At 39.8% G+C, this 57671-nt stretch carries 45 protein-coding genes, 2 tRNA genes and 1 pseudogene (2 of these 48 running past the window's edge); 21 read left to right on the forward strand and 27 right to left on the reverse strand.

The window, feature by feature from the left end:
• The 4 genes from H0W62_03575 to pruA all read right to left on the reverse strand — a co-directional run.
• Positions 1–886, reverse strand: the 5' portion of a protein-coding gene (locus H0W62_03575) for an aryl-sulfate sulfotransferase (GenBank protein ID MBA3647623.1). 542 nt of this gene lie to the left of the window's left edge; only the first 886 of its 1428 coding nucleotides appear in the window; the start codon lies at positions 884–886; its stop codon lies off the left edge, out of view.
• A 15-nt stretch (positions 887–901) separates the two neighbouring features.
• Positions 902–1321, reverse strand: coding sequence for a hypothetical protein (locus H0W62_03580; GenBank protein ID MBA3647624.1), 420 nt, complete (start codon positions 1319–1321; stop codon positions 902–904).
• A gap of 150 nt (positions 1322–1471) precedes the next feature.
• Positions 1472–1729: a hypothetical protein gene (locus H0W62_03585; GenBank protein ID MBA3647625.1), complete on the reverse strand. Its 258-nt coding sequence runs from the start codon at positions 1727–1729 to the stop codon at positions 1472–1474.
• A gap of 6 nt (positions 1730–1735) precedes the next feature.
• Positions 1736–3367, reverse strand: coding sequence for an L-glutamate gamma-semialdehyde dehydrogenase (gene pruA, locus H0W62_03590; protein ID MBA3647626.1), 1632 nt, complete (start codon positions 3365–3367; stop codon positions 1736–1738).
• Positions 3368–3731: 364 nt separating this feature from the next.
• On the opposite strand from pruA, the gene H0W62_03595 reads away from it, so the two are divergent.
• Positions 3732–6176: a DNA translocase FtsK gene (locus H0W62_03595; protein MBA3647627.1), complete on the forward strand. Its 2445-nt coding sequence runs from the start codon at positions 3732–3734 to the stop codon at positions 6174–6176.
• Between the two features lie 108 nt (positions 6177–6284).
• A complete protein-coding gene (locus tag H0W62_03600) occupies positions 6285–6935 on the forward strand; it encodes an outer membrane lipoprotein carrier protein LolA (protein MBA3647628.1) in 651 nt (216 codons plus the stop codon).
• A 306-nt stretch (positions 6936–7241) separates the two neighbouring features.
• Here the strand turns inward: H0W62_03600 and H0W62_03605 are convergent, their stop codons facing one another.
• The 5 genes from H0W62_03605 to H0W62_03625 all read right to left on the reverse strand — a co-directional run bounded on the left by H0W62_03605 (position 7242) and on the right by H0W62_03625 (position 11515).
• Positions 7242–7532 (reverse strand): GIY-YIG nuclease family protein, encoded by a 291-nt coding sequence (locus H0W62_03605; protein ID MBA3647629.1) that lies wholly within the window; start codon positions 7530–7532, stop codon positions 7242–7244.
• 329 nt (positions 7533–7861) lie between these two features.
• On the reverse strand, positions 7862–8746 hold the full coding sequence (locus tag H0W62_03610) for a 4-hydroxy-tetrahydrodipicolinate synthase (protein ID MBA3647630.1): 885 nt from the start codon (positions 8744–8746) through the stop codon (positions 7862–7864).
• Between the two features lie 36 nt (positions 8747–8782).
• A complete protein-coding gene (locus tag H0W62_03615) occupies positions 8783–9397 on the reverse strand; it encodes a hypothetical protein (protein ID MBA3647631.1) in 615 nt (204 codons plus the stop codon).
• On the reverse strand, positions 9348–10301 hold the full coding sequence (locus H0W62_03620; GenBank protein ID MBA3647632.1) for an acetyl-CoA carboxylase carboxyltransferase subunit alpha: 954 nt from the start codon (positions 10299–10301) through the stop codon (positions 9348–9350). The genes H0W62_03615 and H0W62_03620 overlap by 50 nt, the downstream gene beginning before the upstream one ends.
• Positions 10302–10861: 560 nt before the next feature.
• A complete protein-coding gene (locus H0W62_03625) occupies positions 10862–11515 on the reverse strand; it encodes a metal-dependent transcriptional regulator (protein ID MBA3647633.1) in 654 nt (217 codons plus the stop codon).
• A 119-nt stretch (positions 11516–11634) separates the two neighbouring features.
• Here H0W62_03625 and H0W62_03630 point away from each other — a divergent pair, with 119 nt between their 5' ends.
• The 7 genes from H0W62_03630 (at position 11635) to H0W62_03660 (ending at position 18427) form a co-directional block, all read left to right on the forward strand.
• Positions 11635–12834, forward strand: coding sequence for a thiol oxidoreductase (locus tag H0W62_03630; GenBank protein MBA3647634.1), 1200 nt, complete (start codon positions 11635–11637; stop codon positions 12832–12834).
• A gap of 14 nt (positions 12835–12848) precedes the next feature.
• Positions 12849–13289, forward strand: coding sequence for a Rieske (2Fe-2S) protein (locus H0W62_03635; GenBank protein MBA3647635.1), 441 nt, complete (start codon positions 12849–12851; stop codon positions 13287–13289).
• The gene (locus H0W62_03640) at positions 13286–14515 is read left to right on the forward strand and encodes a hypothetical protein (protein ID MBA3647636.1); all 1230 of its coding nucleotides are present in this window, start codon (positions 13286–13288) and stop codon (positions 14513–14515) included. The genes H0W62_03635 and H0W62_03640 overlap by 4 nt, the downstream gene beginning before the upstream one ends.
• A gap of 115 nt (positions 14516–14630) precedes the next feature.
• Positions 14631–14867, forward strand: coding sequence for a DUF2064 domain-containing protein (locus H0W62_03645; protein ID MBA3647637.1), 237 nt, complete (start codon positions 14631–14633; stop codon positions 14865–14867).
• A gap of 39 nt (positions 14868–14906) precedes the next feature.
• The gene (locus H0W62_03650; GenBank protein MBA3647638.1) at positions 14907–15185 is read left to right on the forward strand and encodes a hypothetical protein; all 279 of its coding nucleotides are present in this window, start codon (positions 14907–14909) and stop codon (positions 15183–15185) included.
• Positions 15186–15260: 75 nt separating this feature from the next.
• Positions 15261–15962, forward strand: coding sequence for a TIGR04283 family arsenosugar biosynthesis glycosyltransferase (locus tag H0W62_03655; GenBank protein ID MBA3647639.1), 702 nt, complete (start codon positions 15261–15263; stop codon positions 15960–15962).
• Positions 15963–15973: 11 nt separating this feature from the next.
• Positions 15974–18427: a heavy metal translocating P-type ATPase gene (locus tag H0W62_03660; protein MBA3647640.1), complete on the forward strand. Its 2454-nt coding sequence runs from the start codon at positions 15974–15976 to the stop codon at positions 18425–18427.
• A 382-nt stretch (positions 18428–18809) separates the two neighbouring features.
• On the opposite strand, the gene H0W62_03665 is transcribed toward H0W62_03660, so the two are convergent.
• Positions 18810–19454, reverse strand: a complete 645-nt coding sequence (locus H0W62_03665; protein ID MBA3647641.1) for an adenylate/guanylate cyclase domain-containing protein — start codon at positions 19452–19454, stop codon at positions 18810–18812.
• Positions 19455–19900: 446 nt separating this feature from the next.
• Between H0W62_03665 and H0W62_03670 the strand changes: the two are divergent.
• A pseudogene (locus H0W62_03670) lies at positions 19901–20828 on the forward strand (NAD-dependent epimerase/dehydratase family protein).
• 181 nt (positions 20829–21009) lie between these two features.
• Here H0W62_03670 and H0W62_03675 read toward each other — a convergent pair.
• Positions 21010–21083, reverse strand: a tRNA-Asp gene (locus H0W62_03675).
• Positions 21084–21213: 130 nt separating this feature from the next.
• On the opposite strand from H0W62_03675, the gene H0W62_03680 reads away from it, so the two are divergent.
• The gene (locus H0W62_03680; GenBank protein ID MBA3647642.1) at positions 21214–21546 is read left to right on the forward strand and encodes a YbjQ family protein; all 333 of its coding nucleotides are present in this window, start codon (positions 21214–21216) and stop codon (positions 21544–21546) included.
• 51 nt (positions 21547–21597) lie between these two features.
• On the opposite strand, the gene H0W62_03685 is transcribed toward H0W62_03680, so the two are convergent.
• Positions 21598–22926, reverse strand: a complete 1329-nt coding sequence (locus tag H0W62_03685) for an MFS transporter (protein MBA3647643.1) — start codon at positions 22924–22926, stop codon at positions 21598–21600.
• An 87-nt stretch (positions 22927–23013) separates the two neighbouring features.
• Entirely contained in the window at positions 23014–24321 is a 1308-nt protein-coding gene (locus H0W62_03690; GenBank protein ID MBA3647644.1) for a cation:proton antiporter, read from the reverse strand.
• A gap of 275 nt (positions 24322–24596) precedes the next feature.
• Here H0W62_03690 and H0W62_03695 point away from each other — a divergent pair, with 275 nt between their 5' ends.
• Positions 24597–24800: a fructose-6-phosphate aldolase gene (locus H0W62_03695; GenBank protein ID MBA3647645.1), complete on the forward strand. Its 204-nt coding sequence runs from the start codon at positions 24597–24599 to the stop codon at positions 24798–24800.
• 88 nt (positions 24801–24888) lie between these two features.
• Positions 24889–25581 carry an ATP-binding cassette domain-containing protein gene (locus H0W62_03700; GenBank protein ID MBA3647646.1) on the forward strand — a complete coding sequence of 231 codons (693 nt, stop codon included), beginning with the start codon at positions 24889–24891 and terminating at the stop codon, positions 25579–25581.
• On the opposite strand, the gene H0W62_03705 is transcribed toward H0W62_03700, so the two are convergent.
• The 6 genes from H0W62_03705 to sucC form a co-directional block, all read right to left on the reverse strand.
• Positions 25544–26671, reverse strand: a complete 1128-nt coding sequence (locus H0W62_03705) for a glycosyltransferase (protein ID MBA3647647.1) — start codon at positions 26669–26671, stop codon at positions 25544–25546. The two genes, H0W62_03700 and H0W62_03705, sit on opposite strands and share 38 nt — an antisense overlap.
• Complete coding sequence (locus H0W62_03710; GenBank protein MBA3647648.1) at positions 26668–27795, reverse strand: glycosyltransferase; 1128 nt, start codon at positions 27793–27795, stop codon at positions 26668–26670. The genes H0W62_03705 and H0W62_03710 overlap by 4 nt, the downstream gene beginning before the upstream one ends.
• 29 nt (positions 27796–27824) lie before the next feature.
• Complete coding sequence (locus H0W62_03715; GenBank protein MBA3647649.1) at positions 27825–29495, reverse strand: hypothetical protein; 1671 nt, start codon at positions 29493–29495, stop codon at positions 27825–27827.
• 36 nt (positions 29496–29531) lie between these two features.
• On the reverse strand, positions 29532–32666 hold the full coding sequence (locus tag H0W62_03720; protein ID MBA3647650.1) for a tetratricopeptide repeat protein: 3135 nt from the start codon (positions 32664–32666) through the stop codon (positions 29532–29534).
• Positions 32667–32802: 136 nt separating this feature from the next.
• Entirely contained in the window at positions 32803–35088 is a 2286-nt protein-coding gene (locus tag H0W62_03725; GenBank protein ID MBA3647651.1) for a carboxypeptidase-like regulatory domain-containing protein, read from the reverse strand.
• 90 nt (positions 35089–35178) lie between these two features.
• Positions 35179–36372 (reverse strand): ADP-forming succinate--CoA ligase subunit beta, encoded by a 1194-nt coding sequence (gene sucC, locus H0W62_03730; protein ID MBA3647652.1) that lies wholly within the window; start codon positions 36370–36372, stop codon positions 35179–35181.
• Positions 36373–36571: 199 nt separating this feature from the next.
• Between sucC and H0W62_03735 the strand changes: the two genes are divergently transcribed.
• Complete coding sequence (locus H0W62_03735) at positions 36572–37222, forward strand: ABC transporter ATP-binding protein (GenBank protein MBA3647653.1); 651 nt, start codon at positions 36572–36574, stop codon at positions 37220–37222.
• 4 nt (positions 37223–37226) lie between these two features.
• On the opposite strand, the gene H0W62_03740 is transcribed toward H0W62_03735, so the two are convergent.
• Entirely contained in the window at positions 37227–37892 is a 666-nt protein-coding gene (locus H0W62_03740; GenBank protein ID MBA3647654.1) for a DUF4412 domain-containing protein, read from the reverse strand.
• An 89-nt stretch (positions 37893–37981) separates the two neighbouring features.
• On the opposite strand from H0W62_03740, the gene H0W62_03745 reads away from it, so the two are divergent.
• Positions 37982–39886 carry a RecQ family ATP-dependent DNA helicase gene (locus H0W62_03745; GenBank protein MBA3647655.1) on the forward strand — a complete coding sequence of 635 codons (1905 nt, stop codon included), beginning with the start codon at positions 37982–37984 and terminating at the stop codon, positions 39884–39886.
• 74 nt (positions 39887–39960) lie between these two features.
• Here the strand turns inward: H0W62_03745 and H0W62_03750 are convergent, their stop codons facing one another.
• From H0W62_03750 to H0W62_03765, 4 genes are all read right to left on the reverse strand, one after another.
• The gene (locus H0W62_03750; protein MBA3647656.1) at positions 39961–41880 is read right to left on the reverse strand and encodes a T9SS type A sorting domain-containing protein; all 1920 of its coding nucleotides are present in this window, start codon (positions 41878–41880) and stop codon (positions 39961–39963) included.
• A gap of 285 nt (positions 41881–42165) precedes the next feature.
• Positions 42166–44079, reverse strand: a complete 1914-nt coding sequence (locus H0W62_03755; GenBank protein MBA3647657.1) for a T9SS type A sorting domain-containing protein — start codon at positions 44077–44079, stop codon at positions 42166–42168.
• Between the two features lie 98 nt (positions 44080–44177).
• Complete coding sequence (gene yidC, locus H0W62_03760; GenBank protein ID MBA3647658.1) at positions 44178–46013, reverse strand: membrane protein insertase YidC; 1836 nt, start codon at positions 46011–46013, stop codon at positions 44178–44180.
• A gap of 233 nt (positions 46014–46246) precedes the next feature.
• Positions 46247–47914 carry a CTP synthase gene (locus H0W62_03765; protein ID MBA3647659.1) on the reverse strand — a complete coding sequence of 556 codons (1668 nt, stop codon included), beginning with the start codon at positions 47912–47914 and terminating at the stop codon, positions 46247–46249.
• 339 nt (positions 47915–48253) lie between these two features.
• On the opposite strand from H0W62_03765, the gene H0W62_03770 reads away from it, so the two are divergent.
• The 3 genes from H0W62_03770 to H0W62_03780 all read left to right on the forward strand — a co-directional run bounded on the left by H0W62_03770 (position 48254) and on the right by H0W62_03780 (position 49823).
• Positions 48254–48703: a DUF2382 domain-containing protein gene (locus H0W62_03770; protein MBA3647660.1), complete on the forward strand. Its 450-nt coding sequence runs from the start codon at positions 48254–48256 to the stop codon at positions 48701–48703.
• Positions 48704–48744: 41 nt separating this feature from the next.
• The gene (locus H0W62_03775; protein MBA3647661.1) at positions 48745–49566 is read left to right on the forward strand and encodes a YsnF/AvaK domain-containing protein; all 822 of its coding nucleotides are present in this window, start codon (positions 48745–48747) and stop codon (positions 49564–49566) included.
• Between the two features lie 172 nt (positions 49567–49738).
• A tRNA-Ser gene (locus H0W62_03780) sits at positions 49739–49823 on the forward strand.
• 48 nt (positions 49824–49871) lie between these two features.
• Here the strand turns inward: H0W62_03780 and H0W62_03785 are convergent.
• A complete protein-coding gene (locus H0W62_03785) occupies positions 49872–51365 on the reverse strand; it encodes a hypothetical protein (protein ID MBA3647662.1) in 1494 nt (497 codons plus the stop codon).
• A gap of 108 nt (positions 51366–51473) precedes the next feature.
• On the opposite strand from H0W62_03785, the gene murB reads away from it, so the two are divergent.
• Positions 51474–52487 carry a UDP-N-acetylmuramate dehydrogenase gene (gene murB / locus H0W62_03790; GenBank protein ID MBA3647663.1) on the forward strand — a complete coding sequence of 338 codons (1014 nt, stop codon included), beginning with the start codon at positions 51474–51476 and terminating at the stop codon, positions 52485–52487.
• Between the two features lie 39 nt (positions 52488–52526).
• On the opposite strand, the gene H0W62_03795 is transcribed toward murB, so the two are convergent.
• Entirely contained in the window at positions 52527–53939 is a 1413-nt protein-coding gene (locus H0W62_03795; GenBank protein ID MBA3647664.1) for a hypothetical protein, read from the reverse strand.
• 70 nt (positions 53940–54009) lie between these two features.
• Complete coding sequence (locus H0W62_03800; protein MBA3647665.1) at positions 54010–54129, reverse strand: hypothetical protein; 120 nt, start codon at positions 54127–54129, stop codon at positions 54010–54012.
• A gap of 753 nt (positions 54130–54882) precedes the next feature.
• Here H0W62_03800 and H0W62_03805 point away from each other — a divergent pair.
• Positions 54883–55140, forward strand: a complete 258-nt coding sequence (locus H0W62_03805) for a hypothetical protein (protein MBA3647666.1) — start codon at positions 54883–54885, stop codon at positions 55138–55140.
• On the forward strand, positions 55121–57671 hold the 5' portion of the coding sequence (locus H0W62_03810; protein MBA3647667.1) for an alkaline phosphatase family protein. 17 nt of this gene lie beyond the right edge of the window; only the first 2551 of its 2568 coding nucleotides appear in the window; its start codon is at positions 55121–55123; its stop codon lies beyond the right edge, outside the window. The genes H0W62_03805 and H0W62_03810 overlap by 20 nt, the downstream gene beginning before the upstream one ends.

The raw sequence follows: 57671 nt of genomic DNA on the forward strand, positions 1-57671 counted from the left end.
TTGTTAATTTTGAATCCGTCGGACGGGAGCATGGATCCCACGTATAGCGGTGTGCCCGGTAGATGTATTCATTATTCTGATATTTGAGCTCCCACACTATATTAAAGCTGGGATCAATTTCAGTCATGTTTGGGAATTCTCCTGAATAAGGCGGTATTCCCCAGTCCCCAAGCGTATTGCCATTGTCGAACCGTTGTACGCTGCCCATCGCGCTGCTGGCAAGCGGTTTTCCATTTATGGCAGGATGCGTATAAGACCACACAAGGGTTGCTTTTAGCTTTACTTCATCCAGCTGGTATTCCTTGGCATACGAAGTATTTGGATTTCCCCAATCATTGTTGTCAAATAAGGTGACGTCACCATTGGCAAGCCTGCGGATATCATGCTGGTAGTTGAACTTAGCGGGATCATTAGTAAAGACAAATTGGTTAGAATCGCCGCCATGTCTCCAAATAAAGTGCCCGTTATTAAGGTTAAGCTTAAAGACCTGATCGAGGTGGCGACATGAAACCAGCAGGTTCCCATCGTTGTCCTGTTCCAAAGCATTCATGTGCACGGCATCCACATATCCATTTGTAAAATTTTCATGAGGAGCTTCGCTTACGATGATATGATCGAAGGTCCGCCATTCAAAAAGCAAATTATCATTGCCGTCAAACTCCTGGATCACATTTCCGGTAACGGTGGCATTTGAATTATAGCTCGGGTCGAATTGTGTTAAGTCCATTACCTGGAATTCATCAGCAATTAAAAAATAATGTCCGTTCGGGAAAAGTTGAAGCTCATGCACATCAGTCAAATACCCGTTTACGGCAGAAACAGAACGAACCTTTACGTAGTTAGAATTATAAATATCGAAGCTTGCACTGGTATTATAGGCGGTCATGTAACCCGTTATGATTTAGCTTCCAGTCAAAGCCGACACTTGGTGACTTCTTTTAAAAACAGAATCACCATTATTTTCAACAATCCAGAGACTTTGATCGGTGAACCCTCTGTTGCTGAAAAATACCTGTCCTGCCGTTGGATTTGTATTCACTAAAATCTGGTATGCGGAAGCCGCAGGAGCATTAGACTGTATTACATTGTTAACTCCGGGAGATGCTTCAGCCGCTTGCATTTTTTGAATTGCAGCCTGCATCTGTTCCTGTTCATCCATGGTATATTGCCTGTGAGTGAAGAAGGAAAAAGAATAGCCAGCGTACTGCGTGCCATTAATCGCCTGCAGTCGTGCCTTAACGGTTACATCCACCTTTTCACCAAATGCAAAAAGTTGCAAAGGCTTCAGGTTAATAGTTTTGCCATCGGTTGCCAGTATCAATTTAAAATCATGGTTTCCTTACCCTTCACTATAATACTGGGCATGTGCTGTAACACATTTTCTTAACATTACCAGGCAATATTATTAAGGGATTTATTCAGGAACATTATAGTTTGCCAAACGATGATACAATTACAATGCTGTACAGGACTATACCAAAGATCTGATCATCCTGGTGCTGTAAGAAAAAACTATAACCACCGAAATAAAGAATCCTGCAAGGCTCATCAGGAAGCTGATCCCAATTCCAATAAAAGCAATGGTAGCTAAAAATTCGCTGAAGGCACCTGGCGACTTATCCGTGGTCACGAACAAAATAGCTGAAATCAGGAATACCGTAACGGTTATTAATACTCTTTTAAAAGTTAGGGAGCGTATAACATTGGGATTCGGTATGCCTTCCGCCATCTAAATTTATTTATCCTCCATGAATGAATACCGGTAGCTTGTAGCAGGTAAAAAGTTTTCTTTTATGGAGCGCGGCGAAACCCATCTCAATAAATTTACCATAGAACCTGCTTTATCATTTGTTCCGGAAGCTCTTGCACCACCGAAAGGCTGCTGCCCCACCACTGCACCCGTTGGCTTATCGTTGATGTAGAAATTACCGGCAGCATTCACCAGCCGTTTGGTAGCCACTTCAATAGCATTGCGGTCCTGTGAAAAAATAGCACCTGTCAATGCATAGTTCGAGGTGCGGTCAACCAGGTCAAGGGTCTCTTCAAACTTCATTTCATCATACACATATAACGTTAAAACAGGCCCGAACAATTCTGTGCACATGGTAGTGTACAAAGGATCTTTTACCTTCAAAACGGTCGGGTGAATAAAATATCCTTCAGATTTATCAAAAGTTCCTCCTGCAACAATTCTTACATCAGAGTCTTCTTTTGCGCGCGTGATAAAGTCTGAAAGACTATCGAATGATTTCTCATCAATTACAGCATTAATAAAATTACGGAAATCCTCAGGATTTCCCATTTTAAAAGATTCGATGTCCTCCACCATGCTGGCTTCCACCTGCCTCCAGAGATTAGAAGGAATATATGCTCTTGAAGCGGCTGAGCATTTTTGTCCCTGGTATTCAAATGCACCACGGCAAAGGGCAGTCACTAATTCGTTAACCGAGGCACTCGGATGCGCGATTATAAAATCTTTTCCTCCCGTTTCTCCAACAATGCGGGGATAAGATTTATACTTGTCGATATTGTCACCGATGGATTTCCAAAAGCTATGAAAGACGGGCGTTGATCCTGTAAAATGAATTCCTCCAAAATCAGGATCGTTGAATATGATATTACTGGTTTCTGCACCACCTGTATAAATCAGGTTAATCACGCCGTCCGGTAATCCTGATTTTCGCAATACATCCATAATTACCCAGGCGGAATAAATCTGTGTTTGAGAAGGCTTCCAGACCACCGTATTTCCCATTATGGCTGCGCTGGTTGGTAAGTTTCCAGCTATGGAAGTGAAGTTGAATGGTGTAATTGCAAAAACAAAACCTTCAAGGGGCCGCCATTGCATCCTGTTCCAGATGCCATGGGAAGAAAGAGGCTGCATCTGATAGATCTCCTCAGCGAAAGAAACATTGAACCTTAAAAAATCAATGAATTCACAGGCGGCATCTATCTCTGCCTGGAAAACATTTTTTGATTGCCCCAGCATGGTTGCTGCATTGATCTTAGCGCGGTATGGGCCTGCCAGTAAATCTGCAGCCTTTAAAAAAATAGAAGCCCGGTTCTCCCACGACATATTTTCCCAACTTCTTTTTGCATCCATCGCCGCACTAATAGCCATCCTTATGTGTGAGGCATTTCCTTTATGGTAATAACCCAGTAAATGCGCGGTTTCATGAGGGGGATGGATCTCAGCTTTATCACCGGTGTAGATTTCCTTTCCGCCAATGAATATAGGAAGGTCTGCCTCTTCCGATTTCATATGTTTCAGTGCGTGCTTTAAAGTAGTCCGCTCCGGTGAACCGGGTGCATATAATAGATTGAGTTCATTAAAAGGCGGCGGCGCCTTATAGAATCCCTGGCTCATGAAAATTGGTTTTTTGTTGAATTATGCTTGCTATATTTTAACTTCCGATTACACATTATAGTTGCAATAAAGCACCATTTATCAAACATAGCTATTTTAATGTAGGTACCTGATACAGCGTATATATTTGATTGAACAATTCAGTGATTTATGCTACTCTGAATAGGTTTAGAATATCCGTTAAAATATTGCTTTATGAAAACAGTAAGCCTTTCGAGTGCGTAATTAGCGGCGGGAGAAAATACCATTCCCGGATAGACGTTTTACGGTTTATGCTCAGCACGGGTGTTGAAAACTTTATCGGCTGCCACCCGGGCTGGCTTTCTATTAAACTAATTTTACCTGTTATCCTTAAGTTATTTTCATGGTTGACAATACAAATAAATTAAAAGCAGTTCTGAAAGAGCCTGCTGCCGAAAAAGCGGAAGATAAGACGGTACCTGGTGCTTCCAAAAGAACGAGGAAAAAATCTAAGGATCCTGCAAAGCCATGGCTGGATGAACGAATCCCTAAAGCAGTTGGACTAATATTCCTCCTTTTTTCGATATACCTTTTTATTGCGCTTGCTTCTTATCTTTTTACATGGAAGCAGGACCAGGACAAAGTCTTTCAATTCTCCTGGACTAATTTCTTTTCGCAAAGCTTCAAGGTTGAAAACACACTTGGAAGATTAGGAGCATACCTGTCGCATTTTATTATGTACAATGGTTTCGGGCTTGCCTCATTCCTATTTGTCGGGTTCTTCTGTGAGGGAGGAATTAACTTATTATTCCGGAAGAAAATATATCCTGTTCCAAAATATGCAAAGACGATGCTCTTTGGATTGGTGGTGATTTCTACCTTACTAAGTTATCTTTTTCAGCACTATGATTTTCCTTTTGGCGGTGCGGTAGGAAACTATACCAGCTCCTGGCTGGTGGCTTTTCTTGGTACCGTAGGAACAGGAGTTTTGCTTGTTTTTGCTGGGTTGCTCTATCTCGTTATTGCATTCAACTACAATTTTAATTTCAACCTTAAATTTCCTGCTAAGAAAAAAGAAGAGCGGTTGTTAAGAAGGGAAGAGGTAACGGTAGCAGAGATTGAAAAAGAACAGGATACGCGGCTTGATTTCGATTTACCATTAGAAGAAAACGCTGTTACCAATTTTGAATTGAGAGAAACGGATCCTGTACTGCAGGACATAGATGAAAAGAAATCTGCATTGGCAGTTGAAGACTCCGATATTGATTTTAAAATTGAAGAGGCAAAGGAAGAAGAGATCATAGAACATGAGACTGCAGTAAGGGAAAATTATGATCCTACCATCGATTTACCCAAATACAAATACCCGACCCTTGACCTGCTGGAACACTACGGAACAGAAAAGATCAGGATCGATTCTGATGAACTGATGCGCAATAAGGATCAGATCGTAAAGACGCTTCAAAACTATGGCATCGACATTCAAAATATCAAGGCAACCGTTGGACCAACCGTTACGCTTTACGAGATCGTTCCCGCACCCGGTGTTCGAATTTCAAAGATCAAGAACCTGGAAGATGATATTGCGCTGAGCTTATCTGCTCTCGGCATCCGTATTATTGCACCTATTCCCGGCAAAGGAACCATTGGTATTGAAGTGCCAAACGTGCACAAAGAGATTGTCTCCATGCGCACGCTGCTTGCTTCTGAAAAATTTCAGAATGCGCAAATGGATCTCCCGATAGCGCTCGGTAAAACCATTTCCAACGAAATCTATATTACCGATCTGGCTAAAATGCCGCACCTGTTGCTGGCCGGTGCAACTGGCCAGGGGAAATCGGTGGGAGTAAATGAAATCCTTGTATCGCTGCTTTACAAAAAGCATCCGTCACAGATTAAATTTATATTGATCGATCCAAAGAAGGTGGAGCTCAGTCTCTATTCCACTATTGAAAAACATTTTCTTGCGAAGCTTCCTGGTGAAGAAGAGCCAATTATTGTAGATACAAAAAAGGTGGTGCACACCCTTAAAGCGCTGACCGTTGAAATGGATCTGCGCTACGACCTACTCAAAGATGCTCAGGTACGAAACATAAAGGAATACAATGAGAAGTTTGTTTCGCGAAGATTAAATCCCAATAAAGGACATCGCTTTCTTCCATATATGATACTGGTGATCGACGAGTTCGCAGATCTGATCATGACGGCAGGAAAAGAGATTGAGATGCCAATTGCACGCCTGGCCCAGCTCGCCCGCGCCATCGGCATTCACCTCATCATTGCCACGCAGCGCCCTTCTGTAAATATTATAACGGGCACCATTAAAGCAAATTTTCCTGCGCGTATTGCTTTTAAGGTAACCTCCAAGGTGGATTCACGCACCATAATAGATACGGGCGGTGCAGACCAGCTGATAGGCAGGGGAGACATGCTGCTTTCCACTGGCGGTGATATCATTCGCCTGCAGTGCGGATTTGTCGATACCCCTGAAGTAGAAAGAGTCTGTGACTTTATCAGCAGCCAGCACGGTTACCCGGAAGCACACTTGCTGCCTGAAGTGAAAGAAGAAGATGGTGAAGGCAATGAATTCTTCGATGCAAACGAACGCGATGAATTATTTGATGAGGCCGCCTATATCATTGTCCAGCATCAGCAGGGTTCCACCTCTTTATTGCAGCGGAGGTTAAAGCTTGGCTACAACAGGGCGGGCCGTTTAATGGATCAGCTGGAAGCAGCGGGCATCGTAGGTCCTAACCAGGGCAGTAAGGCGCGCGATGTATTGATTAAAGACGAGCTTCAGTTGGAACAGTTTTTGACTTCCCTCCGTCAGAAAGCAGGAACCTTCTGAGACAGTATTTACTAAATTTTCTCTTTTTGAAATGAATTTAGAAAGAAAGAGAAAAATTTTCACACTTCATGCGGTCGTTTAAATAAAAAGCTTAACCATTTAATTTCCATGAAAATTTTCCCTGCAATTTTTTGTTGCCTTGTCTTTATCACTACATTTTCTTTCGCGCAAAAAAAGGATAAAAAGGCACAGGAAATTTTGGATGGTGTAAGTGCCAAATACAAAAGCTACAAATCGGTACAGGCAGATTTTGTTTTGAAGGCAGAGGCGGCGCAAACCAATATGACCGATCAGCAGGCTGGAACATTATATGTAAGAGGTGATAAGTACAAGATTGAACTGAAAGATCAGGACATTATTTCCGATGGTAAAACAATGTGGACTTACGTCCGGAAGGCGAACGAGGTGCAGGTGAATTCCGTGGATCCAGGCGATGAGGAAACCATGACTCCAAACCAGATTTTTACGATCTATGAAAAGAATTTCCTCTATGCGTATATTGAAGATCAGAAGGTAAACGGAAAAACACTGCAGATCATCGACCTTACTCCCAATGATAAATCGAAGCCCTATAGTAAAATCCGTCTTGCAATAGACCAGGCATCGAAGACCATTCAAAGTGCTGCCTTATTTAACCGGAATGGAAACAGGTACACCTACGAGATTAAGAAGTTTACTGCTGATCCTGCTATCAGTGATGACCTTTTTACCTTTAATAAAGCAAACTATCCGGGAGTGGAAGTGAACGATCTGCGATAAGTCTAATCCTGGACATTCATAATAGTTATTGTAAAACTAAGTTTGAGATTCCCGCTTTCGCGGAAACCCTACGAGCCTGTCATTCCCAACTTGATTGGGCATCTCCTAATAGCCATTTAAGTTTGGGATTCCCGCTTTCGCGGGAATGACGTTTAAATGGTCATCATCATACTTATCTTGATTGGGCATCTCCCGCTTTTCTGGCTCACCAACTCGCCGTCATGCCCAACTTGATTGGGCATCTCCAAGGTAATGAGGTGTAAAGGGAACTATCGTCATGCTCAACCTGATTGGAGCATCTCATTTTTATAAGTTTTCAAATAAATCTTTCCATACAGGGTTCATTTTTGAAATTAATTCATCTTTCCATGCTCTGTTCCATTTCTTTAATTGTTTTTCTCTTGCAATTGCATCTTCTATTCTTCCATAAGTTTCATAATAAACCAACTTACTGCAATTATATTTAGCCGTAAAAGAATTAGGATACGCTTTATTTTTATGTTCGAGCATTCTTTTAAATAAATCAGAGGTTACACCTATATACAGAACGCTTCCATGTTTATTTGCCGTCATATAAACTGTGCCGCCGTATTGCATAGTATAAATTATGAGATTCCCGCTTTCGCGGGAATGACGTGTAAAAGGAATTATTGTCATGCCCAACTTGATTGGACCTGCGCTTTCTCGGACACCCCACGCACCCGTCATGCCCAACTTGATTGGGCATCTCATAATAACCATTTACATTTGGGATTCCCGCTTTCGCGGGAATGACGGGTAAAGGGAATTATCGTCATACCAAACTTGATTGGCCTTCCGCTTTCTCAAATACCGACCTGCCATCATGCCCAACTTGATTGCGCATCTCTGCCTTCGCTGAACACTACGAAAACATGCCCGTCATGACCAACTTGATTGGGCATCTCCTAATAGTCATTTGCAATGGCCGCTTTAATCTTTTCATAAAGTGCCCTGCTCACTTCTGTAAGTGGCAACCGAACGGTCTCTTCGCAAAGGCCCAGTATATTCAAGGCTGCTTTCACCCCGGGCGGACTGCCTTCCTCAAAAAATAATTCCATAAAAGGAAACAGTTTATAGTGCAGCTTTTGTGCAGGTCTAAAATTTCCGTCCAGCGCTTCTGATACCATAGCAGAAAAATCTTTGGGAAATGCCTGCGCCACCACGGAGATCACGCCATCCATGCCGAAGCTGATGCCCGGCAAGGTGATGAGATCGTCGCCTGAGATCACGGAAAAATCTTTCGGCTTATTTTTTATGATCTGCATCATCTGCGCCAGGTTACCGGATGCTTCTTTGATTCCGATAATTTTTTGGCTAGCCGCAGCAAGCCGCAGCGTAGTTTCAGCGGTGATGTTTGAGGCCGTCCTGCCGGGCACATTATAAAGGATGATGGGCAACGGTGAGCGCGCTGCAAGCTGCATGTAGTGCCGGTAAATACCTTCCTGTGATGGCTTGTTGTAATAGGGGCTTACAGAAAGGATGGCATCAAACAGCGATGCATCAATACTTTCAATCTGAGCTGATATCTCCCCGGTATTATTTCCGCCTATTCCTGCAACAAGAGGAACACGCTTTTTCACAATTGAAGCAGTAAAATTCCATACTTCTATTTTTTCTGCTGCGGAAAGGGTAGCAGACTCGCCCGTAGTACCCAGCGAGACAAAATAGTTGATGCCATTTTCAATGTTGAAATCCAGCAATTTTTCCAATGCCACGTGATCGACAGAAAGATCTTTTTTAAACGGTGTGATGAGCGCAACGCCGGTGCCGCGAAATTTTGAGTGATCCATAGCCAATACAGAGAAAATTTATTCTGTAAATATAATTCAGGAGTTAGGAGCAACACCTTTGCCATTCGATTCTACCATGCTCAGGTACCTCTTTATTTCCTCCGTCAGCTTGCCCAGGTTTTTATCACCCTTCAGGTCAATCATCATATCGTAAGCATAGATCTTCTCAGGGTGATAGTGACCGATCCGGAAGCCGGCCTGCGACATGGAGGAGATAAATTCCAGCGGAAGGTTTTCCTCTATATAGGCATTTATCAGGATGTCGAACTTCCGCGACATAAAATCATCTACCAGCAGACCCTGCGGCTCCCGGTACCAGTTCAGGTTTTTCTTATTGAAATAAGGAAAATTTAAATTAAGCGCAGGCTTTGAAAAATTATAAAAGCCAAGCATCATCAGCTTCTTTCTTTGCTTTCTGAGCGAATCGGCAAACGTATTTACAATAGCCGTCTGGTCCGTATCGGAAGCATCGAAGAGGATGCCGATCTCACGTGCATTTTCCAGCCCGCTAACCTTGCGCACTGCATGGTGAAACCGCAGCTGCTTTTTCAGCAGGTAAAGATGGATGTAGCGCAGGAAAGATTTAATCATCTCAAACAGGTTAGTTCTCTTCATAGAATCCCATGGAAGAGAATTTTTTAATGCGGGCATCAATGCGCTCTTTGGCGGTCATGTCTTTAAGGTCGATGAGGTGTTTTTTTATTTCGCGCTTTAAGATCTTCGCAGCCTCCTCCGGGTAAAGATGCGCACCGCCCAATGGCTCTTTAATGGTGCCGTCGATCAGTTTAAAATCAAACATGTGCTTTGCATCGAGCTTCAGCTGCTCCGCTGCCTGCTCCTTAAAGTTCCAGCTGTGCCATAAGATCGACGAGCAGGATTCCGGTGAGATCACAGAGTACCAGGTGTTCTCCATCATCAGCACGCGGTCGCCGATGCCGATGCCCAAAGCTCCTCCGGATGCGCCTTCTCCTATGATGACACAGATCACCGGCACCTTCAGTGTCGTCATCTCGAACAGGTTGCGCGCGATGGCTTCCGCCTGCCCGCGCTCTTCCGCCTCGAGACCTGGGAACGCGCCCGGCGTATCGATGAGCGTGACTATGGGTATGTTGAATTTCTCCGCCAGCTTCATCAGCCGCAGCGCCTTCCGGTATCCTTCCGGGTTTGCCATGCCGAAGTTGCGGTACTGCCGCTGCTTGGTATTGGTGCCCTTCTGCTGACCGATGAACATCACGGTTTCATTGTCCATCTTTCCTAACCCGCCCACCATTGCCTTATCGTCGCCTACGTTGCGATCGCCGTGCAGCTCAATAAACGTGCTGCACATCTGCGAAATGTAATATAAGGTGTAAGGCCGCTCGGGATGGCGCGACAGCTGCACCTTCTGCCAGCCGGTGAGGTTGCTGTAGATCACCTTGCGCGTCTCAGAGATTTTATCCTCGATCTCCTTTACGGCAGACTTCATATCCACCTTTCCATTTTCGCCAATCTTTTTCAGCTTCTCCAGCTGCTCATTCAGCTCTTCAATCGGCTTCTCAAAATCCAGGTATGTCATCTGCGGCGTTTGTTTAAGGGGGGAAACAAATTTATATAATTATGGTGAAGAGAGGGATCGAACTGTAAGTTGTGAAAAACTTATCAAAATCAATAAAAGATGCTTTGATAAACCAAAGACATTATAATTTCAGTTTTGATAGAAGTAGTCTCCATTCGAAATATGATTATGTACGAGTGAAGGATATTGCGGAAGCGCAAACAGGATTTCCATTTTCAAAAACCTATTTTACTGATGACAATTCGGATAATGCCATGCCTTTGATAAGAATAAGGGATTTAAAAAATAACGTAACAAACTTTTTATACAGGACCATATGATGAAAAGTTTGTTGTAAATAATGGAGACTATTTAATAAGCATTGATGGTGAGTTTAATATTTTAATTGGCACAGTGGTAAGGCATTATGTGCTTATAAACATAAATAATATAGGAGGTTATAAGACAGGACACGCAGGTACTGCAAGTTTTGATGAACCTTTGAAAAAGGGTGAGGTCCTGAAAATTGTTGCCCCGTTTTTTGCGTGATTTAATATTTCCCGCATGACAATCTAAACGGTTTAATCAACCAGTAAACTTTCTGCAAATTTGTTGGACACCGTTGTTTTAAAATCTTTACCGATTAGAATATTCATTGACCCATCAAAAGCAACTTTATCAATCACTTTTATTTTAGTGCCAATGCTTACGGACAATTGAAGCAAATATTGCAGAAATATAGTGGAAGTATCTTTTACAGCCGCAACACGACAAGTTTTTCCAACTTCTATTTGAGATAACAGTGTTTTAAAAGTATTCGGCATTTCGCCGTTAGACTTTGGTATCGGGTCGCCATGCGGATCGTAGTTGGGATAGCCTAAAAACTTATTCAACCTATCAGCTAAATCTTCACGCTGTATATGTTCCAACTGTTCAGCTATTTCATGTATCTCCTCCCAACCATAACCCAGTTTATCTTGTAAAAAAACTTCCCATAAACGATGCTTCCGGAGTATTAATAATGCAGCTTTATTTCCCTTTTCAGTAAGCTTTGCCCCCTTTACTTTGTCGTAATTGATTAATTTTTTTTCTGTAAGTTTCTTAATCATATCAATTACCGACGCTGCATTTACATTCACTGCCTCTGCTATTGATGTGGGGGTTATTTTATTGCCGTCAATTTCAGATAATCTGTAAATAGCTTTTAAATAGTTTTCTTCTGTTAATGAGTGCATAGTGGTATTTTTTTTAAAGGTAATTAATCTGAAAAAAGATAATTTATTAGGTAAGTCTAATAAAAATATTTGATTAGTAAAATTTAATTAATAAGTTTGCTCTATTAAATTTTTAGGGCATGTACAAAAGATACGTCCTCGTTATTACCTTTCTCTTTTTGGCAGTTATATTTACCGTTTCCTGCGAAAAAATTCTACCACCTTCACCAGCAAATGATGAATTGTTAGATGGCCCCGTAGAAGGGTTAACTACTGCGCAAGCAGCGCAGCATCATGCCGGAGATGTGGCATTTAACGACCAGGTTTTTACAAGAGAAACCGGGCTTGGGCCAATATTTGTTGCCACAAGCTGCGGCAGTTGCCATGCCGGTGATGGTAAGGGACATCCATTTAGCACGCTTACAAGATTTGGCATAAATGATAGCTTGGGAAGAAACGAATTTGACAACGGACCCCAATTGCAAAACAGAGCTCTGCCGGGTTACATGCCGGAGCAGTTGCCCCCCGGAACCCCGTTTGCAAGTTTTACTCCGCCTGCTAATACAGGCTTAGGCTTTCTTGAACTGGTAAGCGAAGATGATTTATTAGCAATGGCTGCTGCTAATACCACCAACCCCGATGGAGTAAGGGGGCATCCAAACTGGTCGGCGCTTCCAACATTCGTATCGCCCAACCCAAATAGCTATACGCAAAACGGCAGGTACATCACCCGTTTCGGGAAAAAAGCAGCCACCTATAATTTGTTTCATCAAACGGTGCAGGCATATAATCAGGATATCGGTATTACATCAACTTTTAACCCAAGCGATGTTTATTCCCACTTAGATATTGATCCTGAAGTTTCTGATAAAATTGTAAGAGATGTTATTTTCTATCTTCAAACACTTAAAGCGCCTATTCAGCGTAATCAAAGCGACCCTGATGTTATTCAGGGTGGTGCCTTATTCGCCCAGGTGGGTTGCGAAAGCTGCCATAAGCAAACCTTAACTACAGGCTTTTCACCGGTTGAAGCGCTTTCCAATAAACAGTTTCACCCTTATACAGATCTGTTGCTGCATGATATGGGACCGGGTTTAGATGATGGTTTGATAGAAGGTACTTCTAAAACAAGTGAGTGGAGAACGCCGCCACTGTGGGGTTTAGGACTTTCAAAAAACTCCCAGGGGGGAAAATACTTTTTATTGCACGATGGCAGGGCAAAGAGCATTGACGAAGCCATTCAGCTTCATGGCGGTGAGGCTGCCACGGCTAAAAATAAATTTAATGCACTCAAGGCAGCAGAAAGACAGCAGTTGATTAAATATTTGGAAAGTTTATAGTGTCTTATAGTAATATGAATAGAAGAAAATTTATAACAACCGGCTGTATCAGTTGTATTAGCGGCGGTTTAATGATGTCGCTGATAGAAGGTTGCACCACTGCAAAAATAGCAACAATAACAATTGAAGGGTCTGACATGATTGTGCCACTTGCAGCTTTTAGGATAAAGAAAAGCAATCAAACATCTTATAAACAATATCTCGTAGTGCAAAATGATAAGTTGAAGTATCCCATTTGCGTATTTCGTTTTGATGAAAATCATTACGAAGCCTTGTTAATGAGATGCACACATCAGGGGACAGAGCTGCAGGTATTTGGCGATAAACTGCAATGCCCGGCACATGGCAGTGAATTTAATAATCGTGGTGATGTAAAACATGGTCCGGCAGCTACAGCTTTAAGAAAATTTCCGGTAACAATAACCAATAACCAACTAAAAATATCATTGATATGAGCTTGAAATTTTTTGCAGTTGCTTTTCTTGCAACCACCAGCTTTTTTGCAACAGCACAAATAGACCCAAGCCTCTTGAAACGGACAACATCTGATACCTTAAAACAAATAATGAACATGGATGCTATCTATAACCGTCCGGCATTAAAGTATGATAAATTGCCGGTCTCTTTGGGGGGTTATGTAGAAGCCAACTACCAGTACCTGGGTACGGATGGTATTTCCGAAGGTCACCAGTTCCAGTTCAGAAGGCTTACGCTATTTGTTTCTTCCACTATTTCTAAACGGATAAAATTTCTGTCGGAGATAGAATTTGAACCGGCTGATAAAGAAATTGCTATTGAGTTTGCCGCTGTAGATGTAGAGTTTCACCCGCTGCTGAATTTAAGGGGCGGCATGATTGTAAACCCGATTGGAGCTTTCAATCAAAACCATGATGGGCCGAAATGGGAATTTATTGACCGTCCTATTTCTGCAACGCAAATGCTCCCTGCAACCTGGAGCAATGCAGGCTTTGGCTTATATGGCAAGTACTATAAAAAAGACTGGATGTTTGGCTATGAATTGTACGCTACCAGCGGTTTTGATAATTCAATTATTGAAAACGATCAAAACAGGACTTCTTTGCCGGCGGCAAAAGAAAATGCAGAACGGTTTGAAGAAAACAATAGTGGGGAACCATTAATAACAGGAAAGATAGCCGTAAAAAATACTAAAGTTGGTGAGGTTGGTTTATCATACATGGGCGGAGCATATAATAAATTTCAGGATGATGGTTTACAACTGGATGATAAACGAAAAGTAAATGTATTTGCAGTTGACCTGAAAACGACCATTAATAAAACTAAAACAAATTTCATAGGGGAATGGGCCTGGGTTTTTGTTGATGTTCCAGAAACGTACAGCCAGCAATTTGGTAATAAACAGCGAGGCGGTTTTCTGGATATTGTGCAACCCGTTTTGAACAGGACTATTTTAGGCTGGAACAATTCAGTCTTAAATCTTGCTTGCCGTCTTGAATATGTAGATTATAATGTTGGAAAGTTTACTGAAACGAAAGAAAAAATTGCCGACGATGTTTGGAGTGTGATGCCAGCCATAAGTTTCAGACCGAGTGCCCAAACTGTTTTCCGTTTAAACTATCGTATCCAAAAGCAACGGGATTTGTTAGGTAATCCACCTGCAAATACTGCCGGGATTAGTTTTGGAATTTCAACTTACTTCTAAAAATCTATGAATCAAATCAGCAAACTATGTCTTTGTCACAATTAAAACCGTTAGACAGTGCCTGGCAGAGTGAAATGCAATAGGGTTATGACAAAACTGTAATAATCGGAACTGATTGCCTGATTTGAGTGCAGGAATAATTATGAATGCTTTTGCATACTTGAATTTGCATTATGTAGTGATTGGTCTTGCTGAAGACAGCGGATATTATTTGTTAGTAATGAAACAATTTTATCCTGCATTATTTGAGAACGTTATTTGGAGCACCGGCAGGGTTCTTGACGAGACGGTTAAGAAGTGTGCTGCTTTTACAATTAGACTATTGCTTGTGACCTGTACTAAAAGACATTGACGAAGAAAAAGATTTGCAAACTTTTAATCTGCAAAGGCAATGAAAGAGCAACTCATATTTGTTTACAATGTCAATAGTGATTTATTCAGCACTGTTACTGACTTTGTTCATAAAATCTTATCGCCATCCACCTATCAATGCAAATTGTGTGCATTGACGTACGGCAACTTTTCACTAAAGCAGGAATGGAAAGCTTTTATTGAAAGCCTGCTGATAGAAACAGTTTTTCTTTGTAAAGACGAATTTGGAAACAGCATAAAATACAACCTGCTCTGCCAGCCGTTTTTACTTCTGCCAACGGAGCAGTCAAGGAAATAATAACAAAGCATGCAATAGAAAGTTTTCGGTCTTAAAACGAACTGAAAAAATTAGTGACAGAAAAATTAAAAGAACATGTTCAGCATCATCATTCCCACATACAATGAAGCTGACCAGATTGCACAGACAATCAATAAAACACATGCAGCCATTGGTGAGCATGAAGCAGAAATCATTGTTGTTGATGGTGGCAGCAGTGATGATACGGTTGCTATTGCACAGCAATGCGGTGCTACTATAGTAAAGAGTGAAAGCAAAGGAAGAGCAGCACAAATGAATAAAGGTGCATCTGTTGCCAAACATGATATTCTATACTTTCTTCATGCTGACAGCATTCCCCCACCAGATTTTACAAACCAGATTTTAAATGCTTACAATAAAGGAATTAAAAGCGGATGCTTCAGACTTGCATTTGACAACCAGCATTGGTTTCTAAAAGCTAATGCATGGTTTGCAAGATTTAATGTAAATGCTGTTCGCTTCGGCGACCAGAGCTTGTTTGCAACCTGGGAAGTATTTGATAAAGCAGGCGGGTTTAGAGAAAATTTGCTGATGATGGAAGACCAGGAAATTATTTATCGCCTGAAGAAACATGGGAAGTTTAAAGTATTGAATGATGTTGTCATTACTTCTGCAAGAAAATATTTGGACAACGGTGTGTACCGGATGCAGGGAATATTCTATCGCATTTGGGCTATGTATTATTTAGGATATTCACAGGAGCAAATGCTGAAGGTTCACACAAAATTAATTAAGAAAACAAATTGTAACATGTAAAAATCAAAAAAATGCATACTCAGGATTTTATAAATAATAACATACACGAAAGCAATAGAGAAGACAAATATTACTGCCCGATGCATTGTGAAGGTGATAAGGTTTACGATAAGCCCGGGGACTGTCCTGTATGCGGAATGAACCTTGTAAAAGTTTCTTCTGCTGAAAAGCAAAACTCCCTACATACACATGCAAAAGATACACAGGATAAATGTTATTGCCCCATGCATTGCGAAGGTGATAAAGTTTACGAAAAACCGGGCAACTGTCCTGTATGTGGAATGAACCTGGTGAAAGTTCCTGCAGTTCCAAAAAAAACTAGTCCGGCACAAACAACTGCTCCTGATACGGGTGGAAAATACACCTGCCCGATGCATCCGGAAATTATAAAAGATGCACCAGGCTCTTGTCCTATCTGCGGTATGGATTTGGTTCCGCTTCAACCTTCAGAAAATGAAGAAGAAAAACTTTATAAAGAACTCTCAAAAAAGTTTAAAGTGGCAGTGCTTCTTACTTTTTTCATTTTAATTATTGCCATGTCAGACATGCTTACTGCCAACCCGTTTTTTAAAATAATGAGCCAGGCAGAATGGAATTGGGTTCAGCTTGTATTTTCATTACCGGTGGTGTTTTACAGTGGATGGATGTTTTTTCGAAGAGCATGGAAATCCATCATCAGTCGCAACTTCAATATGTTTACTTTAATTGGCATAGGCACAGGAGTAGCGTTTTTATTTAGTGTGGTGGCTATGCTTTTTCCATACATTTTTCCCAATCAGTTTAAAACTGAAAGCGGAACTGTGTTTGTTTATTTTGAATCTACAACGGTTATTCTCACCTTAGTTTTATTAGGTCAGTTGCTCGAAGCAAGAGCACACTCTAAAACCAGCGGCGCTATAAAAGAGTTATTAAAATTAGTTCCATCAGAAGCCACAGTTATTATAGATGGAAATGAAAAGATTATTCCTATAGAGGAAATAATAGAGAAGCAACTGATCAGAGTTAAGCCCGGCGAAAAGATTGCTGTTGATGGTAAAGTAGTAGAAGGGGAAGCAAGCATAGATGAAAGTATGATTACCGGAGAGCCTATACCTGTGGATAAAAAAACAGGTGATAAGGTTTCTTCGGGAACAATAAACACTACCAAATCTTTTGTGATGGAAGCAGAAAAAGTGGGTTCGGAAACATTGCTTTCACAAATAATAAAAATGGTGAATGATGCAAGCCGTTCAAAAGCTCCCATTCAAAAATTAGCCGACAAAATATCCAAGTATTTCGTTCCGGCTGTTGTCATTGTATCAGTTCTCACCTTTGTTATCTGGGCACTGTTTGGTCCTGAACCAAAATATGTGTATGCCTTTGTAAATGCTATAGCTGTATTAATTATTGCCTGCCCATGCGCTTTGGGATTGGCTACGCCTATGTCTGTAATGGTGGGTGTTGGTCGTGGAGCACAATCAGGTGTATTAATTAAAAATGCAGAAGCAATTGAAAAAATGAACGGGATTGATACACTTATCATTGACAAAACAGGCACCATTACAGAAGGCAAGCCATCAGTAGAAAATATTGCAGCGATTGAAAATTATAATACTGATGATCTGTTGCAGAAAATTGCTTCTCTAAATAAATATAGCGAGCATCCTTTAGCTGAAGCGGTAGTCAATTATGCTGTTCAAAAAAATATCTCTTTCTCTGCTGTAAAAGATTTTAATGCCGTAGCAGGTAAAGGTGTTGTAGGAACTCTTGGTGAAAAAAAGATAGCACTTGGCAATAGAAAATTAATGGAAGAAACGCATTCAAGTATATCTGAAGATCTGGAGAAGCAGGTAAATGCTGAACAAACAAAAGGCAAAACAGTTTCCTACATTTCTGTTGACGGCATCGCAGCAGGATATATAACCATTACAGACAAAATAAAGGAAACGAGCAAAGATGCAGTTCAGCAACTAATTGCTGACAAAATATCAGTCATAATGCTCACAGGAGATAATCAAAGCACTGCAAAAGCTGTTGCCGATACGTTGAACTTGACGGGTTATAAAGCAGAATATCTTCCGAATGATAAATTGGAAGAAGTAAAACGGTTGCAGAAAGAAGGAAAAAAGGTAGCGATGGCAGGTGATGGCATTAATGACGCACCTGCATTGGCACAAGCCGATGTGGGCATTGCAATGGGTACAGGTACCGATGTGGCAATAGAAAGTGCTGCTATTACATTGGTAAAAGGCAATTTGCAGGGCATTGTAAAAGCAAAAAAGTTAAGTCATGCTGTGATGAAAAACATTAAACAAAATCTGTTCTTCGCTTTTATTTACAATGTTGTTGGTGTTCCTGTTGCAGCCGGCATTTTGTATCCTTTTTTTGGTTTGTTATTATCACCGATGATTGCTGCAGCAGCAATGAGTGTGAGTTCCGTTTCTGTTATCGGTAATTCACTGCGGTTAAGAAATGTCATTCTCTAACAATAAAAATTCCGTATAAACAATAAACCTTCTGTAATCAATTCGATGTAAATGAAACCTGCCGGACATGCCGTCATTAAAGAAGATCAATTCTCTTTTAGATAGCAACAAAGTTTAGCATTTGGATTGGAATGCTGTTGCAGTACTCTCTTGTTGATAATTGCACCAACAACTATCACAACTATACGCAAATAGCTGATGCAACATTAGAGATGGCTGCTAAAGCGCTTAAAGCAGATAAAGAAGTTGGCTGGCTGTGAAAAATCAATCATGGCAATTGTTGAACTGCGAAAAGGGAGTCAGTCATCTTAAAGCTGCTGTCCGAATGGGTAATCTCACTTCACCTCCACCGTGCTCAGCGCCACCTTGTTCCCTTTTCCTTTCAGTTCAATTTCGCCGATAGGAATTTGCTGAAAAGATTTGTCAAAGGCAGCAATCCAAGCAGCTCATCCGAACAAAGAATTTTCACCTGGTATTCGTTGCATTTGCTTTGGATGCGTGCAGTGGTATTTAATACGTCACCGGAATAGGTGATGTCGCGCTTGATGATGCCCACTTCTCCGGCGATCACTTTGCCGTAATGGAGGCCGGCTTTAAATTCCGGTACCAGGCCATAAATGGATTCGTACTTCTCTTTCATTTCATAAATTTTTTTTCTCATGTCGAAGAAGCAGTTAAGGCATTGGTTGTTGTCGATTCCGTTTTTCAATTTCCAGGAGATCACAATTTCATCTCCAACATACTGGTAGATTTCTCCCTTGTTGTGGATGATGGGATTGGTGATGTCTGCAAAAAAATCTTTGAGCAGGCTGTGGTAATTTTTATTTCCTAATTTTCCGGCAATGGTGGTGGAAGAGGCTAAGTCAACAAACATGAACATGTGCTCCTCTTCTCTTGGTGAATGGTATTTTCCCATGATGAAGCTCCACAAGATGCCTTGTCCGAACTTATCACTGATCTGGAGAAAAAACTGCGTAAGCGCTACTGCGCCGGACCAGGCTACTATATTTTGGGCTGTCCTGATCACTTTACTTTATATCATTTTGTTTTTTTTCATAAATCTATCGCAGATATATGTTGCACTTTTTATTCTAAGTATTTTCAACCTATAAATAATGATTGATAGCTGGAAATTGTATAAAAGCACAAATGAAGCATTAAACCTTTTAATTCTTTAAGTGAGGAGTTGCAAAAAATTATAACGGTTTTCAAACTGGTGAAAACTGCAGGGTTATTTGTTTACCCCATTTGGGCAGCCGGTGGCTTTATCTTAGGTGGCTTTTGGGGTTTGGGTAAATCTGTAGATGCAATTTTATATAACACCAGGATGATAACATTTTCAGGTATAACTGTTTTAGTTTTGGTTCCTATATGTTATTATACTTCAAAATGGAGGTTCATTATGCTTAGGGGAAACACCTGAAAAAGTTGAAAAACCTGATTGATGGATTAAGCTAAAAAACCAAAAATCAAATGCAGACAATAATCGGATCCGGTGGAACTATTGGGTTTCCATTAGCGAAAGAGTTAAAAAAATATACCAATGACATCAGGCTGGTAAGTCGCCACCCAAAAAAAGTAAACGAAAACGATGAACTTTTTCCAATGGATGTAAACGATTTAAACCTGCTGGATAAAGCAATAGCTGGTAGCGAAATAGTGTATATCACTATTGGTTTTGATTACAATCTTAAAGTTTGGCAAACAACATGGGTGCCTTTCATGCAGGCTATTATCAGTGCGTGTAAAAAACACCATTCAAAATTGGTTTTCTTTGATAACGTGTACATGTATGCAAAGTCCGCCATACCCCATATGACTGAAAATTCTCCAATACAACCACCAAGCAAGAAAGGAGAAGTAAGAAGGCAAATACATGAAATGATCATGACCGAAGCTGAGCAAAACAGTCTTTCTGCATTTATAGCGAGGTCAGCCGATTTTTATGGTCCCGATACAAACAAAAGCGTGCTTGGAGAAGTTGTTTTGAAAAATTTAATGAAGGGAAAAAAGGCACAGGCATTCGGCAGCTTAGACAAAATTCATACATACACTTATACAACGGATGCGGCTAAAGCAACAGCGATACTTGGCAACACAGAAGATGCTTATAACCAGGTTTGGCATGTACCTACAACAAAGAAAAAATTAACCTCCAAACAATGGATTGAGTTAACTGCAAGCGAACTTAAAGTGGAGCCAAAAATTCAAAAGGTTCCTACATGGCTGCTGTACGCTCTGGGAATATTTAATCCGTTGATGAAAGAATTCGGAGATGATGTATCAGAATGAACTGGATTATATTTTTGACAGCAGTAAATTTGAGAACAGATTTGGCATATATTCTACCACTCCTGAAGAAGGCATCAGAACCACTATTGAATATTTAAAGCGTGGCTGAATAGTTATTACTTTAATAATTATAAAGAACGAAACCACTGCTTATCGAAGTGCATCACCATCCACATTATCCAATTTAGAAAGTAAGATCAACTTCACTTTGTAATATATAGACAGAGAAGCTCAAATAAAAAAGCACATCTGCCGACGAACCTTCAGGTTGTCAGCATTGATGTGCTTTGCGGTCCGGATGGGACTCGAACCCACGACCTCCGCCGTGACAGGGCAGCATTCTAACCAACTAAACTACCGGACCAAAATATAAGGCGACAAAAATAATATTTTTCTACACAGAAACCGAATCGTTCCAATTAATTTGAAATATCTTGCCGCTCATAGAAAAAATAAAAATAGGAACAGCTATTAACTTAATTTAAAAAAATAAAATGGATCATCAGAAAATAACAACAGCATTTATATTAGATGGATATAAAATTTCAAAAAGCCTGGGTGTTGTTCGGGGTATTACCGTGCGTTCAAGGAACATACTGGAAAACATTGGTGCCATGTTTCAAACACTTGCAGGTGGAAATATTTCTATCTACACAGAATTATGTGAAAAAACAAGAGAAGAGGCATTGGAATTAATGGTTGGCCACGCCGAACAACTAGGCGCCAATGCAATCATAGGTTTCCGTTACGATGCCAATGAAGTGATGGATGGCGTTACCGAGGTGCTAGCTTATGGAACAGCAGTAATAGTGGAAGTTTCCCTCTAATATGTAATGGAAAATATTTAAAATTAGTCCTCAGCAATCATTTCCAATCCATCAATGCTGCAACACTTCTTCTTTTTTTACCGTCATCAGCAGTAAGAGCCCGGCCACAAAAAATACAATCAGGACTAAAACGGTGTTGCGCATATTTCCGGTAAGCTCTGTAATTAAACCGTAGAGCAATGTTCCGCAGACAGTAGCTACCTTTTCCGTAGCGTCATAAAAGCTGAAGAAAGAAGCCGTGTCTCTGGTTTGAGGAAGCAGCTTTGAATAGGTGGAGCGTGACAGCGATTGAATACCACCCATCACCATTCCCACGGCAAAGGCAACTCCATAAAACTGATATTCTGTTTGAAGGAAATAAGCTGCAATGCAGATTCCTATCCAGATAAATATAGCAAGGGTAAGACCGGCTATGTTACCAAACCTCCTGGAGATGCGCGCAAATAACGTAGCGCCTATAATGGCAACCAGCTGGATAATCAGAACCGTGATAATTAACTTCGACTGATCCAATTTTAAAACATCCGTCCCGAAGATGGTGGCGAGGTACATAACCGTTTGCACGGCACTGTTGTAAAAAAAGAATGCTGTCAGGAATTTTTTTAAGCTTGGATGCAGACGCAGCTCGAGCCATACTTTCCGTAATTCGGAGTAGCCTCCGAAGAAGGAGCTCATTTGTGATTTCGGTTTCTCTTTTAAGTGATTATCAGTTACAGGCTCATACTTGAATCGCTTTAATGCTCTAAATGGAATCTGTGCAAATCCAGCCCACCATATTCCCACCATCAGGAATGAAATCTTTGTAGGCATGCCCGGATCAGTAAAACCAAAGACACCGTAAAACTGGATCATCACCAGGTTGATGATCAGCAAAATCACACTGCCGATGTAACCCAATGAAAATCCTTTAGCGCTTACCCGATCCTGCTCTGGTTCATCTGCAATTTCCTTGAGGTAGGCATTGTAATAAACGAGGCTTCCTGCAAAGCCAATGCTTGCCAAAACAAAGAAGCTGATGCCCCAGGTGATGTTTTCCCCCGTAAACCAATAGAGTGCCGCGCAACTGGCAGAACCCATGTAGCAAAAAAACTTCATGAAGCTTAACTTATTTCCGCGGAAATCTGCGATGGGAGCAAGGAGGGGAGAAATGAGTGCAACCATTAAAAAGGAAAAAGAAAGGGCGTACGCATATAGTGCCCCATTATTAAAAGACCTTCCGAGAAATGCTACGTTTCCATTATTTATGTTTCCTGTTACAGTGGTATAATAAATAGGAAATATTGCCGTGGTGATGGAGAGCGAATAGACAGAATTTGCCCAGTCGTACATTGCCCAGCCGTTGATGAGTTTCTTATCCCCGCGTTTTAATATTTTACTCATGCTGATGGTCTTCTGCACAATATCGCAGAAAAAAAATAATCCTCTTTAGGCAATTTGCTTAAAGAGGATTACACCAACCATTATATTTTATACAATGGATTCCACTTCTGGGTTTACTATTACCCGCATTTTCTTCGGAATCACCACTTCACCATGCTTTACTTCATGTCTCAGAAGGAATACTTTCATCATGGGTCCTGCCATAAGTATGGTCACCATCGTCATTACTACCAGGCCAACGAAAATACGTTCGTCAATAATTTTTGCCTGAAGCGCAAGTAAGCCAAGAACAATTTCCATTGATCCGCGTGCATTCATCCCAAATGCAACTGCCAGTGACTCATTTTTATTTAACCCTCCCACACGAGCCCCGATACCTGCGCCTACCAATTTGGCAATGCAGGCCACTGTAAGAATAAACAGGACTACAGTAAGATCAAAATTGGCAACGAAATTGACCCGTAAGCCAATGGATGCAAAGAATAAAGGAGCAAAAATATTAGTGATAAACTGATGTAAAATATTTTTATTCTTTTCTGTAAAATGCTTTGAATCACCAACAGCAACACCCATTAAAAACGCACCAAACACGCCGCGTATGCCCAGGTATTCGGTAACCAATGCTCCTATCAAACAGAAAATGATGCCTGCTGTAAGAGAGCCGCCGGGTTGGTTTAAATTGTTGTTTGACCATTGCAGCGCTTTATTAATAAACCATCTTCCGGCCGTCATTACCAAAGCAACAAAAACCAATACCATTCCTACAGATCCGAATGCGTTCCCTTCGGATTTATTCATCAATTGCAGGATAATGGAAAATAATATCCAACCAAAGAAGTCATCGATCATGGCTGCAGTTAAAGTAAGCATGCCAATTTTGGTTTTAAGAATATTAAGATCCATAAGGATTTTCGCACAAACCGAAAGCGCCGTAATAGAAAGTGCTGTGCCGAAGAACATAGCTGGAATAAGAAGGCTTCCGGATGATGCAGGGAAAAGCAGGTCATGAAAAAACCATACCGTTGCAAAGCCGAGGGTAAACGGAAATAAAAGGCCGGCCAGGCTGATGGATGCAGCATGCCTGCCATATTTCCGGATCTTACCTAATTCTACTTCTAATCCTGCAACAAACATCAGGATGATGATACCGATATTTGCAAGGCCGTCGAATGCAGAATATGATTTTGGCTGGCTTAAGAAGATGGAGTGGAACAAATCAGGAACATAGGTCCCAATCAGCGAAGGACCAAGAATGACGCCTGCAAGAATTTCACCTATAACGGCAGGCTGATTAAATTTACGGAACAGCTCGCCAAGCAATCGCGCTGAAATGAACACGATGCTTACAATAATTAGAAAGTTTAAAGTTTCTGCTGAGGAAAGTTTGGAGACCATAGGCTAAGCGTTTAAAATTAAAAGTGGTTAAGTGGTTAGAATTTTTAAGGGAATAATAATTAGACAAAAATTTTGTTCAGTAGGACTACTATTGACGCGATAAAAATAAAAGTAATAATTTAAAATCCTACTAATTTGGTAGAATTAATCTATCATATAGATTAAAGGATTTTAAGAATTGCACTATCTATCGTTTAATTGCTTTCATACATTTCATTATCAGATATGTATAGATGGTTTATTAAATTATGGTGTGTTTTCATAAAGCTCATTATATGTACATAATTAAGATTAAAGGAAAAGTTAAGATCCCGGATTACATACAACTGCGGGATGACCAGTTTACTTTACTTGCCTATTTCAGGGCAGACCGGCCGCAGGAGACATTGAAAAAACTAGGATTGAGTGACAAGGAAGAGCACATTAAAAAATTGATTTCTGAAATTCCGTATGGGAAAATCAAAAAGGTTACCATCTGAAAATGTTAAATGATCTGATGGTAAATTGCATTCATAATTTCAGTTTAATCAAGGTTAAACCTCTTATAAGTAAAATTTAAAAGAAACAATGGAGACTATTATTGAATTGAGGGATGTCCAGATTTTCCAGCAGGAAACATTAGTGCTCAGTCATGTGAACCTGACTGTAAGAGAGGGTGAATTTGCATATGTTGTCGGGAAAACAGGAAGCGGGAAAAGCTCATTATTAAAGATATTATATGGTGATCTGCACCTTTCAAATGGCCATGGTGTAGTAGCTGGCTATGATCTGAAGAAGCTTACATGGAAACATTTGCCATACCTGAGAAGAAAGCTTGGAATAATTTTTCAGGACTTTCAATTGTTGACCGACCGGAGCGTAGAAAGTAACCTGAGCTTTACATTGCATGCAACAGGTTGGAAGGATAAGAAAAAAATGCAGGAGCGCATACATGAAGTGCTTGACCTTGTTGGGCTGCGAACGAAAGGCTTTAAAATGCCTCACGAGCTTTCAGGCGGAGAGCAGCAGCGGGTAGTAATAGCGAGAGCACTGCTTAACCATCCTGAAATTATTCTGGCAGACGAGCCAACAGGAAACCTGGACCCGGATACCTCAGATGAAATCCTGAAATTACTTCTTGAGATAACTCAGAGATCCAAGACAGCGATATTATTTGCTTCCCATGATTTTTTAACGATACAGAAATGGTCATCGAGAACTTTAAAATGTGAAAATGGCAGGGTCATTGACTCACTGCAAACAGCAGCGGAAGCAGTTTAGCAGCATTCTCTTTATTTGAATATAGTTTTCCCAAAACCAATTTCCTGTTTTCAATTTCATTTTCACCAAAGGACTCGTTCATTAACTCCATCACTGTTTTACGCATATCATCTGCTGTATCCCGAATGGTGCACAATTGCTCTAAGCCTGTGTTCTCCACCATAGGTGAATTAGCAACCACAAACCGTCCGTTAAACAATGCATTCAGTAATTTCAATTTGGTACCTGTATTTTGAAAGGTTGGAAGCAGGTTAATGTGTGCCCTTCGTATTAATCGCATCATTTCCACTTCCCCGGGGTTAATGCGCAATTCTATATTGCGATTTTTCTTCACCGCATCTACCAGCATGTTCGAAGGATCGGAGCCGGCAATGATGAGCTTCAGGTCCGTATTTAAAAAAACTTTCGATACTAAAAAAATAGCAGCCTGGTTATTTTCAACTACCGAAAGATTTCCATGATACAGAATGTAATCGCCTTTACCGGTTATGGATATCACTTCCTCGTTAGGATGAAAAGCAGGGAGATAAGTTACGTTATGGTATCTCTGATCTAAATAATCATAATCATTCCTGGATATCGGAAGCAGGTGATCTGCCTTTAATAGAATTTTTTCAAAATTTTTCAGCTTGATCGATTCTGTAAAAAAATAAAAGCGACGAAACATTCCGCTCTCATTTTTTCCGAGATGGCGGTAATAGTCCCACTCTACATTGTGCATGCGTACTGCTTTCACCCGGTCTTTCAGCGATTCGTTATCCAGGTAATAACAGGTGTGCAATCCTTCAAAAAGAATGGGGTATACATCGAGCTCCAGGTTCTTTAATAGCTGGTCACTTTTCCTGGTCTTTACAATATATGGTTTCGGGGATGTGAAATCCCGAAGGCTGTGTTCCCGCTTGTAATAGCAAACGGATTCACAAAGCTGATCGAGCACCTCCGACTCTTTGCGACCATATTCAAAGCAATGAAGATGAATTTTTACTCCGTAATCGTGAAGTGCTTTTATTTTATAAAAAACATCCATTACACCTCCATAGTCGGGTGGATAAGGGACGTTGAAGGATATAATGTGAAGATGATAGCTCATTTAAGATTTCTGTAGAAAGAAACAAGCTTCACTTCTTCTTTCTGCCAGTTCCATTCAGCACTTGCCCGGATGCAATTTTCACGCAGACGAAAATAATACTCTTTGTCGTTGATAAGACGATTCAGTGCGTTAACAATTGTTAATGTTTCGAGGTTATCGATTAACACTGCTACTTTAAACTGAGCATTCAAAGCTTCATATTCCGGGTAATTCATTGAGATCTGCGGCACCTGTGCGTGCACGTAATCGAAAAACTTATTAGCAAGGGAAAGATAGTAGCTCATTCCCAAATTCTCAAGTAAGTTTAACCCGATAAAGCTTTGTTTGGTTAGTTCCCTCAATTCACCGGGCTTCTTCATTCCCAGGAATGTTACTTTGTTGTGTAGTTTTTCTTTTTTTACAAGTTCGCGTAATGAATCAGACAAATCACCTTCGCCGGAAATTTTTAAGTTGAGAGGAATATCTTTTAATGCTATGATTAATTGTTCTAATCCGCGACCTAGATTGAGTGCCCCCTGGTAAAAAATAAATTTGTCACCATCAAAAGATTTACTCTCTGCGATAGAAAATATTTCGCTTGTATTTAATTTCGGTTCTTTTATTTCAAGCAAAGGAACATTCCGTATTACGCCGAAATCTCTGCCGTATTTGTTTTTAAAATAAGTGGCGATGCCAAAGCTTACGGTATAGCAATTATGTATTCGTTTTACGGCATATCTTTCAATAAGCAACCATATCTTTTTTATTAGCGGGCGGTTAATCACTTCAGGAACTTCCGGAAACAGTTCGTGGGCATCATAAACACACTTTGCCTCTTTTATTTTAGAAATTATATAGCAGGGAATAATGGTATCCAGGTCTATTCCGCAGATAATATCGGCCTTTTGAAACAACAGGAAGATAAGAAGCCGGATGTTGTACTCAATATAAAAAAGCTTTCCCCTGTTAAATGCAAGCTGCAACCTCTTTTGAGTAAACGTTTTTTTTTCAAGGGAAACACTGGACTTTAATTTCCTTCCCGTTAAAAGAACATCATATCCTGATGCAGAAAGTGAGGTGCAGATGCGCTGCATACGCTGGTCATAAACAAGATCATTGATAACGGTAAAGATGATGCGTGGCACAAGGTGGTTTAATTAAGCATTCGGTACCATTAAAATTTTAAGTTCACGCCGGCCATTGCCTGGAATTTATAGGTAGGATAGTTATAATAAAGATCTACAGTCGAGGAGGTAATATTGTTGAGCGCAATCCAGAACCCAACGTTATTCTTGTAATTATAAGTTACGGAAAGGTTTGCATCAAACCGGCCTTTCAGTTGTAAGGTATCTCTTGGCTCGGGCACAATGGTGTATGTTCCCGTATGACCGAATATGGAAATGGTTGCGAAAATTTTATTCTGCAAATTATATTCTGTTGAAAAGGATAGCTGCGACTTTGGAATACCCCACGGCTGGTCATTAAAATCGAGGTCATAAGAATTCGCATCCCCGCTTAATAAAAAATTGATGTGCTCCGATTCCCGGAAGCCCAGTTCAGCGTGTACATTAATCACTTTAGACTGGTAATAATAGCTGATACGGTAAGTGGTAGGCGATCCTGCATCGGGTAAAAAGAAGGGATCATTAGTTTTGGTCTGATAGCTCGCCTTAATGTTATAGGAAAGGTTATTGCCGTAGCTTCCTTTTAAGCCAATAAAAGGAGCATTGAATTTTGAATCAGCAACAGAAGCAGCTCCTATAAAAGGGTTGATATGCCTGATCGATTCAATGGTATTTAACATTCTTCCGCCTTTCCAGCCTGCGTAAGGGATCAGGTAATCACCAATCAGCTTGTATTCGCCCTCTAAATATGGAAAGGGAGTGAAAGTATTATTGAAAAATGTGAGATTGATTCCCGCAGTAATTTTTCCTTTTGTATGATTTAGCTGATAATACGGAATGACAGAAAAATAATTCAGATCGGTATCTGATGTGCTCCTGAATTTTTCTTTCTCAAAATCAAATTTCACATTGGCACTGTGAATGGTGAGAATTTTTTTATGAAGATCTGTTCCAAAGTGAAAGTAGTTTTCATTACTGGCAGGGATGGAAGAGAGTGCAGCAGCTTTTTCGAGATAATGGAAATCAAAATCGAAATGATAATCAAAAAGCTGCTTATTACTTTGTGTGTTTTGAAATTGTAAAGCAACACCGATATTCTGAAAACGCTGCTTCAGAAAATCTTTTGAGAGTTGAGAAGAACTGTCGCCCTGCTTTATTCCATAAAAATGATATACATCACGGTCATATGTTAGCTTGCCTCCCAATGATGTGCCTGCAAAATAGGTGGTTGCTTTTGCTGCAGCGGCATTACTGTTGAAATTCTGAAAATCAAGCTTGCCGTTAGAAGAAAGATGGTGAAAATTAAAGCCAAAATTATATTTGTCAGATCGGCCGTTATTGAGATATAGGTCTATTAAAGGTGTAAACTGGGTTCCAAACCCTGCCTTGAGCAAATTATGCAATAGAGTCTCTGATTCAGGCGCAGGCATTGAAAGAGCCCGTATCTCTGCAGGGGCGAAAGGAACGGCAATCAGGTGCGCATTCACACTGTAATTTAAAGGAACAATAGCGGTATCCACCTTTGCAGGAGCGGCTTCAAGATTAATTTTCTGTGCATCGGCAAGCAATGGCTGATAGGGTTTAACAATATCAATCTCTTCCGATTTTATATTGGCCTGTGCAATAGCCCTGAATGAAATAAATGGAGAAAGTAAAGAAAGCAAAAAAACTACAGTGAAAAGAGAATCGGATTTGGAGGCTTTAAAGCGAAAGTGATACATTTTGGCTTTTGTTTTTCTTACTTATCTGACACTCAATTATTTTTTCCTGACAATTTTTGAAAGAGAATCAGCGTCTGTTTCATTTGAAGCGTCATCGGATTTTAATTTAGACTGACCGGATTCCTTTTGCAGTACCTTATCGAGATGATCTTTCGCAGTTGGAATAATATCATCACTTCCTTTATAATTATCTATAATGCTTTGAAGTGTTGATTTGGCCTGGAAATAATCATTTTGCACTTCGAAGATATCGGCAATAAGAAGATAGGATTTTGCAATCCAGTAATCTGAACTGGGAGACTTTTTAATTACCGTATAACACTGTTCGTTGGCCTGCTTATAATTGTTCTGCTTAAAATAAATCAGTGCTATCTGGTAACTGGATTCGGCGCCTATAACACTTTTTATTTTGGATGATTTTAAAAATTCATTGTAAGCGGTGTTTAAGTCCTCCCGCGCAAGAGCGGTTTTTCCGAGGTAATAATGAGCCTCCAGCTCATCAGCAGTGCTTGCATTATTAATTTGCAGAATCAGGTTCGCTGCATTTTCAGCATCTGAATAATTGTTCAGGAAATAAGCACTGTACATCATACCCTTGTATGCTTCCAGAGCATCACTTTTATAATCGGCCTGCCCGCTTAATATTTTATAGTAATTATAGCTTTTTGTATAATCTTTCTTATTATTATAATTCATGCGGGCTGCTTTTAGCAATGCCTTTTCGGAGAAGCGGCCCTGCGGCTGATCTGCCACGAATTCATAATCGCTTATTGCCTGGTCCATTTGATTTTGCTGATAAAGGCATTCTCCCCTGTAGAAATGCGCGGATAAGGCAAAGGCTCCATTGGGAAATGACTTTAGGTAATCAGAAAACTCTTTTACGGATCCATTGCAGTCACCTTTGCTGAACTTTGTTTCTGCCGCAAGATAGGAGACAGAGTCCTGTGAGGCATTGGATACTTTGGCATTTGGAATATTTTTTAAAAACTCCACGTAACCTGTAGCATTCCCTTCGTCTATAAACACCTCCTTTATTCCATTTAGCGCTTCAGCACTCTCCGGCGAATTGGGTGCATGGCTTACCACCCATTTATACTCATCCAGTGATTTGGTATTATCATTTAAGTTAAAATAAATTAACCCCATTTTTACGTGTGCTTTTCTGGCGTAGCTGCTACTGGGATAGCTGGTAATAATCTGACTATATACACTTGCTGCATTCTGGTAAGAAGGAACAGATAAATAAGTTGTCCCCAGCTCATAGAGAGCATCATCAAGATAAATAGAGGATGAATATCCGCTTGTAATTTGCTTTAAAGCAGCAATTTTATCTGTGGCATTCCCTTCAACCCCAAAAATTATAGCTCTCTGGTACAATGCATAATCAGTACCGGGATATTTTAGATCCATTACTTTCTGGTATCCTGATTTTGCTGCTGAATAATTCCTGAGAACAAAATTACAATCAGCTGCCCTGAGCAAAGCATCCGCAACCATTTTATTGTCGTCGTTCTTTGATGCAGCAAGTGCAGTGCTCACTTTATTAAAATAGGTTATTGCGTCGCCGTATTGCTGCAATTTTAAGAACGAATAGCCCAGTGTATAATCAGCATTAATTAAAGAAACATTTTCAGGAAGTGAGGATTTAAGTTTGGCTACTTCAAGAAATTGTAAATGATGCTTAACCGCATCATCATACTTTTTTAAGTTGTAGAAGGATTCTCCCTTCCAGAAATAAGAAGCCCCCTGGATACCAGCGTCCGCGGGATTCTTCAATGATTCGTCAAACAGGCTGATAGCTCCATCGTAATCACCCTGATTAAATAATTCGGTGCCTCGTGAAAAGGCTATTTTCTGATACGCTTCGCGGATACTGGGTGTCTTATTCGAGACGCTTCTTATCACTCCTAAAGCATCGCGATAATTGCTGGTGTTTAATAGTTCGATACTTAAATGTTCTTTAGCTTCTTCTACAAAATCAGATTTAGGATATTGAGCAATGAAATCCTGCAATGATTTCAGTGCTGCATCATGGTAATTCAACTCAGAAGAAAGCTTGGCATATTGAAAGAATGAATTTTGCTTCACAAAAGGATCGAATTTCATTTTTGATGCATCGCCAAAAGCCAGCCTTGCATCAGACTTCTGATTGGTTTTCAGATAGCAGTCACCTAATAGGTATAATGCATTTTGACCAAGGGAATCATTCAGGACATTTAATTGCTTGAAGCTGTTAATAGCATCTGTATAATCTTTTGTTTTATACTGGCAGAATCCAATCTCATATATGTCTGCTTTTTCCAGCTTTTGAGTGCCACTAAAATATGCATTGAAATAGGGTAACGCTTTATCATACTCGCCCTTTCTGAAATACGCCTTGCCGATTAACTGCTGCATTTCCAGATAATAGGGCAAATTCTCATCTGGCTTCAGTGAAGAAATGTAGTTGATCACTTCATCGTACTTACCCTGGAGAAAGTCAATATTAGCGATGTAGTACTGAACAAAATTTCCATATAGCTGAGATCCTTCAACCAGCTTAAATGACTTTAAAGCATCAGCAAAATTTCCTTCCCTGTAGGTGATGTATCCGTAATAGTAGTTTGCCGGATAGTAATATTGGTTATTTACATCTTTGATAAGAGCGAAATACGGCTTGGCATTTTTAAATTGTTTTTTGAAAAAATAACTATAGCCAAATTGAAAGTTGAATGTATTTCTCTCCTCAGCACTTAAATCATTTGGATCTACCTTTTTATACCAGGGTAATGCTTTATCATATTTCTTTTGATTGAAATAAATATCTCCCAGCTGAAAATAAGCAAGGCGCGTGGTAGGATTCTCTTCAAAATCTTCAGTGAGACTGGTAAATAATAGCTCAGCATCGGGGCGTTTTAACATTTTACTGCTGTAGGCATCGTAGTAACGTGCATTGATCATTAACAGATGATCAGCAGGTTCATTTCCTGAATTGATTTCGTAAATGCTTTCCCTGAACTTTGATTGTGCAGCCCCGTATTTCTGCTGTTGAAATAATTCTAGTCCCTTTTTATAAGCTATATCAGGATCGGTATATAGTGAAGTAGCCTGAGAAAAGAGTCGGAAATTTAAAAGCAATAAGATCCAAAAGCAGGAAGTCTTTTTATATAGTATTCTTTTTTCGAAGCTCAATCCTTTTAAAATTTTAAAGTGAATTACTATCAACTACTATGCTCAAAACTTATGCTTAAAATAATTGAACATTTCTCTTAAGGAACCAGCTAATAGCTGAATAATTAAAGTAATTCTACGCCAGGGCTTTTCAATTTTAGAAGCTAAACGTTAAACCTATGCTCGGTAGTATGGGTAATTGATTGACGCGTATGTAGCGTATCCTGTCGAAATAAAAAATATTTTCACGGTCAAATACGTTGATGATGCTCACATTGGCTTCAAGAGTCGAATTCTCGGAAATTTGCCAGTGTTTTTTTGCTGCAATATCCATACGGAAATATGAAGGCAGACGGCCGGTATTCAGGCTATCATCGTACAGGATACCTAAGGTTCCGTTTTGAGTGATATAAGATGTGTTAATGCCATTCAGAAAATTTACATTTTCATAAAAGCCCTGGGTTTTTGTAAAAGGGAAACCAGAGCCATAATTAAACCGCGCATCAATTTCCCAACTGTTTGCCTTCCCCCATGTGTACGAGGCAACCACATTTATATTATGACGGCGATCGTAGTGAGTAGGATAAATCTGCGTACCGTTATTATGCCGTACAAAGCCGAGGGAGTAGGCTATCCACAAGTAATAATGGCTGTAATTATATTTTGCGAGAAAGTCTACTCCGTATGCTTTTCCTGTTTCAACTTGGTAGTCCGGATCTGTAGGCAATAACTTATTCCTGTTCAATTCAATCAGTTCCCCGAAGTATTTATAATAAGGCTCCACGGTCAATTCGAGGTTTTTATTTATATCCACTTCCGCTCCCAGCACAGATTGATAAGCCCTCTGCAAGTTGGTATTTACAGGTTGACCGTTAATGTCTTTTAATGTCTGATCCGGCCCTGAGAGAAATCCTGTAAAGAGATTCACTATATCCTGATCAGACTTAGTGCTGATGAGATTTTGCGAATAAATTCCGGCAGCTGCCTTTAAACGGAATGACTCGGAGAAGCTATATTTTATCGACAGGCGCGGCTCCGGTGAAAAGGCAGGAAGTGAGGCATAATACTGCAAACGTATACTAGGTTCTATTACGAGGCGATCGCGGATAACCTGGCGATATAAAAAATAACCGGATAGCTCTGTAGTATTTTGATGGTCTCCTACATTTAAGTTGAGAACGGTATTATACAAATTGAAATCTGTGCTGATTCCGCCTATATCGAAACCATATTTTATTTCTCCATGAGAAATGAAATAGGTGAAATCTGTGTTCAGATCAAATCCATTAATGTTACTGGTCCTTGGTTTTCCATCTGCTTCTTTGAGGGAAATCTTATAATTTGAATAGGAAAGGGTTCCTCCTATCAGCACCTTGGAACTCCCCGGTACAACTACGAATTTAGCCCCGAACCCGAATGAGTTCCAATTGAATTTCGAAATGTGCTGGTAGTTCACATTATCCCTGTAGTTGAATCCAAAAAGGGAGAGCTTGCTGCCGTTTGCCCCGTTGAAGGATATCTTTCCATACAAATCGGTGAAGCTGTAGGGTAAGCCGCTTGAATCGATATAACTGTAAAGTGCCTTTGAAGTTTGATCGAGGTAAGAAGTTTTTCCCGTGAACAAATAGGAAATACTTGAGCCATTCTCTTTTTGTTTTGAGAGAGGACCTTCCAGAATGAGTTTACCTAAAAATGGACTTGCTCCAATAATACCCGCAAAGCGTTTTTTATTTCCATCACGTGTAGTAACATCAATAACCGCCGAAAGCCGGTCACCATATTCGCCGCTGAAGCCACCTGTAAAAACATTTACACTGCGAATTATATCGGTCTCAAACACAGAAAATAAGCCGATGGAGTGGAATGGATTATAAATAGTCATGCCATCGAGCAGCACTTTATTCTGAATCGGCGTACCTCCGCGGATGTATAATTCACCTCCCTGATCTCCTGTGGAAATAACTCCCGGAAGCACCTGCAGGTACTGAGCAAGGTCCGCCGAACCGCCAATGGAAGGGATGCGATAGATATCCTTAGTAGAAATTTTTGTCATGGAAACCTGGGTCTCGGTCTTCTTCTCTTCGCGCCGTGCAGTGATATCAATATTCGTCAGCTCTATTGTGAGTTTTTTAAGGAAAATTTTTTCATTTATAATTTGATTGCTTTTTAGGGTCAATGTAATTTGTACAGTATCGTAGCCTATTTGACTGCAGAAAAGGGTATAATCGCCAGGAGGAACACTTGAAATATTATAGATACCGTCTTCATTCGTTTGAGCCCCAAGCGTAGTGCCTTTTAACACTACATTCGTATAGATTACCGGTTCGCCGTTGCCTTTATCATACACTACACCTCTGATGATGCCGCTAGGCGCCTGCGCGTGAGTGGTAACTGAAAACAATGCTACAAAAATCATCAGGGTAAAAATTTTTCCGGGTTGCATTTATAGAGTTGATAGGGTATGGAAAATAACTGATTAAGCTATATTGTTTGAATCAAAAAATCGGTTCCTGAATATTTGCTGTATACTTATTTAATTGGTAAGGACTTTATTAATCAGATCCGCAGCTTCTTTAAGCTCAATGGCACTATAAACTTTTAGTCCCGATTTATCAATGATCTCTTTTGCCAGCTCCGCGTTTGTTCCCTGCAGGCGCACTATAATAGGAATATGGATAGTACCGATATTTTTATATGCATCTACTATTCCCTGCGCTACCCGGTCGCATCTTACAATGCCTCCAAAAATGTTAATTAATATCGCTTTCACATTAGGATCAGCAAGAATGATTCGGAATCCGGCTTCGGTAGTTTGAGCATTCGCCGTTCCGCCAACATCCAAAAAGTTTGCCGGAGATCCTCCGGCCAGTTTAATCATATCCATGGTGGCCATTGCCAGCCCCGCCCCGTTCACCATGCATCCTACATCCCCATCGAGCTTGATAAAATTTAAATTATACTTACTTGCTTCTACTTCTGCCGGATCTTCCTCCGATACATCACGTAAACCCGGATATTCTTTGTGCCGGAATATTGCATTATCATCTATCCTTACCTTAGCATCCACAGCAATAATACGGTTATCAGCAGTTTTTAATGCAGGGTTTATTTCAATCATGGCTGCATCCAACTCCATGTATGCTTTATAAATATTAGTTATAAAATTTACCATATTCTTATAACTAATGCCAGACAACTGCAATTTAAAAGCGATTTTCCTTGCCTGAAAAGATTGCAATCCTCCTTTCGGATCAATCCATTCCTTATGAATGCGTTCAGGAGATTTTGCCGCTACCTCTTCAATATCCATTCCTCCCTCAGTTGAATAAATAATTACGTTTCTTTTCATTTCACGGTCCAGCAAAACGCTTATATAAAATTCCTTCCTCTCCTTTTCATCACCGAGGTACACATCTTCTGCAATTAAAATTTTATTTACCTTTTTTCCTGCCGGACCTGTTTGAGGTGTGATGAGCTGCATGCCCAGGATCTGCTCTGTTTTTTCTTTTACTTTATCCATTGAGGTTGCCACCTTTACTCCACCTCCTTTTCCCCGTCCCCCCGCGTGGATCTGTGCCTTCACAACCCACGTTTTAGTACCCCTTTCTCTTTGCAATTGTTTTGCGGCATTAATTGCCTCATCAGTTGTTTCAGCTGCTATGCCTTCCTGCACAGTTACTCCGTGAAGCTTTAACAATTCCTTGGCCTGGTATTCATGCAGATTCATAGGTGCTCTTTAAGCGGTCAAAAATAGTTTGAATAATATTAAACTTAAGAAGTTAAAAACTTCGAATTAAAAATAAAAAAAGGATCAACTAGGTAATGGCTCAAAAAGTGTTTCTTTGCGCAGCACGGAATAATTTTATAAAAAATGCTATTGCTACACGGATTATTTACAGCTGTTTGAATATGCTATTTGAAGCTTTATGATTCGCGCTGTTAACCTTCATAAATATTATGGCGATCTGCATATCCTGAAAGGTGTTTATCTGAAAATTGAAAAAGGGGAAATCATTTCTATTGTGGGTCCTTCGGGCGCTGGTAAAAGCACACTATTGCACATTTTGGGAACCCTGGATCTGGCAAATGAAGGCAAAGTATTTTACGAAGAAGAGGATGTTTTTCTTCTTAAAGAGAAGAAGCTGGGATCTTTTCGGAATAAAAATATCGGGTTTGTTTTTCAATTTCATCATTTGCTTCCGGAATTTTCTGCTTTGGAAAATGTATGTATTCCTGCATACATCGGGAAAAAAAATATAAAAGACACAAAGGAAAAAGCTACTGCGCTTCTGAAGTATCTGGGATTAAATGAACGATTATCCCATAAACCTGCTGAGCTATCCGGTGGTGAGCAGCAAAGAGTAGCAGTTGCGCGCGCCTTAATTAACGACCCTAAAATAGTGCTTGCAGATGAACCTTCAGGAAACCTGGATTCAGATGCAGCACGCGATCTTCATCAGTTATTTTTCGAGCTAAGAAAAACATTCAACCAGACTTTCGTAATCATCACTCATAACGAGGAACTCGCAAACCTTGCTGACAGGAAACTGACGATGAAAGATGGCGTAATTATTTGAGGTATCAGTTTCCTCCCACCATTTTCATAAAGTCATCAAAGTTCATTTCCTGGTAGCCTTCGGTCGAAACATGGAACACATCGTCCTTCACAGGATCCGTATTGACTTTGGTTGCGGTAAAGGTCATTACAATACCTTTTCTTGAAATCTGGTACTGTAATGGAAAACCATCAACCTTTGAATATTTTTTCCATGCGGATCCGGGTGTTTGAATATCATTCGTATACCAGAATTCCAGTTGAGTGTCATCTTTTATTTTAATAATTGCATTTTTGCAGTTAAACCCGGCAATTTGCTTTGTTTCATCCGTTAGATTAACATCATAATTTTTAGGGTCTTCCTGCCGCTGTTTCAGCTGATCTTCATTCATTTTTATAAAGGCCTTGTTGCCCATAGCATCCATAAGTATAACCCCTGAATTATTGTTTGCATCTATTAAAATCTGCGTCTTGCTCATTGCAATGCTCATTACCTGGGCAATATGTCCCGGTTTGAAACTTACCGTGGAAGTGCTTCCGGCGAACATATTTGCTACTTCCGGGTGCTCAGGCATGTCTGCAGTAACTGCATATATCACTGTTCCTTCCTTTATAGCATCTTGAGCATGAATGGGTTTATTTGTTAAGGTGAGTGTTGTTAAAGCTGCAATCACCATAGCGAAAATTTTCATAGTATTAGGGAGTTAACATTTAAAGAAAAAATAAGCCGTTTAGGAATGGGTTTACAATGTCTGATGTAGTTTATAAAAGTAAATGTTCTGTGTCAGTTTACGAATTACTAAAAAAATACTGGGGTTTCAGCGAGTTCCGTGCATTACAGGAAGACATTATAACGTCTGTTTTAGAAGGAAATGATACACTGGCATTAATGCCTACAGGCGGAGGAAAATCACTTTGTTTCCAGATACCGGGCCTTTACAAAGAGGGTATTTGTATTGTAGTATCCCCGCTTATCGCCTTAATGAAAGATCAGGTTGCCAACCTCCATAAAAAGAATATTAAAGCAATTGCCGTTTACAGCGGTATGAGTTCGGGAGAAATTGATGTTGCTTTGGATAATTGCATTTACGGCAGATATAAATTCCTCTATTGTTCTCCGGAGCGGCTGACAACTGAAATATTCAGGGTTCGTTCCTCAAAAATGAATATCAATTTAATTGCCGTAGACGAAGCGCATTGCATTTCACAATGGGGATATGACTTCCGGCCACCTTATTTAAAAATAGATGAATTCCGTAAAACGCTTCCGCCAGTTCCGGTTATTGCGCTTACTGCTACTGCCACTCCTGCTGTAATGGAAGATATAATCGGGAAGCTGGAGTTCACCAGGAAAAAGGTATTTCGAAAAAGCTTTGAGAGAAAAAATCTTTCCTATTCGGTATTGTTTGAGGAAAATAAAAATGACCGGCTGGTAAAGATGCTCAATAAGGTGAAAGGAAGCGCTATAGTGTATGTTCGTAACCGCAGGAAAACCAAAGAGATTGCAGAGTTTCTCAGGAAAAAAAATATTGCTGCAGATTATTATCATGCGGGTTTAGAATATGAGCAGCGCAGCATGAGGCAGGAATCATGGATGAAGGGTAACACACGTGTAATAGTCTGCACCAATGCCTTCGGTATGGGCATCGATAAGCCCGATGTCCGACTGGTTACTCACATGGATGTGCCAGATGACATTGAATCTTATTTCCAGGAGGCCGGGCGTGGAGGCCGGGATGGAAATAAATCATTCGGAGTGTTGCTTTACAGTAATAGTGATATAATCAATCTTACAGACCGCTTAGAGCACGGGTTACCTACGGTTGAAATGCTTCGTACTATTTACCAGGCACTTGCAAATTACTATCAGATTGCAATTGGGGCAGGGGAGAATGTTTCTTTCGATTTTGAAATCTCACCTTTTTGCAAAAGTTACAGGATAAACCCGCTGGAAACATTGCAATCACTTAAAATTCTAGAGCAAGAGGGCTACATCTCTGTCACTGATGCGGTTTATATTCCATCGAGGCTGATGATTACAGTAGATAAGGAAACGCTTTATAAGTTCGAGGTAGAAAATAAAAAGTATGAATTGCTGCTGCGGACCCTGCTGCGCGCCTATTCTGGTATTTTTGAAGAGTTTATTAACATTAATGAGCATGAAATCGCGAGGTTTACCGAGTCTAAATGGGAACATGTTATAACTCACCTCAAAGAACTTCAGCATTTTCACCTGCTGCAATACCAACCTACAAAAAATGCTCCGCAGCTGCTTTTCCTGCAAGCCAGGGCAGACAGCCATGTAATGAAGTTTGATTATACGGCGTTAAAAAAAAGACATAATTCCCACAGCTTCAGGCTTACTGCAATGAAGCAATATGTAACCACAGCTTGTAAATGCAGAAGCCAAATGCTGCTTTCTTATTTTGGAGAAAAAGGTGCTCCGCGATGTGGCATCTGTGATGTTTGTCTTAAGCGAAACCAGTTCGGATTAACAGACTTCGAATTTGAAGAAATCACTTTGCAGATAAAAAAGATGCTCAGCTTAAAGCCCTGCACCATACAGGAGCTGGTGAATAATAATATAAAAGTGAAAGAGCAAAAAACATTGAAAACTATTCAATGGCTGCTTGACAATGAGCAATTGAATTTAAACGATCAGAATGAAATAATCTGGAATGAATAACCAGAAACTGCAGGCATGCTTGTAAAAAAAAGAGACCACCCTTTTGGATGGCCTCAAAGTATTCTAGAAAAAATTTATTGCACTATCATCTTTTTAGTGATTTGCTCTTCATCCATTTGAACAGTGTAATAATAAACGCCACTACTGAAAAGGTTCTTTGATAAGCTAATATTATGAGCTCCTTTACTGAAAGAATAGTTATTTTTCATAACCACGCTACCCAGAACATCGGTAACCTTAAAGGAAACAGTTCCCTGTTTTTGTAATATAATTTGAACAGTTGACTGATCATTAAATGGGTTTGGAGCATTTTGATTTACTTCCATATTATGTACAGCATTTACATTCGGAATGCCTACATTAATATATAAGGGATTAGCTACTGCCAGATAATTAATGTTGTTTAACGCATCAGGGTCTCCACTGTTAATAGCTGTTCCCGGATCAAAATCTTCCTGGTATTCAAAGCGAATGGAATCCGTTGTTTTGCGCGCGCAGGTAGCATAAGCTTGCTCAACAAAAGTAGTAGGAGTGATATCAGAAATGTCCCACATGCTCCATGGATCTTCTGACTTATGCATAGCAAGATAAATATTACGATACGTTTGTCCGTCATCGGTAGTATCTGCATCATGCGCAAGCATAAACGTAATGAAAACGTTACCTAAATAGTCGTAGCTGATACTTGGTGCTGTTAGCAAGCTTATATTAACCGTGTACCTGTTATACGTATCACCGGAAGCACCATCACCATTTAAGGTGCTGTTTACACCCACATCGTATGTTCCATCTCCGTTTGCGTCAATAACCGAGGGTAAGCTGTCGGGATTAATCACCCATATAGGAGCGGTCATACCTTCTTCCCAATATTTTAATCCCAGTACTCCTATTAATAGGAATGAACCAGGTAATCCGGTAGTTGCATCAAGTTCCTTAGTCACTGCTCCGATAGCATACGCTACGTGGGTTTTTCCGGAATCGTCAATTACCACTGATTCTGTTCCATCGCTGGTATAGAAAACTGAATCAAGCGGTTGCTCCTCAAAATTTCTGAATGGAAAAGGATCAACCATCTCTTCTGTCCAGCTGGTTCCGCCATCTGAAGAATTCCATAGGGTAACATCAGTTCCTAAAAAACCTATTACGGCAGACATTTTTCCGTTATTGGCATCAATGTCGTACATATCCTGCAATCCGAAATCCCACCTGGTAGAATCAAAACCCGGAAAAAGATTGTTAGCAGTCCAGGTAGCTCCTCCATCTGAAGAATGAGCATAAACTACCGGACGCTGAACCCCGTTCATATACACTGCAGTGTCGCCAAAGTTACTTAAAACAACTATGTTGCTACCGTCTATAGCCATTCTGGGCCAGATAGTGCCCTGGGCTGAAGAGGCATCTGCAGGAGGCATAGAAGCACCAGATACTGTAAACGTCCAGTCCTCAGGCGTACAGTTAGTGGTTCCTGAGCTGGTACCTTGCTCCAGAGTATAATCAGTACCATTATGTGAAACAATAAATTCTGATCCGTTCAGCATGTCAATGCAGGGCCATCCGGTTCTAATTGGTTCAAGGCGCAGCTGAGGATCAATACAATCCCATGTAACGCCATTATAGTGTGCATAAAAAGTGCCTCGATCAGTATAGCCGGCGGGCGTTTTAGAGCCTGTCCATACTATCGACATAGACCCATCTTCACGACGCAATACGCGTCGTGCAACGGATAATCCGGTCTGCAAATCATAATAAGTGGTGCCTAAAATGATGCTTCCTGGCACTTCACCGCCTGTACGACCTACAACCTTTGCAGCCTGATTAGCTAATGAAGGTTGCTCTGTATTGTTAGATAACAGTACTGACCTGTCAAATTTTATTTCATGGTTGCGCATCGCTGGTACATTTAAAATTCCATGCGATGTGGAAGGGTGAGTCTGTGCCTGCAATAAACCTGTCATTGCAAATAGGCACAAGAACAAAAGTAAATTCTGTTTCATCTTATGTTGGTTTAGTTGGGTTGAAATTAAATTAAAAAAATTAAATAGAGTATTACGAAGAAAGGTTAAAGTATTTTTTTTTGATTTTAAAACTCGTTTTAGTTTCAAGTAGCTGAAAGTTTAATTATGGTTCCTGAATTACGTAATCTTAATTCTCAAGTTCCATGCCTTAAAGCCATTATATGCATTTAAGACAGATCTTAATTTCATATAAAAAGAAAAACCTCAAAAGTTTCTAAACTCCTGAGGTTTTAAATAAGGAAAAATTAAATTTATACAGGCTTATTAATTGCCCGAAATTCTAATAATAGTATTATAACTTTTTGTTCCTGCTCTGGCTGAAAGCAAGTAATTACCACTTGGCAGAGTGTTTAAGTCAACAGTCACCTTTGAATTAGTCAGGTTTTGATTATTTAACTCCCTAACGGTTTGACCCAATACATTAGACACTTTGATGTCCATCTGATTTACTACAGATCCATTTATTGCTATTGTAAATACGCCTGTTGAAGGATTAGGAAAAACGTGTATATCCTCATTATTAGCCTTAATGGAGGGTATACCTACTGAAACTCCCAAATCTGAAACAGGAAATTCAACATAAGCTATAGAATTAAGCTCATTATCATTACATGGATCGGGATCATTAGTCGCAATGAATAAGCCTGAAATACCTGCACAAAAATCTTTTTGATATACGATATGAACTTTATCATCTACATAACGTGCAATAGATGCATAAACCCCCTCCTGTGTAATATCGTCCACAACATCTATAACACTATCGCCCCATGTTTGACCATGATCCTTGGTTACTATAACATAAGTATGACGGATGGCCTTTCCCACTAAATCAGTGGAGTTCTCTACCGCTGCACTATAAGCTAAATAAATATTACCATTAGAATCTATGCCGGCATTGGGCATAGTGGCCAGAGAAGAAAATCCAAATTGCCCTATAAGCAACTGCCCCGATAAATCATCAATAGGAAGATCGAGGGTATCATTTCCATTTAAATCGAGTGCACCGGTAATAGCAGCCGGAGCATTTTCTCCGAAGCTTTCGTTCCAGTACATTATAGAATTAATGCCCGGGTAGTATGAGTACAATGCATCTCCGGCAACATCATTTAAAATAAAAGCATCACCCCACCATACGTGTACCATGTTTTGGTCATCAATTAAAACACTCAGACTGCCATCACATACTTCAATACTATCCGCGTTGCCATCACCATTAATATCTGTAATGGTATCATCAGTAAAAAATGGGAAAGGATGCTGTAGAATGATGGTCTTTGTCCATGTGGATCCGTTATCCATCGACTTCCATAAAATCACATCATAGCTGATATCACCGGTTACAATAGCAACAGTATTCCCCCGGGCATCAATTTGATACGAATCACCATTGAAACCATCATAATGAGCAGTATCTTCATCAGGCAATAAAACATTAGTAGCATCCCATGTTACACCGCCATCAGTGGATCTATCATACAAAAGAGCGCCATCAAGGCCATTATAAGTAGTTCCTCCTGAAATAACAGGTGTAGTAAGCGAAATAACATGAAAATTTTCTCCCCATACTGCTGTCTTAGCCCATAAATCTCCACTCGTTGCGGGACTCTCGAGGGCTGTAGTATTAGTAATCCATTCCCCCATGCCTTTTGGCAACCGGCGGGCCTCCAGCAATTGTGCGGTAGTTGAACTGTGACCTACAACTACTTCGGCGCCACTGCTTGTAACGCCAATATTGGTAAAACCACTTCTGTTATTGCCTTCTATTCGCGTAGTAGGTTGTGACTCCCAGGAAGTACCGTCAAAATAATTATATCCTGTTCCCCTGTTCGGGAAGCCATTGGTCCAATCAGGAGAAAAAGTCCATACGGCGGATATAGTGCCATCTCCGTTATTGGAAATGCGATCGTTAACCGAACCATTCGTTTGCAAATCGTAATAGGTAGTTCCAATTGTAGTTTCAGTTATATCCCGCGCAGTTGTCGGCTGGCCTGATACTATGTGGGAAGTTTTTGCTTTTGGCACAATACCATTCCCTTTCATTTTTACATCACCTGTAAAACCATTTGCAGGAATTTTAACTGGCTTAAGTAAAGCAGGGTTTATCAGCGGTACAGTATGGTTTCTTCCTGCGGGAACACTTTGAGCAAACGCCGATCCGGTCAAAAGAGCAGCCATAATAATCATTGTAAACTTTCTCATTGAGTTTTAGTTTAAGTTTTATACTATAAGTTTAAGTTTAAAAGTAAGATGAAATAAAACAAAAATTAGTTGTCTCACCTTCTTTTTTGCTGCTGTGATTTGGTCATTTCCTCCAGTCGTTGCTGGAAACGTGATTTTTTTACAGGTTTCTTTTTATTTTCCTGGATCTGGCGGTGGATGGCTGTTTCATCAATAATATAATTTTTTACAACCCATTGCTGGATGAAAGAAAATATATTGGTAAGCGTATAATAATAGGTAAGTGCTGCAGGCAGCGAATTAAAAATTCCAAGCAACATTAATGGCATCAGGTATGTCATCCATTTCATCTGGCCGGTAACACCTGATAACTGGTTATTGTAGAGCGCAAATAAAATAGAACTGGCTGTCATAATTAATGTAAACAGGCTGACATGACTTCCATAGAAAGGAATCGCAAAATTCAGATTGGCAACGGAGTCATATGTGCTTAAATCCTTTGCCCATAAAAAAGATTGCTGCCTCAATTCAATAGAGCTTGGAAAGAATGAATACATAGCCGCGAGGATAGGCAGCTGCAATAGTAACGGAAGGCATCCTCCAATTGGATTTACACCTGCCTGTTTAAAAAGCTTCAGCTGCTCTTGCCCGAATTTCGCCTGGTCATCTTTATATTTCTCGCGCAATTGATCCAATTCAGGCTTTATAACTTTCATTTTTGCTGCTGAAACAAAAGACCTGTACGTAAAAGGAGACAGAATAAGCCGCAATGCAAGTGTCATCAACAAAATAATGACCCCATAATTAATATTGAACCTGCTTAAAAAATTAAAAATGGGAATAATGAAGTATTTATTAATTGGTGCGGCAATGAAATAAAATATACCAACACCAATAGGAATAATCTCCTGCATACCGTTGTTAAATTTTTTAAGATCCTGATAATTATTTGGACCGAAATAAAACTGCATGGGATAAGTAACCTGCGGTTCATTTTTATAAGGCAATACAAGACTCGCCGTCATGTTTTTTACGAAACGGGAAGTGTCTTCCATAGCAGTGGAAAAGTTTCCCTGGTCGAAAGGAGATTTTGTTATCAGAGTACAATTAAAAAAATGCTGTTTGAAAGCAACCCATTGGAGTGCTCCGGGAGCGCTCATTTGCCCTGTGCTGTGTTCTGAAATCTCGTCTACATCCTCATTCGTGTAACGGAAATAAACCGAGGAATAATTTCGCTCCGAAACAAGATCATTTTCCAGGTGGTTGAATTTGGTCTGCCATTCCAGGTTCAGATAGGAGTTATTACTTCGGATTACGCTATCCATTCCTACCAGCGAAAATTGGTAGCCCATCAGATATGAATTTCCTCTCAGCGTATATTTTTGTTCTATAAAACGGTTCGGTGCACTATAGGCACGGAAAATAATTGAGTTAGAATCTGCATTAAAAACCGTAAAAGAATTGCCAATGGTTTGAAAGAGCAGGTTATTCGTTTCTACCTGATTAGTTCCAGCAAAAAAAACATAATTGAATTTATTGTTGGATTCATTAAATAATATGAGCGGGCGCTGTTCAGATGTTTTATATTTTTTTAATTCAACCGAAACTACTTTGCCCCCCTTATTAGAGAGGATAACCTTTATCAGTTCATTTTCTATAGAATAATTTTGAGCTGCTTTCACAGCAGTATCTTTAAAAATGTTTTGAGCGGTGGATGGCTCAGGTGCATTATTAATAGCAGGTGCAGGTGAATTCTGCATTCCGGTTTCACCGGATGAATCTTGTATGGAATGCTGATTATTTAGTAAGGCAATTGAATCCTGCCGGTGTTTTATTTTCGCATTTTCTTCCTGAGAAGGTGTATTATAGAATATATAAGCGATCAGTAAAAGAAAAATCAGTACAAATCCAATAACTGAATTTCTGTCCATCAAATAAATTATTTATATCAAAAATTTTAAGCCCGCAAACGTACGCGAAATTTAATGAAAGACAAAGGTGGAGCCTATCTTCAGGATTGTAGAAATTAAGACTAGTCGCTTACTCTATTGGATAAATTGGAGTAAAAATTTAGCAGCTAAATGTGGAGATTTATAAGACCTAATCCTAAATTACTCAATATAAATTCTTATATCTTAAGGTTGCGAATTATAAGATTAAAGTATTATTCTGCGTAAACTCCTGCCTTTTCTTCTTTTACCTCTGCACCGCTGGATTCTTTTCTTTTCTTTTCTTCCAGACCTGCTGCAACAAATTTTACAAATAACGGATGCGGATTATCAACCGTGCTCTTCAGTTCCGGGTGATACTGAACTCCTATAAACCAGGGATGTTTCTTTAGCTCCATTGCCTCTACCAGGTTACTTTCAGGATTCATCCCCACAGCAGAAAAACCATTTTCTTCGAAAGCTGCCAGGTACCTGTTATTAAATTCATAACGATGGCGGTGACGTTCGAAAATTTTCAGCTTCTGATAAGCATTAGAAGTTTTTGTGCCTTTTTTAAGATCACATTCCATTGCTCCAAGACGCATCGTGCCTCCTTTCAGTACGATCCGCTTTTGTTCTTCCATCATATCAATTACCGGATCCAGGGTATCAGGATTCACTTCAGTAGTGTGTGCATCTTTTAGTCCTAAAACATTCCGCGCAAACTCTACAGCTGCGCACTGTAGCCCAAGGCAGATACCGAAAAATGGCAGATCATTTTCCCTCGCATAACGGATGGCGATAATTTTTCCCTCAATACCACGGGCACCAAAACCCGGTGCTACAAGAATCCCGTTCAGATCTGCCATCACATGGTGCACGTTCTGATCATTGATGTGCTCGCTGTGGATGGAAACTACTTCTACATGACATTCATTCATAGCACCTGCATGGATAAAAGCTTCACGAATGCTTTTATAGGCATCCGCCAGCTCTACATATTTCCCAATCAAGCCAATCTTCACTTCACAAGTGGGATTTTTCAGCCTCCCGAGAAACTCTTTCCATTTATCCAGGTTGGGTTCATCTCCTGAGTGCATTTTCAGTTTGCTTAGAACTGTTTTGTCAAGATTTTCTTTCAGCATAAGCAGCGGTACGTCATAAATGCTTTCTGCATCAATACTTTCCACTACAGCGTTAGTAGTTAAATTGCAAAATTGCGCCACCTTACGACGCAATTCCATATTGAGATGATATTCTGTTCGACAGACAAGAATATCCGGCTGTACGCCTTCTTCAAGTAAATCTTTTACGCTGTGCTGGGTAGGTTTTGTTTTTAATTCTTTCGCTGCTTTCAAATAAGGAATAAGCGTGAGGTGTATTACAATGCAGTTTGTATTTCCCAGTTCCCACTTCAGTTGCCGTACGGCTTCAATGTATGGCAAGCTTTCTATATCACCCACTGTGCCCCCGATTTCTGTAATTACGATATCGTATTCACCCGTACTGCCTAATAATTGGATGCGCCTCTTAATTTCATCTGTAATATGCGGTACAACCTGCACCGTTTTACCTAAATAAGCTCCTTCCCGTTCTTTAGTAATCACCTCCTGATAAATTTTACCCGTTGTAACATTGTTCGCCTGAGAGGTAGGAATATTCAGAAAACGCTCATAGTGACCCAGGTCGAGGTCTGTCTCTGCACCATCGTCAGTAACGTAACACTCTCCATGCTCATATGGATTTAAGGTCCCGGGATCTACATTGATGTAAGGATCCATTTTTTGTATCGTAACACGGAATCCGCGAGCCTGCAGAAGCTTGGCCAAAGAAGCTGAAATGATGCCTTTTCCGAGAGATGAGCTTACACCTCCCGTAACAATAATATACTTGGTAGATGACATAATGGAAATGAAACGTTACGGAATATAAAGGTACTATTTGATTTGATGATTTTGACAAATTCAGAAGATCCCACTTTGTTTTTAATTGATATTTTAGATGCCATAACTGGCTATATACAAGGTTGATTTGGAAAATCATATCCCGATTTCAAAAATAATAATATAAGAATTTAATTAAAATGTAGAGTAATTCCTACAAAACATGTTTTGAAAATACACTTTTAATTTTTTAGATTTTTATAAAGTGTCACATAATCATTGCGTTAATCCAAAATAATTTTTGGCGTGAAATTCTATGTAACGGATAAATAGTGATGCAACAATTTAAGCATAAATATATTGGAAAACGAAAATGTTTTTGAGCAGAAAAAAGAAGAAAATAATTTAATTGCGTCGAATGCAATAGAGCAGAAGGGGCAAGTCATTATTCCTGTTATCGAGGAGCAATTAAATGTCAGGAAAGAAATAATAGAGACAGGAAAAATTCACGTCTCAAAAACAATAAGTAAAGAGACTGAGATAGTTACCGTTCCTTTTATTAAGGAAGAAGTTAAAGTAGAGCGAATAGAAATTAATCAGATAGTGAGTGAGCAACCATCCGTACGGTATGAGGATAACGTTATGATAATACCGGTTGTAAAAGAAGTAGTAATAGTGGAGAAGCGGTTACTGCTTGTGGAAGAGTTGAGGGTGACTAAAAACACTGTCCAGGATGAATTTAAGCAGGAAATAATTTTATCTAAAGAAAATATAAATATTGAGCGGATACCTTCCAGCCAAAATGAGTAATAGAAAAATTTAATTTAATCATTAACCAAAAGAAAAAAACAATGACACACACAGTTATAGGTATGTTCGACGATGCATCGCAGGCCGAACAAGCAATTCAGGAATTAACAAATAATGGATTCAATATCGATAATATTGATATTGCAAAAAGAAGCAGCTCCGGTGAAGCAAATAATACAGGAGGCAGTTATCGCGGATCAACAAGCGATGCAACGGAATCCGAAAGTGGTATTGGCAGATTTTTCAACTCCCTTTTCGGGAATACAGAAGAGGCCAGCAGTTACGCTGAAGTGGCTCACAAAAGCAGTTCTATTGTAACTGTTCATGCAGAAACAGAAGAGTCAGCTACATTAGCATCGGAGATATTAGACAGATATGGATCTGTAGACGTGAATGAGCGTGCTAATCAATATGGATATTCCGGTGATTCAGGAAATAGCAGAGGTAACAGCACTATGGAAGATACCAACGAGTCTCGTTCTATTCCTATAATTGAAGAACAAGTTCAAGTGGGCAAACGTGAAGTAGAAACAGGTGGAGCACGTGTACGCAGCCGTATTGTGGAGCGTCCCGTAGAAGAAAATCTGCGCCTTCGCGAAGAGAGAGTTTGGGTAGAGAGGAATCAGGTTGACCGTGCAGCTACAGAAGAAGATTTGGCCAATTTTCAGGAGGAGGATATTGAAATAGTAGAGCATGCAGAAATTCCTGTTGTTTCAAAAGAAGCACGCGTGGTAGAAGAAATAAAAATTGGCAAAGAAATGAATGAGCGCGATGAAACAATTCGGGAAACAGTGCGCAAAACTGAAGTAGACGTGGAGAACCTTCAAAAGAAGGAAAAGTCAAAAAAGAAAAATAATTTATAACCCACCGGAATTGATTTGAGGATGGCAACTGTTAAGTTACCATCCTCATTTTTTGTATAGATCTAAGAAGAAATAAATAAAAACTTAAAAATTAAATCACAGACCTAACTTAATTGATTGTCACAATATATTGGTTTTGAGTATTGTGATCATCTCCTCTATCTTTGATTCCGGAGAGATGGCAGAGCGGTCTAACGCGGCGGTCTTGAAAACCGTTGTCCTTCACGGGACCGGGGGTTCGAATCCCTCTCTCTCCGCAACCTGGTGGCAACGTATGTTTCAGTATTAGTGTATTAAGTGTAAATCTATTTCTGATAAAAGACTACTGGCTTTTTGGTAATGCCCCAATCATACAGCATCTGCCGTACATAATAAGATTTTTCCGGCGTGCTTATTTTTTCCCATGAAAAAAAATTGGCGGAATAAGGCAATACGATAACAGAGTCCGTATTTGCACGGGAAAGTATTCGAAGCATACTCTCTTGCTCCTTTCTGGAATTATTAATTGGCAAATTTTGATACCATAAAACAGCAAGCAAAACTAAGGAAATACCTGAATATGCTGCAAGCGCCTGTCCTTGTAATTTATCCATCAACAGGGAAGTGCCAGATACAATGGTGATTACCAGCAATAAGGTTAAGGGCATAGTAACATCATATCTGAGAATAGCAGGGCGGTAAACCCGGTATCCTCCAAGCGGAACCAGGATTATGTATATCAGAACGGTGAGTGCCAAAAGCTTTAATATTCCAAACGATCTGGTGTTAAATTGTACAGGAAAAAATTTTTTAAAAAAGTAAAAATTTATAATTAAGAAAGCGTAGAAGTAAGGAAGGCCATAGTGAAAAAAATAGGGAATCAACCCTTTCAGCATTAGCTGATACCGCTCAGCTATGGTAACCGTAGTTACATTTTCAATATTAAATCTGCCGATATAAAAATCATATGCGCAAATAATAATAAATGGAATCAGCATTCCTTTTACAAGTGATGGAATGTTTTTAATGCGGCTGGACAGAGAAGCTATTTCAAAAAACGATTCATTATTTATAGCTTTCTGATAATATAATAAAAGCAGTATGCCGCTAACCATTATTCCAATTACGGGAATTAATGGTCCGGAAAAAGCGACACAAATCCCCAAAAAAATTATTCCAAACAAAGAGATATTGGAGAGAAACAATGGGTTAGGGAAAAACAAGGAACGGAAGAAAGGGTAAAAGAAGAGTAACAGCAATGAAAGAGGAAAAGCATAAAACGCAGTGTAGGTTACGGAGTGATCAATAATTGCGGCATTGTAATAACCGTGATTATACTGGAAAAAAGGGATGGTAAGCACACATCCAAAAAGAAATCTCTTCCATGAACTTTTGTGGCTGATATTTGCATACAGTGCTATTATGCAAGTCATCATCCAGTGGTTGATCCATTGAAAAATGGATGCTGTAAGAAAGAGTGCTTTAATCCTGTCCGCTACTAAGGTTGTAATAAAAGAATAGCCCTCATGAAAAAGAGAATATACAACAGCATGGCAAAACCAGCGACCTGCACCACTGTATCTATCTCCCTTCAATAATGCATCTAAACCGAAGGGATCATGAAGTATCTGGGAATGGCTTTCCATCGGAAATACAACCGGCAACACATCACCATCAATCGATGTTTGATAATATTCACTGAAAGTAAAAACCATATCACCCGCAATTATAAATACTGCTGCAATGCAAAATATTGCGGATATGTTTTTGGCAGCATTTAACATAGTATGACTGGTAAGACCAATTGAATTGGATACCATAGTTGTATTGCACTGAAAGATATAAGAATTAAAATTCTCAGGGATTTTATAACAGTAGTTTTTATCTTTTACTTTATCCTCTCAACAGCAGCAGTGTAAATTAGTGTAATGGTTATTCAGCACGACAAATCTCTACGTTCTTTTAATTCATTTGGTATTGATGCTTCTGCTAAATTCTTTGTTGAAATAAAATCAGCTGAGGAGTTTCGGGAATTAATCTCTGACCAGAATTTCAAAAAGGAGAAAAAATTAATTCTGGGAGGAGGAAGCAATATTCTTTTTACAAAAGATTTCAACGGTCTTGTTATTAAGAATGCAATTCCTGGTATAGAAGTAACAAAAGAAGACAGTTATTACCATTGGGTAAAGGCAGGTGCAGGAGAACCATGGCACCCGTTTGTAATTTTTTGCGTTAATAAAAATTTTTCAGGCATTGAAAATCTTTCTCTGATCCCGGGCCTTGTTGGTGCAGCACCGATGCAGAATATTGGTGCTTATGGAGTGGAAATTAAGGAAACCTGTGAAGAGGTGGAAGCCATTCACATAGATACCGGGGTATTACAGGTGTTTAAAAATGCGGACTGCGAATTTGGTTATCGCGAAAGTATTTTTAAAAATAAATACAGGGATCAGTTTCTTATATCGGCAGTTACCTTTAAGCTGAATAAAATATTTAAGCCAAAAATAGCATATGGCGATATTTCCCGCATGCTGGCAGAAATGCGGGTGGATGAAATCACCATTAAAGCAGTGAGTGAAGCGGTAATTAAAATCCGGTCAGCAAAGCTTCCTGATCCGGCTAAAATTGGAAATGCGGGAAGCTTTTTTAAAAACCCTGTGGTGAATAAAAAACAGTTTGAAGCTTTAGTTGCAAAATATCCTCTTATGCCGAATTATATTCAGAATAAAGGAATAAAAATTCCTGCTGCCTGGCTGATAGAGCAATGCGGTTGGAAAGGGAAAGCTGTCGGCAATGCGGGAGTACATATGCAGCAGGCACTTGTATTGGTAAATTATGGCGGTGCTACCGGTGATGAAATTATGGCACTTGCTATACAGATAAAAAATTCAGTGAAGGAAAAATTTGGGATTGAAATTTCATCCGAAGTAAATTTGGTTTAAGAACCTTGCTTAATGTTTGAACCGAACTGTTTCTGATTATTATTTAATGAATTCATAGCAGCCGATATCCGGATTGTCTGCTCTTATATTTCCCTCCAGGTCAAAAGCAATATCATTTGGAACTCCCGCATTTATACACGGTGAATTTTCTTTCAGATGGTAATCATCTTTTTGAAAAGGATCTGTAAAGAGTGACTGATCATCAATATTGAATAAATCTTGGCTAAATGAGGATGTAGTAGTATCTATATCTGAATTAACTTTTAATAAACAGTGATCGAAGCTGAAATTAAACAGTGAGGAAGTTTTACTTTCCAGATCTATCTCTTTTTCCAATGATCCATATACAATGCAATTTTTGAATATCGCATTCAAATCAGCTGTTTTATATTGGGTTACTCCGAATGAGTCTGTGTAGCTATAAAAGTTACTTAGTAACACCACCGGATCATTATGGCTGGTGATAGCAGATGAATAGTCTGCAAGCGTACAATCCTCAAAATGGTATGTACCACCATAGCCCATTGCTATATCGTTGCTTCCGCAACTATGAATCAGGCAATTTTCCCCATAGATGTCCCCGGTTAAGCTTAAAATTCCATATCCAAAAGAATAGCGGATAATAGAATTTCGAAGGGTAAGCTTAAAATTTGCAGTTTCACGAAGAGAATCCACCCGTATCGCCCAGTTATTTGTTTCCTTAATCAATGCATAGTTTATCTCATTATCATGGCTGCTCCTCAAAAACCAGATACCCTCCCATTGACCAGGAAGGTCAACATAAAATTGCTCCAGCCTGTCTCCCCTGAAAATGACAGAGTCATCCTGCTGTCCGAGGACCTTTAGTGTTCCCTGCACAAAAAAATAGGAATTGCCATGCATATATATCCTGCATCCTGGCTGAATAGTTAATGTTTGATTGGAATCCACTAAAATGGAATTCACAATCACGTAAGGCTTATCATTGATCCATGTTTGCGTTTCAATGCCAACTCCATTATAAAAATGAGCATTTTGCCCCCAGGCTTGTAAAATTACCCTCTGTTCATTTCCATTACTTTCAAACATTACCGAATCATATATCACAAAAGGATTGTCCTGGAGGTTAGGGTCTACAGTCACCGATGCAAAGATATAAATGCTGTCTTTTGCCGGAATTTCAACATTTGATATTTCATCAACCTGCCTTCCATCGATGTTAAGCCTGAAATAGGAGCTGCTTCCGTTAATGAGACGAATATTAGAGACTTTGATTTTTTTATTATTTGAATTTATCACCTTAAAATAACGGGTTGCAGAACCAACACTGGTAAAAACAGTATCAAAGGTGAGCGTATCTATCGAGAATGAAAGCTGATCAGAGGGATTGCTGGTGACCAAATCCTTCCTGCACGAAGAAAATATACATCCAAAAGCTATTAAAACACACAGAAAAAAGAACAGTCTTAACATGGATTTCACGAACGGCAAAGATCCTTTTTTATTTCAATTATAGCGACAGATGAGTACGCTGTACTAAAGATTATTGTACTGCACAGGCTATTGTTGCAATGCTTACTGTTGTGGCAGGTATTTCTAATATTGCTCTCGCACTTGCTTCCAGAGTAGAGCCGGTTGTGATAACATCATCACATAATAGAATATGTTTCCCTCAACGGAAGAAGGATGATTAACCATAAAAAGGGTTTCTACATTTTTCCATCGCTCAAACCTTGATTTATGAGTTTGTGTTTCGGATGCTTTTACCCTTTCAAGGGTATCTTTTTTCCAGGGTTTATTCATAGAAATGGATAAGCCCTCACAAAATAAATCCACCTGGTTATAAGCGCGCTGCAGTTCTTTTGAGTAATGGAGAGGCACAGGAGCAATAAGGTCAATATTCTTAAAATCTTCGCAATTAACCAGTTCGGAGCCGTAGATCATTCCTATTTTTATTCCTACTTCTTTTTTCCCTTTATATTTAAGCTGGTGAATCAAATGCTGAACGCTGTTACCCCGCTGAAAAAAATAACACGATGCCGCGCGGTGTATATCTACTCGTCCCCAAAAATGTTTTTCGATAGCATTGTTTTTTTCAAGATGAAAATTTGTTTTAGGAAGATAGTATAGGCAAAAGGTGCAGATCACATCTTCACCGCTATTTAATGCGTTTCCGCAGGAAGCACATAATTTCGGGTAAAAAAGTGAAATAAAGTCACCAATATATTGTGAAGCAATATTCATAGGCTTATTTAATATACTAATTAACAATATAATGTACAATTAAATGTTTGTTGAGATGTTAATATTTATCAGATATTATGTCCGCTCTCACTCATATTAGTTAAGCCTAAATTTATTTTTTTTAAAGTGTTTAGCATTGCATCTTCGTTATGTAATTTTTAATTTTCTTTAAATGGATAATAAAACACAGGAACTTAAGCAATTTGAAATACCACCCGAAGGGTCTTTAGGTCTTCTGGCGCTTGGAGCTGTAGGCCTTAGGGCATGGAGACAAGTACGTTCTAAATCCGATTATGAACAAAAATTAATTGATCGGTCTAAGGAGATGGAGAAGGAAATGCAGAAAAAGATGGAAGAAAGGAAAGTAAAACAGGAAGAAGAAAAAGCGAAACAGCAAGAAATAAAAAACAATGAGCAAACGAATAGCTAAAAAGGTTCTGCTGGTCGGGTGGGATGCCGCAGACTGGAAAGTGATAAATCCTCTTATGGATAATGGTATTATGCCTACTTTAAATCAGTTCGTTAACGATGGTGTTATAGGAAATCTCGCAACCCTCGACCCGCCTTTATCACCCATACTCTGGACCTCCATTGCTACCGGCAAGCTGGCTGACAAGCATGGGATTCTTGGATTTGTTGAACCAGACTCTAAAAAGATGGAAGTGCGCCCTTCTCTTTCTACGTCGCGCAAAGTGAAGGCAATCTGGAATATACTTTCGCAGGAAGGTTTTAAATCCAATGTAGTTGGATGGTGGCCCAGCCATCCTGCTGAACCAATTAATGGAGTGATGGTTTCTAATTTCTATCAGAAAGCAGTAAGCGTTTACCATAAGCCATGGCCAATGGCAGCAGGCACAGTACATCCTAAGGATATGGAAGAAGTAATGCGGGAGATGAGAGTCCATCCCGCAGAACTCACACTTTCTCACATGGCACCTTTTTTCCCAAACTATAAAGATATTGATCAGGAAAAAGATGGGCGCATGGCGGCAGGAGCTAAAATTTTAGCCCATTCAGCCAGTATTCATAATGCCGCTACCTGGATCATGGAAAACACGGAATGGGATTTCATGGCAGTTTATCATGACGCTATAGATCACTATAGCCATAGTTTTATGAGATTTTATCCTCCCCAACGGCCGGGCATTCCTGACGATTTATATCATGCCTATAAAGATGCGGTAAGCGGCATGTACCGGTTTCATGATATGATGCTTGAACGCTACCTTGAACTGGCAGGTGAAGACACTACGGTGATTATTATGAGTGATCATGGATTCCATTCTGATCATCTTCGGCCCAACAGATTGCCTAAAGAGCCGGCAGGACCCGCATATGAGCATTCTCCCTATGGAATTGTTTGCATTAAGGGCCCGGCTATTCAGACTGACCAGAGGGTTTATGGCGCAACATTGTTGGATATTACTCCAACCCTGTTGACAATGTTTGGATTGCCGGTGGGAAAAGATATGGATGGAAAGGTGCTTTCTCAAATATTTGAGGAGCCGGTGCAACCAGAGTTTATTGAAAGCTGGGAACAGGTTCCAGGTGATTCAGGTATGCATGCTGCCGATCAGCAGGAAGATCCATGGGCAGCGAAAGAGGCAATGCAACAATTGGTAGAGCTGGGCTATATTGATGCTCCAGGCGAAGACAAGCAAAAAAACCTGGATAATGTTACCAGTGAATCTCAGTATTATCTCGCAAGGGTGCTTACTTACCGGAAAGATTGGGCAAAGGCAGCAGAAATACTCGAAGAGATTTTTACAAAGAACCAGGAGTTGCGCTATGGTCTTGCTTTAATTAATTGCTATCAGAAAATGCGCAAGGTGGCAGAGTACCGCTCAACGCTCGATAAGGTTAGGGCGCTGGAAGCAGGTAACATGGTAAAGGTAGATATCATGGAGGCTTCACTTCTTTTATTAGAATACAAACCCAGAAAAGCCCTAGAACTGCTGTTAAAAGCAGAACAGGAAGCAGGCCACATCTCCCAGTTGCATGTACAGATTGGAAGGATTTATCTTAAAAGCCAGCAATATGAAGCTGCAGAGCGTGCTTTCATCAAGGCTTTGTCAATTGATTCCCAGCAGGCGAATGCACATCATGGTCTTGCCCTTACTTATCTCCGGCAGGAAAAATTTGAAGAAGCGGCTGAAGAATGCCTTAACGCAATTGGTCTCTCCTATTACTATCCAATTGCACATTTTCACCTCGGCGAGGCGCTCATGAACCTGGAGGAATATGAACGTGCTGCAGATGCCTTTGAAGTGTGCTGTGCTATTGCGCCCGGTAATAGAAAAGCGCATTTATGGCTCATTAAATTGTACGAAGAAAAATTAAATAATAATTCGAAAGCAGAGGAGCATCGCAAATTTATTAATGAAAGAATAAAGGGCACCATAACCGTGGTTACCGGTTTGCCTCGTTCCGGAACATCTATGATGATGCAAATGCTGGAGGCCGGTGGTGAGGAAATTCTTACTGATAAAATACGCACTCCTGATGAAAATAATCCGAAAGGCTATTGGGAATTTGAGAAGGTAAAAAAAGTGATGACCGATGTATCCTGGCTTGATGAAGCAACAGGTAAAGTTGTGAAGATAGTGGCTCCGCTTTTAAGTTACCTTCCTCCGAAATATGATTATAAAATTATTTTTATGCAAAGGGATATGGCGGAAATATTACGCTCGCAGCAAATTATGCTTGGCAAAAAAACTGAAATCAGGAAGAATGCCTATCCTATTGTATTAAGCGAAGCCTTTAAAAAACAGTTAGAGCAGGCTGAGGCATGGCTGAAACGTTCTCCTAATGCAGAGTTGTTGTATGTTGATTATACCAGTGTAATTGATAACCCCTCTGAATCGGCAGAAAATGTAGCAGAATTTTTAGGGGCAGAACTTAATATTCAGGCTATGACCGAAGTCGTTGATATTGCATTATATCGAAACAGAGCATCTGTTG

This window comes from Chitinophagales bacterium, assembly GCA_013816805.1.
GTDB lineage: Bacteria > Bacteroidota > Bacteroidia > Chitinophagales > UBA10324 > MGR-bin340.

Bases quoted from the DNA above. Each gene is read 5' to 3' on its own strand.
- H0W62_03620 (MBA3647632.1), bottom strand. From the start codon at position 10,301: ATGACATACCTGGATTTTGAGAAGCCGATTGAAGAGCTGAATGAGCAG.
- H0W62_03750 (MBA3647656.1), bottom strand. From the start codon at position 41,880: ATGAAACAGAATTTACTTTTGTTCTTGTGCCTATTTGCAATGACAGGT.
- H0W62_03740 (MBA3647654.1), bottom strand. From the start codon at position 37,892: ATGAAAATTTTCGCTATGGTGATTGCAGCTTTAACAACACTCACCTTA.
- yidC (MBA3647658.1), bottom strand. From the start codon at position 46,013: ATGGACAGAAATTCAGTTATTGGATTTGTACTGATTTTTCTTTTACTG.
- H0W62_03785 (MBA3647662.1), bottom strand. From the start codon at position 51,365: ATGGTATCCAATTCAATTGGTCTTACCAGTCATACTATGTTAAATGCT.
- H0W62_03650 (MBA3647638.1), top strand. From the start codon at position 14,907: ATGAAAGAGCAACTCATATTTGTTTACAATGTCAATAGTGATTTATTC.
- H0W62_03630 (MBA3647634.1), top strand. From the start codon at position 11,635: ATGTACAAAAGATACGTCCTCGTTATTACCTTTCTCTTTTTGGCAGTT.
- H0W62_03805 (MBA3647666.1), top strand. From the start codon at position 54,883: ATGGATAATAAAACACAGGAACTTAAGCAATTTGAAATACCACCCGAA.
- sucC (MBA3647652.1), bottom strand. From the start codon at position 36,372: ATGAATCTGCATGAATACCAGGCCAAGGAATTGTTAAAGCTTCACGGA.
- H0W62_03655 (MBA3647639.1), top strand. From the start codon at position 15,261: ATGTTCAGCATCATCATTCCCACATACAATGAAGCTGACCAGATTGCA.
- H0W62_03600 (MBA3647628.1), top strand. From the start codon at position 6,285: ATGAAAATTTTCCCTGCAATTTTTTGTTGCCTTGTCTTTATCACTACA.
- H0W62_03595 (MBA3647627.1), top strand. From the start codon at position 3,732: ATGGTTGACAATACAAATAAATTAAAAGCAGTTCTGAAAGAGCCTGCT.
- H0W62_03610 (MBA3647630.1), bottom strand. From the start codon at position 8,746: ATGGATCACTCAAAATTTCGCGGCACCGGCGTTGCGCTCATCACACCG.
- H0W62_03660 (MBA3647640.1), top strand. From the start codon at position 15,974: ATGCATACTCAGGATTTTATAAATAATAACATACACGAAAGCAATAGA.
- H0W62_03705 (MBA3647647.1), bottom strand. From the start codon at position 26,671: ATGAGCTATCATCTTCACATTATATCCTTCAACGTCCCTTATCCACCC.
- H0W62_03635 (MBA3647635.1), top strand. From the start codon at position 12,849: ATGAATAGAAGAAAATTTATAACAACCGGCTGTATCAGTTGTATTAGC.
- H0W62_03700 (MBA3647646.1), top strand. From the start codon at position 24,889: ATGGAGACTATTATTGAATTGAGGGATGTCCAGATTTTCCAGCAGGAA.
- pruA (MBA3647626.1), bottom strand. From the start codon at position 3,367: ATGAGCCAGGGATTCTATAAGGCGCCGCCGCCTTTTAATGAACTCAAT.
- H0W62_03605 (MBA3647629.1), bottom strand. From the start codon at position 7,532: ATGCAATACGGCGGCACAGTTTATATGACGGCAAATAAACATGGAAGC.
- H0W62_03715 (MBA3647649.1), bottom strand. From the start codon at position 29,495: ATGTATCACTTTCGCTTTAAAGCCTCCAAATCCGATTCTCTTTTCACT.
- H0W62_03615 (MBA3647631.1), bottom strand. From the start codon at position 9,397: ATGCCCGCATTAAAAAATTCTCTTCCATGGGATTCTATGAAGAGAACT.
- H0W62_03585 (MBA3647625.1), bottom strand. From the start codon at position 1,729: ATGGCGGAAGGCATACCGAATCCCAATGTTATACGCTCCCTAACTTTT.
- H0W62_03755 (MBA3647657.1), bottom strand. From the start codon at position 44,079: ATGGCTGCTCTTTTGACCGGATCGGCGTTTGCTCAAAGTGTTCCCGCA.
- H0W62_03640 (MBA3647636.1), top strand. From the start codon at position 13,286: ATGAGCTTGAAATTTTTTGCAGTTGCTTTTCTTGCAACCACCAGCTTT.
- H0W62_03695 (MBA3647645.1), top strand. From the start codon at position 24,597: ATGTACATAATTAAGATTAAAGGAAAAGTTAAGATCCCGGATTACATA.
- H0W62_03735 (MBA3647653.1), top strand. From the start codon at position 36,572: ATGATTCGCGCTGTTAACCTTCATAAATATTATGGCGATCTGCATATC.
- H0W62_03725 (MBA3647651.1), bottom strand. From the start codon at position 35,088: ATGCAACCCGGAAAAATTTTTACCCTGATGATTTTTGTAGCATTGTTT.
- murB (MBA3647663.1), top strand. From the start codon at position 51,474: ATGGTTATTCAGCACGACAAATCTCTACGTTCTTTTAATTCATTTGGT.
- H0W62_03690 (MBA3647644.1), bottom strand. From the start codon at position 24,321: ATGGTCTCCAAACTTTCCTCAGCAGAAACTTTAAACTTTCTAATTATT.
- H0W62_03775 (MBA3647661.1), top strand. From the start codon at position 48,745: ATGACACACACAGTTATAGGTATGTTCGACGATGCATCGCAGGCCGAA.
- H0W62_03765 (MBA3647659.1), bottom strand. From the start codon at position 47,914: ATGTCATCTACCAAGTATATTATTGTTACGGGAGGTGTAAGCTCATCT.
- H0W62_03625 (MBA3647633.1), bottom strand. From the start codon at position 11,515: ATGCACTCATTAACAGAAGAAAACTATTTAAAAGCTATTTACAGATTA.
- H0W62_03685 (MBA3647643.1), bottom strand. From the start codon at position 22,926: ATGAGTAAAATATTAAAACGCGGGGATAAGAAACTCATCAACGGCTGG.
- H0W62_03795 (MBA3647664.1), bottom strand. From the start codon at position 53,939: ATGTTAAGACTGTTCTTTTTTCTGTGTGTTTTAATAGCTTTTGGATGT.
- H0W62_03680 (MBA3647642.1), top strand. From the start codon at position 21,214: ATGGATCATCAGAAAATAACAACAGCATTTATATTAGATGGATATAAA.